The following is a 41,327-nucleotide window of genomic DNA, read 5'->3' on the forward strand; positions in this document are numbered from 1 at the left end:
GCTCGGGGATGTGTATAATAGACAGCCCCGCCGGCGCCCCCCCCGACGTCCTCGACCGGGTGCTCCTGGTCGACGCCCTCTCCCGGCTGCCCCGCGGCCAGCGCGAGGTGCTGTGCATGGCCTTCTACCAGGACCTGACCCAGGCCGGCATCGCCGAACGCACCGGCCTCCCCCTGGGCACCGTCAAGAGCCACACCCGCCGCGGCCTGCACCGCCTGCGCGCGGCGATCGACCAGGGGGTCACCGTCGGCAGGGAGGGGTAGTCGGGCGAATTGAGAAAAATGTCCGCCGTGTGCATCCGTACGGGACGCCGCGCGCGAACAGAGAACGAGACCGCGCGGGACCGCGCGGACCTCCGAGAAGGGATGATTGCCATGACCGCCCGCACCCCCTTCCGCCTCGCCGCCTCCGCCGGCGCCTGCGCTCTCGCCCTCGGCGTCGCCGCCCCCATGGCTGTGGCCGCCGGCGACAGCGACAGGGCGGCCGAGACGGCGAAGGTGTCCGTCTTCCACGGCGTGCCGGGAATGACCGTCGACGTCTACGCCAACGGCGACCGGCTGCTCGGCGACTTCAAGCCCGGCACCGTCACCCAGCCCCAGGACCTGGACGCCGGAACCTACGACATAGAGCTCTTCAAGGCCGGCCAGGGGCCCGACGGCACCCCCGCCCTGGAGAAGACGGTCAAGGTGCCCGAGGGAGCCAACGCCACGATCGCCGCGCACCTGTCCGCCGACGGCAAGCCCATGCTGACCACCTTCACCAACGACACGTCGAAGATCGACGCCGGCAAGGCCCGCCTGACCGTGCGGCACGTGGCCGCGGCACCGGCAGTCGACGTCCGGGCCGGCGGACAGGCCGTGTTCGAGGGACTGACGAACCCGAACCAGGCCTCCACCGTGGTGGACGCCGGAACCGTCTCGGCCGACGTGACGCTCGCCGGCACCGACACCGTGGCGATCGGCCCCGCCGACCTGAACCTCAAGGAGGGCAGCGACAACATCGTCTACGCCTGGGGCAGCGCGAACGACAAGAACCTCGCCCTGGCCACCCAGACGCTCAGCGGCATGGGCAGCACCCCGAAGGCCGTCCCCGCGGGCGGCGCCCAGGCCGCCGGAACCATGCAGAACTCCCCGGACGCCTGGCTGGCATGGGCCGCCGTCACCGGCGCGGTCACTCTGACCGGCGTCCACCTGGTCCGCCGCGCGGCGCAACGCCGTGGGTGAGCGGACGGGCCGCTTCGTCGCCCTGGCCACGACGATCGCCGCCCTGGCGGCGGTCGTCGCGGTCGAGGAGCGGACCGAAGAGGTCCAGGGGGTCCCCGACTTCGGGCCCGCCCTCGCCGACCTCACCGCACCCGGCACGGCCGCCGTACCCGACCCGGCCACCGCCGCGCGGCCGCGCGCCGCGGCCGCGCCTTCGGGGTCGGCGGCCGTGCCGTCCCTCGCTCCCGCGCCCGCGCCGTCCGCCCCGGCCGCTCGGCCCGGCACGCCGGTGCCCGCGGGGGACGAACGACAGCGGAACGCCCCCCTGCGCGTGCTGGTGCGCGCGATAGGGCTGGACGCACCCGTGCTGCCGGTGGGCGTCACCCGGCACGGGGACATGTCCGTCCCGTCCGACCCGGCCGTCGCCGGCTGGTACCGCCACGGCCCCGCCCCGGGCGGCGACCGCGGGTCCGCCGTGCCGGCCGGGCACCTCGACGACGTCACCGGAGCCCTCGGCACCTTCGCGCTGCTGCGCGAGGCGGAGCCGGGCGACCAGGTGGAGGTGTGGCGCGAGGGGGCCGATCCGGTCCGCTACCGCGTCACCGCCCGGACGACGGTGCCCGACGACGCCCTGCCGTCCGCGGTGTTCCGCCGGGACGGCCCTCCCGTCCTCACCCTGATCACCTGTGCCCCGCCCTACGTCGCCGGCGAGGGCGGCTACCGGGCCAACCTGGTCGTCGTCGCCGAACCGGTCCCCGCGTGAGAGCGACGGCGGCGCCGGGCGGCGCGGTACGCGGCACGGCACAGCGACAAGGAAGACAACGGTGGCGCACGTCGACCCGACCCGCCTGATGGACATCGCCCTGGGCCACGAAGCCCCGGCCGACGATCCCGTCCTGTGTCACCTCGCCCGGTGCGCGCGCTGCCGGGAGGAACTGCGCCGCACCGCGCTCGTCGTCGCGGCCGCGCGCGGGGTGCAGGAGCGGGACGTGCCGGCCGCGCCCCCGGAACGGGTCTGGCGGCGCATCGCCGAAGGGCTCGCCGAGCCGGAGGCGACGCCCGCGCCGCGGGCCGGTCCGCCGCACGGGCCCCCGGTCCCGCAACCTCGCACCGGGCGCCCGCCGGAGCCGTCCGGCAGCCGCCGGTCCGGCCACGCCCCGCCGCCCCACGCCGGACCCGCCACCACCCTCCGGCAGCGCCTGCGCGCCGTCCTCCGACGGGTCCGCGAGCTCGGCGGCTAGGGACAGTGGGGCGCGGCACGGCACGGCGGGAGGGGCCTCCGGCGCCCGTCGGGCGGCGACGTCCTCGGGGAAGCTCAGTCCGCGACGCCCTTGGGGACGGTCTTCTTGATCATGGGAGCCAGGTCGACCAGCGGGTAGGAGCCGCTCTCCGCGGCCACCTCCTTGGGGACGGTGACCTCCACGTACGCCCGGCGCAGGGCCGTGGTGAAGCGGTATCCGCCGTCGCCCAGCTCCTCCATGACGTACGCCACCCCGTCGATGTCCACCGGCACCTGCTCGGGATCGCTCATCACGGGGGGTCGCGGAATGCCGCAGCGGAGTATGATCGCCGGGCTTCCCCAGCCCGCCGTGAACTCGGACTGCGGCTCGGGGTCGGAGCGGTCCTCGTCGACCACCGTCCCCGGCAACGCCTCGTCCAGCGCACGGCAGAGTCCGGCCACTTCCTTGCCCGGAGCGGGAACCGCCGCCTCGGCCCGGTCGTCTGCCGAAGAGCAGGCGGGAGCCAGGAGCAGCAGCCCGGCCACGCCCGCCGACGCGAGCGGACGGGTGCGACGGGCACGGGAACGAGGCCGGTGACGGAAGGAACGCACCGGCCCAGGGTAGACGGGGGCTACAGATGCACGACCGGGCAGGTCAGTGTCCGCGTGATGCCGTCCACCCCCTGGATCTTCGCGACCACCATGCGGCCGAGCTCGTCGACCGACTCGGACTGCGCCCGCACGATCACGTCGTACGGCCCGGTCACGTCCTCGGCCTGGATCACACCGGAGAACTTGCTGATCGTGTCGGCGACGGAGGACGCCTTGCCTACCTCCGTCTGGATGAGGATGTACGCCTGTACCACGGAACCTCCAGGGCGGCTTCGAGGATCGTGTGGGGAAAAGGAACGCCACGGTATCGCGTAGCCCCACTCCGGGGGGAGACCTCGCCGATCAAGGGCTCGCGCGCCCGAGTGCACTCCCCGGCGCGGGTTGACGCCCTCCGCGGCCGCCGCACGGCCCGCGACCTGCGGACCGGGCGGCCCGATGCGCGGACGGACCCCGCCGACATGTACACAGGGGGATACGCATGACACTGATACCCGGCACAACGACGGCTGAAGGGAACGGTGAGACGCGGTGAAGGGAACCGTGGGGGAACTGGGGGAGTTCGGGCTCATCAGGGAGCTCACCTCCCGGCTCACCACCACCCCGGCGGTCCGGCTCGGTCCGGGCGACGACGCCGCCGTGGTCTCCGCACCCGACCGGCGCGTGGTGGCGAGCACCGACATCCTGATCGAGGGCCGCCACTTCCGCCGGGACTGGTCGACCGCGTACGACGTCGGCCGCAAGGCCGCCGCGCAGAACCTGGCCGACATCGCCGCGATGGGCGCCGTGCCGACGGCCCTGCTGCTCGGCCTGGTGCTGCCCGCCGACCTCCCGGTGACCTGGCCGACGGAGCTGATGGACGGCCTGCGCGACGAGTGCCAGGTGGCCGGCGCGGCCGTGGTCGGCGGGGACGTCGTCCGCGGCGACACCATCACCGTCTCCATCACCGCCCTCGGCGACCTGCGCAACCACGAGCCGGTGACCCGGGCCGGCGCACAGCCCGGCGACCTGGTCGCGGTCACCGGCTGGCTGGGCTGGTCGGCGGCCGGCTACGCGGTGCTCTCCCGCGGGTTCCGCTCGCCGCGCGCCTTCGTGGAGGCGCACCGCCGCCCCGAGCCGCCGTACCACGCGGGTCCCGCCGCGGCCTCGCTCGGCGCGACCGCCATGTGCGACGTCAGCGACGGCCTGATCGCCGACCTGGGGCACATCGCGGAGGCCAGCAAGGTCCGCATCGACATCCGCTCCGGCGCGCTGGACATCCCGACGCAGATGAACGACATCGGCTCCGCGGTCGGCGTCGACCCGCTGCAGTGGGTGCTCACCGGGGGCGAGGACCACGCCATCGTGGCCACCTTCCCGCCCGACGTGAAGCTGCCCGCGCGGTGGAAGGTGATCGGCGAGGTCCTCAACCCGTCGGCGCTGCCCCAGGTCACCGTGGACGGCGCCCCCTGGACCCGCAAGGGCGGCTGGGACCACTTCGCGGACATGGAGGACTGAGGCGGACGTGGGGGAGGTGGACCTGGAGGGGGCGGACGTGGAGGAGGCGGACGTGGAGAAGCCGGGAACCGCCGGTGCCGGGGCGCCGCCGCTGGTGCTGACCGTCGCCGGGTCCGACTCCGGCGGCGGCGCGGGCATCCAGGCGGACCTGAAGACGATGCTGGCGCTCGGCGTGCACGGCATGAGCGTGCTGACCGCCGTCACCGCGCAGAACTCGCGCGGGGTGCACGGCGTCTGGGACCTTCCGGCCGAGGCGGTGCGCGCCCAGTACCGGGCGGTGGCCGACGACATCGGCGTCGACGCCGTCAAGACCGGGATGCTGTCCTCCGTCGAACTGGTGGAGCTGGTCGCCGAGTTGATCGGCTCGACCGGGGCCCCGGCGGTGGTCGACCCGGTGAGCGTCTCCAAGCACGGCGACCCGCTGCTGGCCGGCTCCGCCCTCGACGCGGTGCGCCACCGGCTGCTGCCCGCGGCCACCGTGGTGACCCCGAACCTGGACGAGGTGACCCAGCTCACCGGCGTGCGGGTGGAGGACGAGCCCGGTATGCGGCGGGCCGCCGAGGCCCTGCTGAAGCTCGGGCCGCGCTGGGTGCTGGTCAAGGGCGGTCACCTCGCGGGCGAGGCGGTGGACCTGCTGACCGACGGAACCGAGGAACACCTGCTGCGGGCGCCGCGGCTGGACAACCGGCACACCCACGGCACCGGGTGCACCCTCGCCTCCGCGATCGCCTCCCACCTGGCGCTCGGACTGCCGGTGCCGGAGGCTGTGGCGAGGGCGAAGGAGTACGTCACCGGCGCGATAGCCGCCGGGTTCCGGCTCGGCTCGGGCATCGGCCCCGTCGACCACGGCTGGCGCACCCGCGGACGGTGACGGGTCGGCCGTCCCGCACCCGCCCCGCTGTCCCGCACCCGCCCCGCCGGGCTCACCCGGGACGGCGTGCTCACCCGGAACGGCGGATCCGGACAGCAGAAAGCCGGTCCACGGAAATCGTGGACCGGCTCAATGCAGCGAACCAGCAGTGGCCGCGCGTGATGTCCCCGCAACCCGGGGAGTCCCGGGAGAGCGGGTGGTGGACGTCAGCGCGAGACCTTGCCGGCCTTGATGCACGAGGTGCAAGCGTTCACGCGCTTCGGCGTCCCGCCCACCACGGTACGAACGCGCTGGATGTTGGGGTTCCAGCGACGGGGCGTACGGCGGTGCGAAAACGAGATGTTGTTGCCGAAGCTCGGGCCCTTGCCGCAGACGTCGCAGTTGGCAGCCACGGGTCACTCCAAAGACTTCAGATGCACTTACGGTGGACCCCGGCATGCCAGGGGTCGGATCGAAGGGATCTGAGTGGCCTTGCCAGGGGAATGGCCCGAACGGATCGGGCAACCGGAGCAGCATACAACGACTGCGTCCGTACAACGAAACTACCACGGAGCGGCCGTCGACCCGCCCGGAGCCCCTCACGGGGAGCCACCGCCGGAGGACCGGGGGGCACCGGGGAGCGCCGGGGGCGCGGGCGGGGACTACGCTGCCTTCCGGTCCAGCAGACCATCACATCAGGGAGGCGCAGGGTGCCGAAGGTGCCGGAGACGTTCTTCGACGCATCCACCGTGCGCGCCTGGTGCGCTCTCGCGCTCGCCGCGCTGGGACGGGCGCGCGAGGAGATCGACGCGATCAACGTCTACCCGGTGCCCGACGGCGACACCGGGACCAATCTCTACCTGACCCTCGAGTCGGCCGCGGCCGGCGTCGAGGACGCCTTCGCCGGCGGGGCCCGTCCCTCCCTCTCCGAGGCCATGCGGGCCATGGCCCACGGCGCGCTGGTCGGCGCCCGGGGCAACTCCGGCACGATCTGCGCGCAGCTGCTGCGCGGCCTGGCCGACGGCCTCGACGACAAGGCCCCCCACGCGGACGCCGACGGGCTGTGCGCGGCGCTGCGGCGGGCCGCCGACTCCGCCTGGGACGCGGTGGCGCGCCCCGTCGAGGGCACCGTCCTGACCGTCGCCTCGGCCGCCGCGGCGGCCGCCACCGCGGCCTCCGCCGCGTCGGCGGCCTCGGCCGGCGCCGACGCGGACTGCGGCGCGGTCGCGCGGGCCGCCTACGGCGGCGCCTGCGAGGCGCTCGCCCGGACGCCGGGACAGCTGGAGACGCTGGGCCGGGCCGGTGTGGTCGACGCGGGCGGACGCGGGCTGGTCGCCGTCCTGGGCGCGCTGGTCGAGGCGCTCACCGGGGAGCGGCCCGGCATCACGCCGGTGACCCGTCCGGACGGCGGACCGGTGGCCGGGGCGGAGGCGAAGGCCCCCGCGGCGGCGGCCGCCGAGGCCGCGGCCGGATGCGGGACACACGGGCACGGCGAGGGCGGTGACGGTCCGGCCTACGAGGTGATCTTCCTCCTGGACGGGTGCGACGACGCGGCCGTCGACCGGCTCCGCGGGCGGCTGGACGCGCTCGGCGACTCCCTGGTGGTGGTCGGCGGCGACGGGCTGTGGAACGTCCACGTCCACGTCGACGACCCGGGGGCCGCGGTGGAGGCCGCGGTCGAGACCGGGCGGCCGCACCGGATCCGGATCACGCACTTCGCCGCCGACGCCGCCGCCTGGCGCACGGGCGGCCGGGACACCCCGCCGGAGCCGAGCCGGCGGGCCGTCGTCGCGGTCCTGCCCGGCGAGGGGCTGGCCGCCCTGTGCGCCGGGACGGGCGCCTCCACGGTGCTCGCGCCGCCCGGGCGGCCGGTCTCCACCGAGGAACTGCTGGACGCCGTCCGCGCCGCGCACGCCCGTGAGGTGGTGCTGCTGCCCAACGACGACGAACTGCGCCGCACGGCCGCCGCCGCCGCGGAACAGGCCCGTGCCGAGGGCATCCGCGTCGCCCTCATCCCCACCCGCGCCGCGGTCCAGGGGATCGCCGCGCTCGCCGTCCACCAGCCGGAGCGCAGCTTCGACGAGGACGTGGTGTCCATGACCTCCGCGGCCGGCGCGACACGGTTCGCCGAGGTGGCCGTCGCCGACCGGCAGGCGTGGACCATGGCCGGCATCTGCCAGCCGGGGGACGTGCTCGGCATGGTCGAGGGCGACGTTGCGCTCATCGGCTCCGACGTCACCGCGGTGGCCCTCGACGTCCTGGACCGCATGCTCTCCGCGGGCGGCGAACTGGTCACCCTGGTCCTCGACGACACCGCCCCCGCCACCCTCGCCGCCACCCTCGAGGCCCACGTCCACGACCGCCACCTCGCCGTCGACACCATCGTCCACCACGGCGGCACCCAGGGAGCCCCCCTGCTCATCGGCGTGGAGTGACCTCACCGGCGGCCGGGTCGGGCTGTGCCAGGCGTGCCTTCGCGCGCTGCATGGTGGTGAGCCGGACGGCGAAGTACGCGGCGGCCCCCGTGGCGGCGACGGCCAGCAGGTCGCTCACGGTGGACAGGGCCACGGCGGCCCGCAACCGAGGGAGCGTCCCGGCCAGGTCGAGGCTCGCGGCGCCGCACCGGCTGAGCAGGGCGGTCCCGAGGAACAGCCCCCACCAGAGGTTGACGGGCCACAGCGGCCTGCGCCCCTTCGACGATGCGGGGGCGCAGGCCCGCCACATGTCGACGGCGACCCGGTGGGGGAGCACGAAGTTCGCCGGCGGGACGAACCACGCGCCGAGCGCCCAGCCGGCGCCCTGGCGGAAACCCTCCGGCGCCAGCGGTCCCGAGGCGCGGCGCATCGCGGTGAACCAGACGAGGAACGCGACCGCGCAGAAGAGGTGTGCCACCAGCTGCGAGCGCCCCGCGGTCGTCCCGTACAGCTCGAGCGCGGAACGCAGCTCGTCCACGGGCACGGCCGTGAAGCCCTGGTCCCCGCCGAGCAGCCCGCGCAGCCGCACGCCGGCGTACACGGCGAACAGGTCGGTGAGCGCCGCCGCGGCCAGCAGGGCGGTCAGAGCGATGAGCGGGCCCCGCGAGGCGGGCCGCACCGTGCGCGGGACGGCGGCGGGCGGACGAAGGGCGCTGGGCGCGGACATGGAGGATCCCGGAGGCTGAGAAAGGGAGGGGAGGGGCCGAGAGGGGACCGGCGACGGGTTCTCCCCGCTCACGCGGGCGGCAGCCCTCGTGCGGCTCCGGACGTCCCGCCCCCCGCGGGCCGCGCACCGCGCGGGGCCCTGGAGGCGGGACGTCCGGACCGGGGTCAGGAGGCCGTTTCCTGGAGGAGGGCCTCGGCGTCGGAGCGGCGGGAGTGCAGCGGACCGGACGGGTCGGGGTCCGCGTCGCAGGCGGCGAGGACCTCGCGGGCGCGGGCGGCCGCGTCGGCGGGCCGGCCGAGGGCGGACTCCAGGCGTCCCAGGGTGAGGAGGGCGTCCGCGTGGGCCGCCCGGGCGACCTCGCCCAGGGCCGCGAACCCCGTCGCCGCCTCCGCGAGGTGTTCGTGCGCCTCCTCCGACGGCCCCTCGTGGTCGGCGAGCAGCCCGCCGAACTGATGGTGCGTGCCCGCGAGTTCCGCCGCCGCGGGCAGCAGCTCGGCGTCCTCCTCGGCGGCGGCGGCCGCCTCCCGGCACGCCCCCAGCGCCTGCTCCATCAGCGCTCGGGCGGCGGGAACGTCGTCCTCGGCCGCCAGCCAGGCCCGTGCCCGCAGCGCCCGGACCTGCCCCGGCAGGTCGCCCAGCTCACGCCAGAGCTCCCCGGCCCGCGCGTACGCGGCGTCCGCCTCGGACGGCAGCTCGGCCCGCGACAGCGACTCCGCCGCGAGGTGCGCCAGCGTCGCGTGGTCCTGCTGCTCCGGCCAGTGCGCCGCCAGCTCGGCCGCCTGAAGCCGGCGCTCGGCGGCGTCCCGGTGGTCGCCGAGGGCGGCCAGGCAGTCGCCCAGCCACCACAGGGTCTGCACCACCACGCCGTCGCCGTGCGTCTCGGGCGACAGGTCGGGCAGCGTGGACTCCATGACCTCCGCCGCCTCCGCCCAGCGCCGCTGCCGGTGCAGCAGGCCGCCGAGACGGTGCCGCGCGTAGGCGCCCAGCGTGGCGCCCTGACCGGACTCGTCGGCCCAGTGCGCGGCCTCCAGCGCGTGGTCGGCGGCCTCGGCCACCGCCGCGCCGCCGTCCGCGCACTCGGTCAGCACCTCGCCCAGCTGCAGGTGGAGATGGGCGTGCCCGGCCGGCGGCAGCGCGTCCCCGCCGTGCTCCAGCGCGGCCCGCAGGTGCAGCGCCGCCGTCTCCGGGTCGTCCAGGTGGTGGGCGATCGCGGCCAGCCGCGACTCGTACTCCACCGTGTACCAGGGCAGCCCGGCGTCCAGGAACTGCCGCACCGCCACCGTCAGTTCGGGCACCGCCTCCTCGGCGGACCCGGCCAGGTCGCCGAGCATCGCGTGCGCCTCGGCGGTCCGGGAGACCAGGTGCGGGTCCTCGGTGCCCGGGGCGTGCTCCGCGACGAAGGCCAGCACCTCGCGGGCCGCCTCCCGGGTTCCCTCCACGGCCTCGGCCTCCGCCGCGGGGTCGGGCTCCTGCCCGTCCGCGCCCTGGGCGAGCCGCAGCAGCACCCGCGCCCTGGCCATCAGCACGGAGGCGGTCTGCCGCACCCCGGTGTCCCCGGCCGCGAACAGCGCCAGGCACTGCCGGTACGGCGCGGTGACGTCCTCCAGCACCCCGTCGAGCTTGCCGGACAGCGTCCGCGCGTACACCCCGCGGGCCCGCGCGGCCAGCGCCTCGCCCAGGTCGCCCGCCTCGGCGTACAGCGTGGCGGCGGTGGCGAACAGGTCCAGACCGTCGGGGCCCAGAGCCATCGCCCGGTGCTCGGCGATCTCCGCGCGGTCCCGCGCGGTGAGCACCACGTCGTCCGCGGAGCCCGCGGCACCGGTCACCCCCGCGGTGGCGCTCACGCCCGCGCCCGCGGCTCCCGCACCGGCGGCGCCGGTCACGCCCGCGCCTGCCACGCCCGCCGTACCGGTCACACCCGTGCCCGCGGCGCCAACCGTGCCCGCGGCGGCCCGTTCCACCGCCTCCCACGCCTCCACCGCGCTCGGCATCAGCGCCTCCGACCGCCGCCGCGCCTCGGCGAGCAGCTCCGCCAGCCCGAGCCGCTCCTGCGGGGACGACCCGGACGCGGCCGCCCCCGCCGGGGCGGCCGGCCGCGGCGCCACCGTGGCGACGGAGACCCGCACACCCAGCGGCAGACGCTCCACCAGCGGCTCGCGCGCCATCCGCTCCCGCACCCGGTCGCTCACGTAGGAGGTGCCGTTGCGCCGGTCGAAGGCCTCCGCCAGCGACAGCGCCTCCTCCCGCGCGTGCGCGGCGAGCTCGGCGGCCGTCCAGTCACGGCCGGCCGGCCCCGGCACCTGCCTCGCGCCCATGCCCAGCGCCACCAGCCGGTCCATGAGCAGCGCGGTCACCGCCAGGTAGTCCTTCTTGCTCGACGGGTGCCCGTCGTCGGTGAAGTACGCCGGCCGCTGCGCCAGCAGCTCCAGCGCCCGCGCCTCGTTGCCGGTCAGCGCGCAGAACTCCACGTGCTCGGCGTAGGAGGACCGCATGCTCTCCGTCGCCCGCACCAGGCGGAAACCGCGCAGGTGGTTCGCCTTCGCCTCGTCGAGCCGGCCCAGCCGCAGCAGCGGCAGCAGCGAGGACGCCAGCACGTTGTGCGGCTCGTGGGCGCAGGTGAAGCGGCCCTCCAGGACCGGACCCCACACCTCCAGCGCCTCCGCGTCGTGGCCGCCCGTCACCTGCCACCAGCCCTGCCCTTGCAGCTCGCAGGCGTAGCAGTCGGCCATCCGGTCCCGGTCCGCTGCCATCCACGCCCGGTAGGCGCGCTCCGCCCGCTCCAGGTCGCCGACGTGACTGGCGACGTGGAACTCGCAGGACCGCACGGCCCGCTCGGAGTGGCCCGCCAGCCGGTAGCGGCGCTCCATCTCCTCCAGCCAGTTCTCCATGGCGTCCAGCGGGATGTGCGGCTGCCCCAGCATCCCCGTCGACATCCACTTGAAGCGCCAGAACAGCGAGTGCGTCTCGTAGGCGTCGAAGTCCTCCGGCCGCTCGTCCCACATCCGCAGCAGCCGGGCGAACGGCACGAACGCCTTGTCCTTCTCCGAGCTGTAGTTGTAGACGGTCAGCTGGTGGCCCAGCGCCTCGATCACGGCCAGTGGTACGCCCAAGGACTCGGCGTCCGCCAGCAGTTGCTCGGCCCGCGCGTTGCGCGCCGGGCCCTCGGGCCGCTCGCCGTTCTCCGCGATCGCACGGCGCAGCTCGTCCAGGCCGGTGACGGAACTCAACGGACGTCCTCCTCGTTGTCGCCGGGCGTGGCGTCGCCGTGCGTGGCCCACTCCAGCAGGCCGAGGAACGCACGGTTGAGCAGCGCGGTGTCCGCGGGCCGCAGCGGCCGCTGCGCCATGAGCAGCGCCTGACCGTACAAGGACTCCGTCGCCGTGCCGACCAGCTCCGGGTCCGTCAGCGAACCCAGGCGCCGGATCAGCGGGTTGAGATGGTTGAGCACCAGGCGGGCGCGCGGCGCGCCGCCCCGCAGAGAGCCGAGGATGCCCGACCACAGGTCGTCGGCCTGCTCCTCGGCCTCCGCCCGCGCCTGCTCGTGGCGGGCGGAGCGGTCGTCCAGGTGCAGCGCGGGCACCGTCATCGGGTGGAAGGCCCGCAGCACCACGTCACAGCCCAGGGCGTCCAGCCGGGTCCGCGCCGCCGCCAGGAACGGCTGCAGCGCCAGCTCCACCGACGGGTCGACCGAGTCCAGGTGGGCCGTCACCACGTCCGCGTCCAGCTCGGCGACCACCGACCCCGGCCGCACCGACGGCAGCGCCTCCACCAGCTCGGTGTCGTAGGTGTAACCGCCGTTGACCACGCCGACGCCCTGCGCCGAGGCGATCGCGGAGACCTGCCGGTACTCCTCCACGGTCCGCGTGTAGTGCACGATCTTGTGCCGCTGGGCGAACTCCTCCAGCGACAGCTGCCCGTCCGTGGTCTCGAACGGCAGCCAGGGCAGCATCACCCGCAGCATCTCGGAGTCGTGCCGGGCCAGCGCCTTCACGCCCAGGTGGTGCACGGCCAGGAACGCCGTCAGCCGGTCCGGGTCGCCCGCCGCCAGCCCCGTCAGCCACGACCGGATCCGCTCGCCCAGCGCCTCCCGCACCGCCGCCAGCGTCTCGTCCTCGTACAGCGACTCCCGCGAGGCCGTGGGCCGCAGGGTGTCCGTGTCCAGCACGCACCGCACGAAGAACGCCCAGTCGGGCAGCAGTTCGTCGGCCCGGTCGGTCAGCAGCATGCCCTTGAGGTGCACGCGGTGACCGGCCCGCTGCGCCGGGCTGACCGCGGCCGGCAGCACGTACGCCACACCGCGCACCCCGGCCACCGGCACGTCCAGGTCGATCGAGTCCAGCGGGGTGAAGCCGAACAGGTCGCGGCAGTGCCGCGCCAGCGCCACCCGCCGGGTCGCCGGGCTCTGGTACGACCGGTCCCAGGGCGCCGGCAGGTCGGTGACCGCTTCGTCGTTCACCCGCACGTCGTACGGCAGCAGCGAGCCGAAGTCGCGGGCCAGTTTCAGCACCCGCTCCTCCTCCAGCCACTGCGCCGCCCCGGCCCGCGCCCGCAGGTGCACCGTGGTGCCGGGCTCGGCGCGGGCGTCGTCGGGCAGCGTGCGCACCGTGTACGAGCCGTCGTCGGTGGCCAGCCACTCCACCGGCGGCGCCCCGGGCGTCCGGGAGCTGCGGCTGACCACCCGGATCTCCTCGGCGACCAGGAAGCAGGCCAGCAGACCGATGCCGAACTGCCCGAGGAACCCCGAGCGCGCCGACTCCAGCGAGGCGGCGTCGCCCCGCTTGGAGCTGCGGCCGATGGTCGCCAGCAGGTTGTGGACGTCCTCCTCGGTGAGGCCGACGCCGGTGTCCTCCACCCGCAGGGTCCCGCCCCGGGCGTGCAGCCGCACGCGGGCCGGGGCGTCCGGATCCTCCGCGCGCCGCGCGGTGACGGCGTCCACCGCGTTCTGCAGCAGCTCGCGCAGATAGACCTTCGGGCTGGAGTACAGGTGGTGGGAGAGCAGGTCCACCAGACCGCGCAGGTCGACCTGGAAGGAGTGCGGGGCGGTGGGTGCGGGCTGGGACGGCTTCGAGGTCTGGGAGTCCATCGTCACGGCGCCGGTGGGGGAGGCAAGGGGTCGGCGCGGGGTCGGGCGGCACCGTATGGGGCGGTGGACCGCGGGTCAGTGGTGGCCGGACGCGCCATCCTAGAAGCTGAAGAACACACCTGACCAGGAGTTTCCACAGCCATTCCGCAGGGCTGTCGCACCCGTGGTGTGGAATGGGGGGCGTGCCCGCACTGGAAGAACCCCTGAAGAAGGTGCTCGGCCCCGCCACCGCGAAGGTGATGGCCGAGAACCTCGGCCTGCACACGGTCGGCGACCTGCTGCACCACTACCCGCGCCGGTACGAGGAGCGCGGCCGCCTCACCAGGCTCGCCGAACTCCCCATGGACGAGCACGTCACCGTGGTCGCCCAGGTCGCCGACGCGCGGCTGCACACCTTCGCCTCCAGCCGGGCCCCCCGCGGCAAGGGGCAGCGCCTGGAGGTCACCATCACCGACGGCAGCGGCCGCCTCCAGCTGGTGTTCTTCGGCAACGGCGTCCACAAGCCGCACAAGGACCTGCTCCCCGGCACCCGCGCGCTGTTCGCCGGCAAGGTCTCCATGTTCAACCGCCGGCTTCAACTGGCGCATCCGGCATACGAATTGCTGCGCGGCGAGGACGCCGCCGAGACGGTCGACAGCTGGGCCGGGGCGCTCATCCCGATCTACCCCGCCACCGCCAAGCTGGAGTCCTGGAAGCTCGCCAAGGCCGTCCAGACGGTGCTGCCCAGCGCCCAGGAGGCCGTCGACCCGCTCCCGGACACCCTCCGCGAGGGCCGCGGCCTGGTCCCCCTGCCCGAGGCCCTGCTCAAGATTCACCGGCCGCAGACCCCGGCCGACGTGGAGGACGCCCGCTCCCGCCTCAAGTGGGACGAGGCCTTCGTCCTCCAGGTCGCCCTCGCCCGCCGCCGCCACGCCGACGCCCAGCTGCCCGCCGTACCCCGCAGGCCCACCCCGGACGGCATCCTCACCGCCTTCGACGACCGCCTCCCCTTCACCCTCACCGAAGGCCAGCGGAAGGTCTCGAAGGAGATCTTCGACGACCTCGCCACCGAACACCCCATGCACCGCCTCCTCCAGGGAGAGGTCGGATCCGGCAAGACACTGGTCGCGCTGCGGGCCATGCTCGCCGTGGTCGACGCCGGAGGACAGGCCGCGATGCTCGCGCCCACCGAGGTGCTCGCCCAGCAGCACCACCGCTCGGTCACCGAGATGATGGGCGACCTCGCCCAGGGCGGCATGCTGGGCGGCGCCGAGCACGCCACCAAGGTCGTGCTGCTCACCGGCTCCATGGGCGCCGCCGCCCGCCGCCAGGCCCTGCTCGACCTGGCCACCGGCGAGGCCGGCCTGGTCATCGGCACCCACGCCCTGATCGAGGACAAGGTCCAGTTCCACGACCTCGGCCTGGTCGTCGTCGACGAGCAGCACCGCTTCGGCGTGGAGCAGCGCGACGCCCTGCGCGGCAAGGGCAAGCAGCCGCCCCACCTGCTGGTCATGACGGCCACCCCGATCCCCCGCACGGTGGCGATGACGGTCTTCGGCGACCTGGAGACCTCCGTCCTGGACCAGCTGCCCGCCGGACGTTCGCCGATCGCCAGCCACGTGGTGCCCGCCGCCGACAAGCCGCACTTCCTGGCCCGCGCCTGGGAGCGGGTCCGCGAGGAGGTGGAGAACGGCCACCAGGCCTACGTGGTCTGCCCGCGCATCGGCGACGAGGAGGACGACCCGAAGAGCCGCAGGAAGAAGGAGGAGGCCGAGACCGCCGACAAGCGGCCGCCGCTGGCCGTCCTGGAGGTCGCCGAACAGCTCGCGAAGGGCCCCCTCGCCGGACTGCGGGTGGAGGTGCTGCACGGCAGGATGCACCCGGACGACAAGGACGCTGTGATGCGCCGCTTCGCCGCGGGCGAGACGCACGTCCTGGTCGCCACCACCGTCATCGAGGTCGGCGTGAACGTCCCCAACGCCACCGCCATGGTGATCATGGACGCCGACCGCTTCGGCGTCTCCCAGCTGCACCAGCTGCGCGGCCGGGTCGGCCGCGGCTCCGCCCCCGGCCTGTGCCTGCTGGTCACCGACGCCCCCGAGGCGAGCCCCGCCCGGCAGCGGCTGGGCGCGGTCGCCTCCACCCTTGACGGCTTCGAGCTCTCCCGGATCGACCTGGAGCAGCGCCGCGAGGGCGACGTGCTCGGCCAGGCCCAGTCCGGAGCCCGCTCCTCGCTGCGGGTCCTCGCCGTCATCGAGGACGAGGAGGTCATCGCCCAGGCCCGTGAGGAGGCCGCCGCCACCGTCGCCGAGGACCCCGGCCTCACGGCCCACCCGGGGCTGCGCGCCGCCCTCGACGCACTCCTCGACGAGGACCGCGAGCAGTACCTGGAGAAGGGCTGAGAGACTGGGGACCGATCGTCATATCCACCGTCGGACCGCGAAGAGGACCTGAGCAGCAGATGAGCCGCGTGATCGCCGGGACCGCGGGAGGGCGCCGGCTGGCCGTCCCCCCGGGCAACGGCACCCGTCCCACGTCCGAGCGGGCGCGTGAGGGCCTGCTGTCCACCTGGGAGGCGCTGCTCGGCGGCCCTCTGGAGGGCGAGCGCGTCCTGGACCTGTACGCCGGTTCCGGTGCGGTCGGCCTGGAGGCGCTCAGCCGCGGCGCCGCGCACGCCCTGCTGGTGGAGGCCGACAACCGGGCCGCCCGCACGGTGCGGGAGAACGTCCGCTCGCTCGGCCTGCCCGGCGCCGAGGTCCGCAACGCCAAGGCCGAGCAGGTGGTCCAGGGACCGCCGCCGGGCGCCCCCTACGACCTCGTCTTCCTCGACCCGCCGTACGCGGTCACCGACGACGATCTCCGGGAGATTCTCCTCACACTCCGCTCCGGAGGCTGGCTCGCCGACGAGGCGCTCGTCACCGTGGAGCGCAGCACCAGAGGCGGCGAATTCCGCTGGCCGCACGGTTTCGAACCGCTGAGGTCCCGCCGTTACGGAGAAGGCACCTTTTGGTACGGTCACGCCGCCTCCACCAGCGAGGACGCGCCATGACCGGACCGGAGAGCGAGGGATTCCACGTGCGCCGCGCCGTTTGTCCCGGGTCGTTCGACCCCATCACCAACGGACACCTCGACATCATCGCCCGGGCCTCCCGTCTGTACGACGAGGTCTACGTGGCCGTGATGATCAACCAGAACAAGTCGGGCCTGTTCACCGTCGACGAGCGGATGGAGCTGATCCGGGAGGTGACCTCGGACTGCCCCAACGTGATCGTCGAGTCCCACCACGGCCTGCTGGTCGACTTCTGCAAGCAGCGCGACATCCCCGCCATCGTCAAGGGACTGCGCGCGGTCAGCGACTTCGACTACGAGCTGCAGATGGCCCAGATGAACAACGGCCTCTCCGGGGTGGAGACGCTCTTCGTCCCCACCAACCCCACATACAGCTTCCTGTCCTCCTCGCTCGTCAAGGAGGTCGCGGCCTGGGGCGGCGACGTCGCCCACCTGGTGCCGCCGACCGTCCTGGCGGCGCTGGCCGGGCGGCTGCGCGGGAACTGATCCGCACGGCGGCGACGCGCCGGGGACGCAGCGACGTCCCGCCCATCGTGCCGGACGGGCGGCGGTCGCCGTACAGTCGTCCCGTCCGTCTCCAACCAGCTGTAGAGAGTGGCGAGTCCAGGTGGACGTGCAGAACAAGCTCGACGAGATCGTCGGCATGGTGTCAGGTGCCAGGTCGATGCCGATGTCGGCCTCGTGCGTGGTCAACCGCGCCGAACTCCTCTCCCTGCTGGAAGAGGTCAGGGACGCCCTGCCCGGCTCGCTGGCCCAGGCCCAGGAGCTGATCGGCGGCCGCGAGACGATGGTCCAGCAGGCCCGCGAGGAGGCCGACCGGATCGTCGAGGGCGCCCACGCCGAGCGCGCCTCCCTCATCTCCGGCACCGAGATCCACCACCAGGCCCAGCAGGAGGCCGACCGCATCCTCACCGAGGCGCGCGCCGAGGCCGAGGAGATCCGTGCCGAGGCCGACGACTACGTCGACTCCAAGCTCGCCAACTTCGAGGTCGTCCTGACCAAGACCCTGGGCTCGGTGGGCCGCGGCCGTGAGAAGCTGCTCGGCACCGGCCCCGGTGTGGACGAGAACGGCTACGAGGACGAGGACGCCCCCGAGCGCAGCCACGACCCCGAGACCCTGCGCCGCGACGCCGACAGCTACGTCGACCTCAAGCTGGGCGCCTTCGAGGCGGTGCTCGCCAAGACGCTGGAGGCGGTCGGCCGCGGCCGGGACAAGCTGCAGGGCCGGATCGCCTCCGACGCGCTGGCCGACCTGCCGCTGGGCGAGGACGGCATGCCGCTCGCCCACGAGAGCGACGAGGACTTCCTGGCGGGCCTCGCGGACGCCGCCCAGGCCCCGGAGCGGCGCGCCGAGCGGCCGCAGCCGCAGCTCCCGCAGCAGGTGCGGCACCAGCCGCAGTACGACCAGCAGTCGCCCTACGAGCAGCAGCAGCCGCAGTACGACCAGCAGGGCTACGAGCAGCAGCCGGCCCAGGACCCGTACGGCTACCAGCAGCCCCAGCCGGCCGCGGCCTCCTACGGCTACGACCAGCAGGGCGGGCACTCGCAGGGCTACGGCTACGACTACCAGCAGGCGGACCCGTACGCCGCCTACGGCCAGCAGCAGCCGCAGCAGGCCCAGCAGCAGCCGCAGCACGGCTACGACCAGGGCTACGGCTACCAGGCGCCCGCCCCGGAGGGCCGCGCGCTGGACGAGACCAGCTTCTTCGACACCGGCATGATCACCCCCGAACAGCTGCGGGCCTACGAGCAGGGCCGCGGACAGTGACTTGCTCCTCGGGTTGAAGCCCGAGGATTCTGGCCTTCCCTACCGGACCCCGTCCCGCTGCGCGGCACGGGGTCCGGTAGGGAATCCGTGGCTTCCTGTTTCACTGCGCTGTGCCGGGACGGGTCCCGGTCTTATCGGCGCTCCGGAGGCTGTCACCGCCAGTCCGGCGGCCGTCTTCACGTTCTTCGCGGCGTTCTCGTCGCGGTCGTGGACCGCTCCGCACGCGCCGCACGTCCACTCCCGGACGTGGAGAGGTTTGGGGCCGTCCTTGACCCCGCACGCCGAGCAGACCTGGCTGCTCGGCTCGAACCGGTCGATCTTCACCAGGGTGCGTCCGTACCTCTTCGCCTTGTACTCGAGCATGGCGACGAACCGTGACCAGCCCGCATCGTGCATGCTCTTCGCCAGCCGGGTACGCGCCAGCCCCGCCACCGACAGGCTCTCCACGGCGATTCCTTGGTTCTCGGAGATCAGCCGGCTGGAGAGCTGGTGATGGAACTCGCGGCGCGCGTCCGTGACCTGGGCGTGAGCGCGGGCGACCTTCAGCCGGGCCTTCTCACGATTCCTCGATCCCTTCTGCTTGCGGGACAGCTCGCGCTGGGCCTTCTTGAGTTTCTTCTCCGCGCGGCGCAGGAAGCGGGGTGAGGTGATCTTCTCCCCTGTGGACAGGACCGCGAAGTGCGTCAGCCCCAGATCGATGCCGACGGTCTGCTCCGTGTCGGGCATGCGTGTGGCGTCGGCGGCCGGATCGGTGTCGATGACGAACGAGGCGAAGTACCGGCCGGCGCTGTCCTTGATCACGGTGACCGAGGACGGGGTGGAGGGCAGGGTGCGGGACCACTTCACCTTCACCGCGCCGATCTTCGGCAGACACAGGCGCCCCGCATTGTCGATGCGCCAGCAGGCGTTGGCGGTGAACCGAATCGACTGCCGGGTGTCTTTGCGGGACTTGAACCGCGGCGGCCCCAGTTTCGGGCCCTTGCGGGCACCGGTCAGGGAGGCGAAGAAGTTCCGGAACGCGGTGTCGGCGTCGCGCAGGGACTGTTGCAGCACCACCGCCGACACCTCCCCCAGCCACCCACGCCCCGGAGTCTTCTTCGCCCGGGTGATCAGACGGACGGACAGCTCACCCGCCGTCGGGAACGGCAGGCCGTCCCTGCGGGCATCCTCACGGGCGCGCACCGCGTCGTTGTAGACGACGCGGGCACACCCGAACGCCTTCGCCAACGCGATCCGCTGACCGGCGTCCGGGTACACACGGAAGGCGTACCGGAGCTGCATGACATCACTCTACGTAGCTGAATGTACGCAAAAGGTCGTTGATCGGAACTGTCCGTCACTGAAGCGAGAGACGCACGTTCGTTTGGTGTTCGTGATCGTGTTCCGGCGCAAGTAGTTCGCTGACACCCGCCTCAAGTGCATGGGCGATGTCGTGTGGGCGGTCTCTGCGGACCTCGCGTGCGAACCGGTGTGTGGGCGACGGCGAGATCGAGGGCGGTCGCTCACGTCCACCTCCTGGTGAGCCCCGCTCGAGGTCGCCGTCACGTGAGGTGGTACACCAAGCAGTCAGAACCGGCCCGGGTGAAGCGTTGCCCGGCTCCACCTGGAAGACACCGCTGCGCTGCACGTCACCACTGGCAGATTCGCTTCACCAGCGACCGAAGCTTGATGTACTGCGAAGGAATTTCAGTAGCCGTCCGCGACGGAGCGTAGGATCGAGGGGGGCCAGTTGGGTGCCGGTCGAAACGTCCAGTATCCTGGCTCTTCGGTCGTGCCCTCTGGGCGCGATTCCCCCCTCTTCACCTCGCAGATCTAAGGCTGGAATGGCTCAGAACGCCCGCCTCGACCACCGTGACCCTCTCGTGTTCGACACGCATGAGCTGGGGCGGCGGCCCGGTGCGCTGCGGCGCCTGACCAGGACGGTCGACGCGCCCCGGGACCTCGGCATCGCCGACGTCATCGGTGTGCCGGAGGGCAGGCCGCTGGAGCTCCAGCTCCGGCTGGAGTCGGTCCTGGAGGGCGTCCTCGTCACGGGGACCGCCCGTGCGAAGGCCGAGGGGGAGTGCGTAAGGTGTCTGGAGCCGCTCGAGCGTCAGCTCGTGGCGGACTTCCAGGAGATGTTCTCGTACCCTGACGCCGACGACCGGGGCCGCCCCAAGGCGGACGCCGGCGACGACGCCGAGGACGACGAGGACACTCTGTATCTCGAGGACGGCATGTTCGACCTCGAGCCCGTGCTGCGTGACGCGGTGGTACTCGCACTGCCGATGCAGCCGGTGTGCCAGGAAGACTGCCCTGGTCTGTGCCCCGAGTGCGGGGTGCGGCTGGCGGACGACCCGGACCACCACCATGACGCCGTCGACATCCGTTGGGCGGCACTGCAGGGACTCGCAGGTTCACTCGAACCCGGCGAGAAGGACGAGATGAGCGGCGGCGCGCCTCAGTCAGCACGCGCCGACGAGAAGCAGGAGAAGTAGCCGTGGCTGTTCCGAAGCGGAAGATGTCGCGCAGCAACACGCGTCACCGCCGGTCGCAGTGGAAGGCTGCGGTCCCCACCCTGGTGTCGTGCGAGCGCTGCCACGAGCCCAAGCAGCAGCACATCGCGTGCCCGTCTTGCGGCACGTACAACAAGCGCCAGGTCCTCGAGGTCTGAGCGGCTGGTGAGAGGCTCCATGTCCAACGCCAAGAAGGCGGACACGGCCTCGTCCCACACGCTTCTGGAAGGGCGGCTCGGGTACAAGCTCGAGTCCGCCCTTCTGGTGCGTGCACTGACCCACCGTTCCTACGCGTACGAGAACGGCGGTCTGCCCACCAACGAGCGGCTGGAGTTCCTCGGGGACTCCGTGCTCGGTCTGGTGGTCACGGACACGCTGTACCGGGTCCACCCCGACCTCCCGGAGGGCCAGCTGGCCAAGCTCCGGGCCGCGGTGGTCAACTCGCGTGCGCTGGCCGAGGTGAGCCGTGGGCTCGACCTCGGTTCCTTCATCCGGCTGGGCCGCGGTGAAGAGGGCACGGGCGGCCGGGACAAGGCATCCATCCTGGCCGACACCCTTGAAGCGGTGATCGGCGCGGTCTATCTCGACCAGGGCCTGGACGCGGCGGCGGAGCTGGTGCACCGCCTCTTCGACCCACTGATCGAGAAGTCCTCGAACCTGGGCGCCGGCCTGGACTGGAAGACCAGTCTCCAGGAGCTCACCGCGACCGAGGGGCTCGGCGTTCCCGAGTACCTGGTCACGGAGACCGGGCCCGACCACGAGAAGACCTTCACCGCTGCCGCCCGCGTCGGAGGCGTCTCGTACGGCACCGGCACCGGCCGCAGCAAGAAGGAAGCGGAGCAGCAGGCCGCGGAGTCCGCCTGGCGGGCCATCCGGGCCGCCGCGGACGAGCGCGCCAAGGCGGAGGCCACCGAGGCCGCCGCCGCGACCGCCTCCTCCGTCGACGCCTCGGACGGAGCCTCCCAGGAGGCCCCCGAAGAGGCCGCCGCACCGCGCGACGGCGGGACGACGGACGCCGAGCAGGCGTCCGCCTGATCCGCGTCCGGTCCGGCCGTGCCCCTGGGCGCGGGCCGGTCCGGTCCGGTCCGTCGCCGTACGTTCGTGAGCGCCCGTCCCCGACCGACCGGGGGCGGGCGCTCGCCCACTCCCACCTCGCCCACTCCCACGGGGAAGACGGAGAGCCGCCATGCCCGAACTGCCCGAGGTCGAGGTCGTCCGGCGCGGCCTGGAACGCTGGGTCGCCCACCGCACCGTCGACGCCGTCGAGGTGCTGCACCCGCGTGCCGTGCGCCGGCACCTGGCGGGCGGGGAGGACTTCGCCCGCAGGCTGACCGGTCACCGGATCGGCGTGCCGAGCCGCCGCGGCAAGTACATGTGGCTCCCGCTGGAGGACGCCGGCCAGGCCGTCCTCGCCCACCTCGGCATGAGCGGGCAGCTCCTGGTCCAGCCGCACACCGCCCCGGACGAGAAGCACCTGCGCGTCCGCGTCCGCTTCGACGACGCCCTCGGCACCGAGCTGCGCTTCGTCGACCAGCGCACCTTCGGCGGGCTCTCGCTGCACCCCACCGACGCCGAGGGACTGCCCGACGTGATCGCGCACATCGCGCGCGACCCGCTGGACCCGCTCTTCGACGACGAGGCGTTCCACCAGGCTCTGCGGCGGCGCCGCACCACCGTCAAGCGGGCGCTGCTGGACCAGTCGCTGATCAGCGGCGTCGGCAACATCTACGCCGACGAGGCGCTGTGGCGCGCCCGCGTGCACTACGAACGCCCCACGGCCGGTTTCACCCGCCCCCGCACGGCCGACCTGCTCGGGCACGTGCGTGACGTGATGACCGAGGCCCTCGACGTGGGCGGAACCAGCTTCGACAGCCTCTACGTCAACGTGAACGGCGAGTCCGGGTACTTCGACCGCTCGCTCGACGCGTACGGGCGCGAGGGCCTGCCGTGCCGCCGGTGCGGCACCCCGATGCGGCGCCACCCGTGGATGAACAGGTCCAGCTACTTCTGCCCCCGCTGCCAGAGGCCGCCCCGCGCCGCGTGACACCCCGCGCCTTCCGCGAGGCGGGCGGGCCGGGAACCATTGTCGTGGCCCTGACGTGAATGCCCTCGCCCGGCTCACCGCCCAGATGACAGGATGACAGGCATGCCCCTGCCACCACCGGACGACCTCGCCTCGACGGTCCTGCGCACCGACTTCGCCGACGACACCGCCTGGGCGGCGGTGCGCGAGGCGCTCGACACCGCTGACGGCCACGGGCACGCCACCTGTGTCAGCGATCCCCGCTTCACCGACGTGCCGCTCCAGGCACTGATCGAGGAGGAGGCCGCTGCCGAAGAGGAGGACCGGCTGACCTACGTCTTCCTCGCGGACGCGACCACCCTGGCCGACCCGGAGTTCCCACTGCTGGCCGTCGACCTCCACGACGAACCCGGCCGCACGTTCCGGGTCCCGGCCCGGTGGTATCCCGAGGTGTCCGCCAACCTCAGCATCGCCAACGCCGACTTCGCCGACTTCGCCGACGCGGCGGACGCGGAGGGCTGGTTCCGCGGTTGGGGGGACGCCGGTTGATCACGCAAGGAGTGCTGGTCACCGGCCGGTGCGGGGAGTGCGGAGGCGTGACGGACATCGACGTGGGCCAGTTCTTCCATGGTGGCAGGATGCGCTGGGGCACCGAGGGGCGATGCGCGGACTGCCCGAACGGGTGGTGCGACGAGGACAGCGGTCCCGTCGCGCCCGAGCACATCCGACAAGCCCTGCTGCTGGCCCACGGACCCGCGCTGCTCCGCCTCTCCGGAGACGCGCCGAGCCTGGTCCCGGTGCTCCAGGCCCTCCGGGACGCGCGGGACCTGTCCCTCGCCGAAGCACGCGCGGAGGCCGCGCGTCTCGCCGACGACGGGCTCCTCGGCACGCTCGTCGAGATGGAGGTGCTGGCGCTGTTCCTCCGCGGACGCGGCGTCGAGGTGACCGTCGCACCGGCCTCTACCGCGTGACGGTCATGACGACGTAGACCATCCCGCCGAAGAACGCGACCAGGACGACACCGAGGACGACGACCACCGCGGCCGTGACGGCGCCGACCAGTCCGGAGACCCCCGCGATCGCGGCCCAGCCCGCCCGCGTCACCCGCTCCGACCGCTCCACCACGCCTTCGGGGTCGCTGTCGCCATACCAGTCCTGATCGTTCACGGCACCCCCTGGGCCAAAGGATAGATTCTCTGGCCATGAGCATGATCGGTGAGTACCTGCGCGTCACGGCTGCGGAGCTCGACCGGGCGATACAGGACCCCGACTGGGCGTTCGACCTCACGGAGGAGGTCCAGGACGCCGAGGAGGAGTCGGAACCCGCGCCGGGCGAAGCACGTCACTTCAGTACCTACAAGACCTGGAACCTGCTGGGCTTCCTCCTGGAGCGTGCCGACTTCCCGGTGGACGCCGTCCACGGCGAGGAGCCGTTCGCCGAGGACGAGGACTGGGGTTACGGACCGCCGAGGTACCTGCCCGCGAAGCGCGTGCGGTACGCGGCGGCGGAACTGCGGGCCACCACGTACGACCAACTCGTCAGTGGCGTGGATCCAGCCGACCTGGCCGAGGCCGAGGTCTATCCGCTGACCGGCGTGTACCCCCTCGGGTGGCACGAGCCCGGAGCGCTCGAGTGGGGACGTCACTGGTACGACGGCCTGACCCGGTTCTTCGAGGCTGCCGCGGCGGCGGACCACGCCATGCTCGTGTGGCTCGACTGACGCCTTCACCCGGCGGCAGATCCCGCCTCCGGCCGGAGTCCGGGGGAAGCGAAACGGCGCCGGGCGTCGAGCTCGTAAGCCCGACGCCCGGCGTCGTCACCGTTCAGCGCGCCGGTGCCGCAGCCCCGGCGGTCGGCTCAGTAGCCGAAGTCCTGGGTCCACCAAGGGCCGCCGGAGGCGAAGTGGACGCCGACCCCGAGGGTCTTGAAGTCGCAGTTCAGTATGTTCGCCCGGTGGCCCTCGCTGTTCATCCAGGCGTCCATCACCGCCGCCGCGTCCGCCTGGCCGCGGGCTATGTTCTCGCCGCCCAGGTTGTCGACGCCGGCCGCCGCCGCGCGGTCCCACGGCGTGGCGCCGCTGGGGTCGGTGTGGTCGAAGAAGTCCTGCTCGGCCATGGCCCGGCTGAAGTCGTCGGCCAGGTCGGTGAGCCCGCTGTCGGCCTTGACCGGGCTGCAGCCGGCGGAGGCCCGCTCCTGGTTGACCAGTTGCAGGACCCGCGCCCGGGCGGCGTCCTCCTGCGAGAGGTCCGCGCTGCCGCCGGACGCCGGCTTGCGGGGCTCGGCCGTCTTGGTGGTGGGCGCCGGCTTCTCGGGTTCGGTGGTCTTCTCGGCGGTGGGCTCAGGAGAGGGCTCGGCCTTCTCCTTCTTCTCCTTCGAGGCGGAGGGGGACGCGGTCGGCGTGGGCTTCGCCGAACCGGTGCCGGCCCCGCCGGAGGAGGCGCCCGGGTCGACCCGGCCGCCCGCACCGCCCTGCTGGGTCTCGGTGTTGTCCGGGCCGTCGAACGCACGGATCGCGCCGTCGCCGCCCAGCCGGTAGGTGTCCAGGCCCGGCACCATGCCCGTGGCGGCCGCGACCACACCGATCGCCAGCGCCGCGGAGACGCCCAGCAGCCCGGTGCGCACGGGGTGACGGGTCCGCCGCCCCTTCGACCGGTGGCCCGAGGGGCCTGCGGGGCCTGCGGGACCCGAGGGGGCGGGGCGCTGCGCGGGCAGCGCGGTCGTCGGGGCGTCCTGGGCGCCGGCCGGGACCGCGGACTCCTCCGTGCCGAACAGGTAGGCGTGGCTGCGCGCGTAGGGGTCCCCGCCCGCCGAGCCGACGCGCCCACGGTGCTGGTCGTAGCCGTCGTAGCCGTCGTGGCCGCCGTCGTACCCCTGGGGCCCGCCGTAGCCGTAGGGGCTGTTGGAACCCTGGGGGTAGGAGCCGTAGGAGTCGTGCGTCGTCCGGTACTGCTGCTCGTGGCCCTGCTGGGGCCCGGCGGCGTCCGGGGCGGCGCCGGTGGCGCGAGGGGTGCCGCCGCTGCCCTTGCGGCCGGCGGCGGAGCGTCGGTGGCGTCCCATTCCTCTGCTGGCCTTTCTCGGGCTGCGGTCCACGCGCCTCACTCGCATCACTCGTACGGGTGAGTTTCGCTGCGGTCGAGGGGGGACGCTACCGCATCGCTCCTGGGGGTGTGGGCGTCCGGTGAGACTTTTGCTCGGTTAGCGTGCACATATGAACGACGATGCACGTCTGGTCGCCTGGGTCCGCGGCAAGGTACAGCGGGTGGGTTTCCGCTGGTTCACACGCGCGAAGGCGCTGGAGCTCGGCGGACTGAGTGGTTTTGCTCTCAATCTCCAGGACGGACGGGTGCAGGTCGTCGCCGAAGGCCCCCGCACGGAATGCGAGCGGTTGCTGGAGTGGCTCATGGGGGAGGACACGCCGGGCCGCGTGGACGGCGTGACCGAGATCTGGGACACACCCCGCGGCGGCTACACCGGCTTCGCGATCCGCTGAACGAGGCCCCCGGCGGCGCCGCGGCCGCCGTCCGGGAGGCCCGCGGACGCGGCGCGGAAGCGGAAAAGTCCAGGTGACCGCCGCGAAAGGGTTGTCACGGCAGCCCGCGCACGCCAGGATGATCCGCACGCCCCCCGGGCCCCGAAGGAGACGCCGCGCGAAGTCGTCAGCGCAGAGCGCCCCGGGGACACCGTCGATACGGGGCGTGATCGTGTTGACCGTCAAACTTTTTGGTGAGACTCTGAAAGCCCCGCGCACCCTAGCTGTTTGGCATGAGGAAACAGCGGCATGAAGTCACCGGTCTGATACCGCAGTGTCGGGCATCAGGGTGCGATTCCCTCACGACCCACCACCGCTTCGGTCGGTCACTCAGTGTGGAGGACCATCCATCATGGCAAAGGCGCTTCTCGGTTACGTCGGCGGCTCCGACCCGCGACTCCTCGCCGAGATGCGACGGCTGCAGCAGCGCGTCCAGGACCTGGAATCCGAGCTGGTACGGATCCAGGCGGAGAAGGACGCTCTCGCGGCTGCCGCTTCTCGCGACCGGATGTTGGAAAGCATGGAGAGCATCGACGCACACCAGGCGGAGCCCGCGCTCACCTGATCCGGCTCGTCGGCGGGCAGCCGCAGCGCCCGCACCTCGCCGGTGCCTCAAGGGACGCCCTCGGCGTCCCTTTCGCCTTCACCGCTTCCCGCGGCCCTCCCCGCCGCTGCCGCCGTGTGTCCGGGGCCTGCCCCGGACCGTGCCGGCCCCACCCCGCCGCGATCCTGTAGCTCTGATCTGCCCGCCGCCCCACCGCGCGAAACCGGGCGGCGTAAAACCGGATCGCGCCGCCGGCTCGTGGAGTGCGGGAGGACCGGCCGGTAAAGTCCCCCGGCGTGCACCTCAAGGCCCTGACCCTCCGCGGCTTCAAGTCGTTCGCATCCGCGACCACGCTCCGGTTCGAGCCGGGCATCACCTGTGTCGTCGGCCCGAACGGCTCCGGCAAGTCCAACGTCGTGGACGCGCTGACCTGGGTCATGGGCGAGCACAGCGCCAAGTCGCTGCGCGGCGGCAAGATGGAGGACGTCATCTTCGCCGGGACCACCGGCCGCCCTCCCCTCGGGCGCGCCGAGGTCTCGTTGACCATCGACAACTCCGACGGCGCCCTGCCCATCGAGTACGCCGAGGTCACCATCACGCGGATCATGTTCCGCAACGGCGGCAGCGAGTACCAGATCAACGGCGACACCTGCCGTCTCCTGGACATCCAGGAACTCCTCTCCGACTCCGGCATCGGCCGCGAGATGCACGTCATCGTCGGCCAGGGCCAGCTCGACTCCGTCCTGCACGCGGACCCGATGGGACGCCGCGCCTTCATCGAGGAGGCGGCCGGCGTCCTCAAGCACCGCAAGCGCAAGGAGAAGGCGCTGCGCAAACTGGACGCCATGCAGGCCAACCTGGCCCGCGTCCAGGACCTCACCGACGAACTGCGCCGCCAGCTCAAACCACTGGGTCGGCAGGCGGCGGTGGCGCGCAGGGCCGCCGTCATCCAGGCCGACCTGCGCGACGCCCGGCTGCGCCTGCTCGCTGACGACCTGATGAAGCTGCGTGAGGCCCTGAGCGCCGAGGTCGCCGACGAGGCCGCGCTCAAGGAGCGCAAGGAGGCCACCGAGGAGGAGCTGCGCAGGGCGCTGCGCCGTGAGGCGCTCCTGGAGGACGAGGTCCGCCGCCTCACACCGCGCCTGCAGCGCGCCCAGCAGACCTGGTACGAGCTCTCCCAGCTCGCCGAACGCGTCCGCGGCACCGTCTCGCTGGCCGACGCCCGGGTGAAGAGCGCCACCGTCGCCCCCGTCGAGGAGCGCCGCGGCCGCGACCCCGAGGACATGGAGCGCGAGGCCGCCCGCATCCGCGAGCAGGAGGCCGAACTCGAAGCGGCCCTGGAGGCAGCCGAGCGGGCCCTGGAGGACACCGTCGCCCACCGCGAGGAACTGGAACGCTCCCTCGCCGCCGAGGAACGCCGCCTCAAGGACGTGGCCCGCGCCATCGCCGACCGCCGCGAGGGCCTGGCCCGGCTCAGCGGCCAGGTGGCCGCCGCCCGCTCCCGGGCCGCCGCCGCCCAGGCCGAGATCGACCGCCTCACCTCCTCACGCGACGAGGCCCGGGCCCGCGCCGTCGCCGCCCAGGAGGAGTACGAGGAGCTGAAGGCCGAGGTCGACGGCCTCGACGCCGAGGACACCGAACTCGCCGCACGGCACGACGAGGCGAAGGGCGCGCTCGCCGAGGCCGACGCCGCGCTGACCGCCGCCCGCGAGACCCTCACCCGCGCCGAACGCGAGAGCGCCGCCACCCGCGCCCGGCACGACGCCCTCGCCCTCGGCCTGCGCCGCAAGGACGGCACCGGCGCCCTCCTCGACGCCCGGGACACCCTCACCGGAGTCCTCGGCCCCGCCGCCGGCCTCCTCACCGTCGCCCCCGGACACGAGGCAGCCCTCGCCGCGGCCTTCGGCGCCGCCGCCGACGCCGTGGCGGCCGACTCGCCCGCCGCGGCCGCCGAGGCCCTGCGGCTGCTGCGCAAGCAGGACGCCGGCCGCGCCGCCCTGCTGCTCACCGGAGCCGCCGAGGAACCGGACCCGGCCCCGCGCCACGAGCGGTGGCCGCACGCCGCCGACCTGGTGAGCGGCCCCGACCAGCTGATGCCCGCCGTCCGCCGGCTGCTGCGCGGCGTCGTGGTGGTGGACACCCTGGACGACGCCGAGGACCTCGTCCGCGCCCGCCCCGGACTCACCGCCGTCACCGCCGAGGGCGACCTGCTCGGCGCCCACTACGCGCACGGCGGCTCGGCCGCCGCGCCCAGCCTGCTGGAGGTCCAGGCCTCCGTCGACGAGGCCGCCGCCCTGCTCGAGGAACTGGAGGCGCGCTGCCGGGAGCTCGCCGGGACCCAGCGGCTGGCCGCCGAAGCCCGGACCGGGTGCGCCGCCCTGGTGGAGGAACTGGGCGAACGCCGCCGGGCCGCCGACCGCGAGAAGTCCGGCGTCTCCCAGCAGCTCGGCCGTCTGGCCGGCCAGGCCCGGGGCGCCGCCGGGGAGGCCGAGCGTGCCGCCGCCGCCACCGCCCGCGCCCAGGAGGCCCTGGAGAAGGCGCTCACCGACGTCGAGGAACTGGCCGAGCGGCTGGCCGTCGCCGAGGAGATGCCGGTCGACGAGGACCCCGACACCTCCGCCCGCGACCGGCTCGCCGCCGACGGCGCCAACGCCCGGCAGACCGAGATGGAGGCCCGGCTCCAGCTGCGCACCCACGAGGAGCGCGTCAAGGCCCTGGCCGGCCGCGCCGACTCGCTGGACCGAGCCGCCCGCGCCGAACGCGAGGCCCGGGTCCGCGCCGAACGCCGCAAGGCCCGGCTGCGCCACGAGGCCGCCGTCGCCTCGGCGGTCGCCTCCGGCGCACGGCAGCTGCTCGCCCACGTCGAGGTGTCGCTGGAACGCGCCGACCGGGAACGCACCGCCGCCGACGCCGCCCGCACGCGTCAGGAACGGGAGCTCGCCGCCGCCCGCACGGCGGGACGCGACCTCAAGGGGGAGCTGGACAAGCTCACCGACTCCGTCCACCGCGGCGAGGTGCTCGGCGCCGAGAAGCGGCTGCGGATCGAGCAGCTGGAGACCAAGGCGCTGGAGGAGCTGGGCGTCGAGCCCGAGGCGCTGGTCGCCGAGTACGGTCCCGCCCAGCCCGTCCCGCCGTCCCCGCCCGCCGAGGGCGAGGAGCTGCCCGAGGACCCCGAGCACCCCCGCAACCGGCCCCGGCCGTTCGTCCGCGCCGAGCAGGAGAAGCGGCTGCGGGCCGCCGAGCGGGCCTACCAGCAGCTCGGCAAGGTCAACCCGCTCGCCCTGGAGGAGTTCGCCGCGCTGGAGGAGCGCCACCAGTTCCTCAGCGAGCAGCTGGAGGACCTGAAGAAGACCCGCGCCGACCTGCTCCAGGTGATCAAGGAGGTCGACGAGCGGGTCGAACAGGTCTTCACCGAGGCCTACCGGGACACCGCCCGCGAGTTCGAGGGCGTCTTCGGCCGGCTCTTCCCCGGCGGCGAGGGCCGGCTGATCCTCACCGACCCGGACAACATGCTGACCACCGGCGTGGAGGTCGAGGCCCGGCCGCCGGGCAAGAAGGTCAAGCGGCTCAGCCTGCTCTCCGGCGGCGAGCGCTCGCTGACCGCCGTGGCGCTGCTGGTCTCCATCTTCAAGGCGAGGCCGAGCCCGTTCTACGTGATGGACGAGGTCGAGGCCGCGCTCGACGACACCAACCTGCAGCGGCTGATCCGGATCATGCAGGAGCTCCAGGAGTCCTCCCAGCTGATCGTGATCACCCACCAGAAGCGCACCATGGAGGTCGCCGACGCGCTGTACGGCGTGTCCATGCAGGGCGACGGCGTCTCCAAGGTGATCAGCCAGCGACTGCGCTGACGGCGCCTTCGGGGCCGGTGAGGACGACGACGGCGGCGGCAAAGGCCGCGGCGACGGCCGGGCGGTTCGCCCGATCCGGGCGGTTCCGTCCCCCGTGGGCCGGGGCGCGTGAGGCCCCGGGCCCGCCTCATCGGGAAGAAGCCCGGCGCGCGCCCCGGGCGGCGTGCGCCCCATGGCCGATACTGGGACCGTTATGGACACCGTCATCCTTGCCGTAGTCATCGCGGTGGTGGCCCTCGTCGCCCTCGCCGGCCTCGTCGTCGGCACCCGGCGCAAGAAGCCGCCGCCCCCGCCCCCGTCCGCTCCCGACATCACCGCCCCGCCGGCCGAGCCCACGGTCGGGGAGGAGGCGGAGACCCCACGGGACGAAGGGCGCCGCACGATCGAGGAGGTCGACCTCCCCGGATCGCCCAGCGGCGCCACCCTGGTCGAAGAGGTCCCCCTGGAGCCCGCGGCCCCGGCGGTCGAGGTTCCCGAGCCCACCGCCGGCCGTCTGGTCCGGCTGCGCGCCCGCCTGTCGCGCTCGCAGAACGCGCTGGGCAAGGGCCTGCTGACCCTGCTCTCGCGCGAGCACCTCGACGAGGACACCTGGGAGGAGATCGAGGACACCCTCCTCACCGCCGACGTCGGCGTGCAGCCGACCCAGGAGCTCGTGGAGCGCCTGCGCGAGCGGGTGCGGGTGCTGGGCACACGCACGCCGCAGGAGCTGCGCACCCTGCTCCGCGAGGAGCTGCTCCAGCTGCTGAACCCCGAGTTCGACCGTTCCGTGAAGACGGACGCGAAGGAGGGCACCCCGGGCGTGGTCATGGTCGTCGGCGTCAACGGCACCGGCAAGACCACCACCACCGGCAAGCTGGCCCGCGTGCTGATCGCCGACGGCAGGAGCGTGGTGCTGGGCGCCGCGGACACCTTCCGCGCGGCGGCCGCCGACCAGCTGCAGACCTGGGGCGAGCGGGTCGGCGCCCACACGGTGCGCGGCCCCGAGGGCGGCGACCCGGCCTCGGTCGCCTTCGACTCCGTCAAGGAGGGCATCGTCACCGGCGCCGACGTGGTGCTGATCGACACCGCCGGCCGGCTGCACACCAAGACCGGCCTGATGGACGAGCTGGGCAAGGTCAAGCGGGTCGTCGAGAAGCAGGCCCCGCTGGACGAGGTGCTGCTGGTGCTGGACGCCACCACCGGGCAGAACGGCCTGGTCCAGGCCCGGGTGTTCGCGGAGGTCGTGAACATCACCGGCATCGTGCTGACCAAGCTGGACGGCACGGCCAAGGGCGGCATCGTGGTCGCCGTCCAGCGGCAGCTGGGCGTGCCGGTCAAGCTGATCGGCCTCGGTGAGGGGGCCGACGACCTCGCGCCCTTCGAGCCGGGCGCCTTCGTCGACGCCCTGATCGGCGACTGACCCGACCCCGCGCAGCGCGGATCGCCAGACGCCCGCCCCGGCCACCGGCCCGGCGGGCGTCTGCCGTTTCCGCCTCGGGAGGCATTGGCGCCGCCGCGGGGAAGGGCTCAGGGGCAGGGGGAGCGGTGGGCGGCGTAGGCGAGGGTGCCGAGGAGGAGGCGCGCCGCGGGCAGCCCGGCGGGGGAGTCGAGCCCCGGCTCGCGCAGCCACCGCACCGGGCCCCGGCCGCCGCGGTCCGAGGGCGGGGCCGTCACGTGGGCGCCGGCTCCGAGGGCCCGCACCACGGCCGGCCCGACGTCGTCCAGGCCCATCCGGTACAGCAGCGAGGGCAGCTCCTCGGCCGCGCCGACGGCGACGAAGAACTGGGCCCGCCCCTCGGGGGTGACCGTCACCGGCCCCACCGGCAGGCCCATCCGCTCCAGCCGCACCACGGCCGGCCGCCCGGCGGCCTCCGGCACCTCGAGCACGTCGAAGGTCCGCCCCACCGGCAGCATCACCGCGGCGCCGGGATGCTCGGACCAGGCCTCGGCCACGTCGTCCAGGGTGGAACCGGCGGGAATCTCCGGAGCGAACCCCAGCGGGTGCGCCCCCGGCGCGGGACAGCCCGCGCGCCCGCACGAACAGTCGCCACCGGGCGCTGCCGCGCGCGCCCCGGGCGCCACGTCCCAGCCCCACAGTCCGGTGAACTCGGCGACCGCGGTGCACTCGGAGGCCCGGCCCCGCCGGCGCACGCCGACGCGCGCTCCGGACCGCGTGCCGGAACGCAGATCCCGCATACCGCCGATCGTGAAGCCCATGCCCCCTCCAACGGGTCCGCCGCGTGGCTGGTTACGTGCCGGAGGTCTGTCGTGACGCTGCGTTGCGACTACCCGCCGTATCGTCCCGGCTCGCCCGGTTCGCACCGCGCGTGGAAGTGCGCAGGGTGGCGAGACCGGCTTTTCGCGCCCCCTCCGCGCATCGGGCTCCGATCCGGTTTCCCGGACAGGTTTCCGACGGCGCGGGTCAAGTGAATCGCGGGTCGCGGCCTTGAGGTTCACCCGTAGGGGTGGCGAAAGGTGGCGTTTCCCGAACCAGCGTGGTTGAAGCGGTGACGGTGAGGCTACGTTGAGTGTGCAAGGCTTGTGGCACATGCCCGATCGAACTTGCCAGAAGCACCTTTCCGACGGCTCGCCGGACCTCCTGTGACCGCGCTACGGTGACGGAGAGTGACGGCGGATCCTCCCCCGTGGACGGTGCGGCGGCGGAGGCCCCCGCGACTCGGGGAATCCGCCGAATCGAAGGACGGTCCGGCGGCATTCTGATAGGGCTGTTGGCAGGCACGACCGGGCCCGGGCAGGGTCCGACAGGTCTCAGGGATGGATGGGGGCGTTCCAGTGAGCGGCAACGACGAAGGCGGGACGAACGCTGAGAAGCGCCCCAACGAGCTGCTCAACTCGTGGTTCGTGCGCAGCGGCTGGTCCAAGGGCGAGCTCGCCCGCCAGGTGAACCGCAGGGCCCGCCAGCTCGGAGCCAACCACGTGTCCACCGACACCTCCCGGGTCCGCCGCTGGCTGGACGGCGAGAACCCGCGCGAGCCCATTCCGAGGATCCTCTCCGAGCTGTTCTCCGAGCGGTTCGGCTGCGTCGTCGCCGTCGAGGACCTCGGCCTGCGCGCCGCGCACCAGGCGCCCTCGGTGGCCGGTGTCGACCTTCCCTGGACGGGTCCGCAGACGGTCGCGCTGCTCGGCGAGTTCTCCCGCAGCGACCTGATGCTGGCCCGCCGGGGCTTCCTCGGCACCTCCCTGGGGCTGGCCGCGGGGCCGTCCCTGATCGAGCCGATGCAGCGCTGGCTGGTGCCCTCGCCCGCCTCGCCCGTGGAGCCGGCCGCCCACTCCTCGCACCGGCGCGGCGGCCTGTCCGGGCCGGAGCTCGACCAGCTGGCGAGCACCGTCGAGATGTTCCGTCAGTGGGACGCCCAGTGCGGTGGGGGACTGCGCCGCAAGGCGGTCGTCGGCCAGCTCCACGAGGTCACCGACCTGCTCCAGGAGAGCCACCCCGAGGCGACCTCGCGCCGGCTCTTCGGCTTCGCGGCCGAGCTCGCCGAGCTGGCCGGCTGGATGAGCTACGACGTGGGCCTGCAGCCGACCGCGCAGAAGTACTTCGTGCTGGCCCTGCACGCGGCCAAGGAGGCCGGGGACAAGCCGCTCGGCTCGTACATCCTGTCCTCGATGAGCCGCCAGATGATCCACCTCGGCCGGCCGGACGACGCGCTGGAACTCATCCACCTCGCCCAGTACGGCAGCCGCGACTGCGCCGGCCCCCGCACCCAGGCGATGCTGTATGCGATGGAGGGCCGCGCCTACGCGAACATGGGCCAGCCCGGCAAGTGCAAGCGGGCGGTCCGGATGGCGGAGGACACCTACGCCGACGTGAAGGAGTGGGGCGAGCCGGAGCCCGACTGGATCGGCTTCTTCACCGAGGCCGAACTGAACGGCGAGAACTCGCACTCCTTCCGCGACCTCGCCTACGTGGCGGGCCGCAGCCCGATCTACGCCTCGATGGCGGAACCCCTGATGAAGAAGGCCGTCGAACTCTTCGCCCAGGACCCCGACCACCAGCGTTCCTACGCGCTGAACCTGGTCGGCATGGCCAGCGTGCACCTCCTGCAGAGCGAGCCGGAGCAGAGCACGGTGATGCTCGGCCAGGCCATGAGGGTGGCCAAGAAGGTCCGCTCCGAGCGGGTCAACACCCGCATCCGCAAGACCGCCGACACGGCCGCCCGCGACTACAAGGAACTCCCCGCCGTCCGGGACATCACCCGCCAGCTCTCCGAGGAGCTTCCCGAGGCCGCCGCAGCGGTCTGACCTGCTCCTGGAGCAGCCTCCCCCTACCCCGGCCGCGGCCGGCCTTCCCGAACCGCCCGACTCGGCTCCCCCCGCCAGGTCGTCGGAAGGCCGCCGCGGCCGGCTTCTGCGCGCCGTCCCCCAGTTCATGGACGCGTAACACGCACGGCGTCTTCGTCACCGGTGCGAAACAACGAGGGGTCATGGCCGAAACGGCACTGCGTCAATCTCGTGGCCAACGGCAGGGCGAACGTCAGGCCCACCACCTCCCCATCCGCCCAGGTAGCCCGCACGGGCCGCGACCCACGACGAGGAGACGCCGATGGCACAAGCCATCACCTTTGCGGCTGACAAGATTTCGTCAGCCGACACAGGCTTCATGCTCATCTGTTCCGCCCTGGTGATGCTCATGACCCCGGGTCTGGCCTTCTTCTACGGAGGCATGGTCCGGGTCAAGAGCGCCCTCAACATGCTGATGATGTCCTTCATCAGCCTCGGGATCGTCACCGTCCTGTGGGTGCTGTACGGCTTCTCCCTCGCCTTCGGCACCGACAGCGGCGGCCTCATCGGCTGGGACTCCGGCTACCTCGGGTTCAGCGGCATCGACAAGGGCGAGGTGTGGAGCGGCTACACCATCCCCACCCTGGTCTTCGCGGTCTTCCAGCTCATGTTCGCCGTCATCACCCCCGCCCTGATCAGCGGCGCCCTCGCGGACCGGGTCAAGTTCGCCGCGTGGTCCCTGTTCGTGGTGCTCTGGGTCAGCGTCGTCTACTTCCCGGTCGCGCACTGGGTCTGGGGCACCGGCGGCTGGGCGTTCGAACTCGGAGTGATCGACTTCGCGGGCGGTACCGCCGTCCACATCAACGCGGGCGCCGCGGCGCTCGGCGTCATCCTGGTCATCGGCAAGCGGGTCGGCTTCAAGAAGGACCCGATGCGGCCGCACAGCATGCCGCTGGTCATGCTCGGCGCGGGCCTCCTGTGGTTCGGCTGGTTCGGCTTCAACGCCGGCTCCTGGCTCGGCAACAGCGACGGCGTCGGCGCGCTGATGTTCGTCAACACCCAGGTGGCCACCGGTGCGGCGGTCCTGGCCTGGCTGGTCTACGAGAAGATCCGGCACGGCGCGTTCACCACCCTGGGCGCCGCCTCCGGCGCCGTGGCCGGTCTGGTCGCCATCACCCCGGCGGGCGGCGCCGTCTCGCCGCTCGGCGCCATGGCGGTCGGCGTGATCGCCGGTCTGCTCTGCGCCATGGCCGTGGGCCTGAAGTACCGGTTCAACTACGACGACTCGCTCGACGTGGTCGGCGTCCACCTGGTCGGCGGTATCGTCGGCTCGCTGCTGATCGGCTTCTTCGCCACCGGCAAGGGCCAGTCCGACGTCGCGGGCCTCCTCTACGGCGGCGGCCTCGACCAGCTGTGGAAGCAGGCGGCCGGCGTCTTCGGCGTCCTCGCCTACTCACTGGTGGCCTCCGCGGTCCTCGCCCTGCTGATCCACAAGACCGTCGGGATGCGGGTCGAGGAGGACCAGGAGATCTCCGGCATCGACCAGGCCGAGCACGCCGAGACCGCCTACGACTTCAGCGGAGTCGGCGGCGGCTCCGCCAAGAACCCCGCCCCTGCCCGCGCCGAGAGCAACAAGGTTGACGCATGAAGCTGATCACCGCGGTCGTCAAGCCGCACAAGCTCGACGAGATCAAGGAAGCCCTCCATGCCTTCGGAGTGCACGGCCTGACCGTCACCGAGGCCAGCGGCTACGGCCGGCAGCGCGGCCACACCGAGGTCTACCGGGGCGCCGAGTACACCGTCGACCTGGTCCCCAAGATCCGCATAGAGGTCCTGGTGGACGACGCGGACGCCGATCAGCTCATCGAGGTCGTGGTCAGCGCCGCCCGCACCGGCAAGATCGGTGACGGCAAGGTCTGGGCGGTCCCCGTCGAGACCGCCGTCCGCGTCCGCACCGGTGAACGCGGGCCGGACGCCCTGTAAGCCAGCCAGAGGAACAGGAGTCGCCGGGTGACGAGCACGGACACACGTGAAGAGACCGATAACTCGGGACCCGGCGGCTACGCGGCGGCCCGGCTGGGCCTCCTCCAGGAGGAGGCCCGGTCCGGGCCGTCGCGCCGTAAGGCCCTGGCCGAACTCACCGACCGCTGGCTGGCCGGACTGTTCGCCGCTGCCGCGCCCGGCGCCCGGGGGCCCGCCCTGGTCGCCGTCGGCGGCTACGGCCGCGGGGAGCTCTCCCCGCGCAGCGACCTCGACCTGCTGCTCCTGCACGACGGCTCCGACCCCGCCGCGGTCGCCGCCGTCGCCGACCGGCTCTGGTACCCCGTCTGGGACCTGGGCCTCGCCCTGGACCACTCGGTCCGCACCACCGCCGAGGCGCGGAAGACCGCCGCCGACGACCTCAAGGTCCAGCTCGGCCTGCTCGACGCCCGCCACCTGGCCGGCGACCTGACCCTCACCACCGGCCTGCGCACCGCCGTCCTCGCCGACTGGCGCAACCAGGCCGCCCGGCGCCTGCCCGAACTGCGCGACCTGTGCGCCGAGCGCGCCGACCGCGCCGGCGAACTCCGCTTCCTCCTCGAACCCGACCTCAAGGAGGCCCACGGCGGCCTCCGCGACGCCACCGCGCTGCGCGCCGTCGCCGCTTCCTGGCTGGCCGACGCCCCGCGCGAAGGCCTCGACGCCGCCCGCCGCACCCTCCTCGACGTCCGCGACGCCCTCCACCTCACCACCGGGCGGGCCACCGACCGTCTCTCCCTCCAGGAGCAGGACCAGGTCGCCGAACGTCTCGGCCTGCTCGACGCCGACGTCCTGCTGCGCCAGGTGTACGAGGCCGCCCGCGTCATCTCCTACGCCGGCGACGTCACCTGGCGCGAGGTCGGCCGGGTGCTGCGGGCCCGTTCGTCCAGGCCCCGGCTGCGCACGCTGCTCGGCGGCGGCCGCCCGGCCCCGGAGCGCACCCCGCTCGCCGAGGGCGTGGTGGAACAGGACGGCGAGGTCGTGCTGGCCCGCGCCGCACGGCCCGACCGCGACCCCGTCCTGCCGTTGCGCGCCGCCGCCGCGGCCGCCGAGGCGGGGCTGCCGCTCTCGCTGCACGCCGTGCGGCGGCTGGCCGCCGATACCGCGTCGATGCCGGTGCCCTGGCCCGCCGAGGCCCGGGAACAGCTGGTCACCCTGCTCGGCTCCGGCCGTCCCGCCGTGGACGTCTGGGACGCCCTGGACGCCGAGGGGCTGATCACCCGGCTGCTGCCCGACTGGGAGAGGGTCCGCTGCCGCCCCCAGCGCAACGCCGTCCACGTCTGGACGGTCGACCGTCACCTGATCGAGACCGCCGTCCGCGCCTCCCGGACCATCCGGCGGGTCGGCCGCCCCGATCTGCTGCTGGTCGCCGCGCTGCTCCACGACATCGGCAAGGGATGGCCGGGCGACCACTCGGTGGCCGGCGAGACCATCGTCAAGGACGTCGCCACGCGCATCGGCTTCGACCGGCAGGACGTCGCCGTGCTGGGCGCGCTGGTCCGCCACCACCTGCTGCTCGTCGAGACCGCCACCCGCCGCGACCTCGACGACCCGGCCACCATCCAGCTGGTCGCCGACGCCGTCGGGTCGCAGAGCACGCTCGAGCTGCTGCACGCGCTCACCGAGGCGGACGCGCTGGCCACCGGACCCGCCGCCTGGTCGTCCTGGCGGGCCTCGCTGGTCGCCGACCTGGCGGGCCGCGTCTCGGCGGTCCTGTCAGGGGAGACGCCCGTGGGCCTCCAGCACGCGGCGCCCACCGCCGAACAGGAACGGCTCGCCCTGGAGGCGGTCGTCACCCAGGGCCCCGTGCTGTCGCTGCGCGCCCAGACCGGGGCGGGCGGGCACGAGGAGGAGGCAGGACCGCCGGACCGGCCAGGCCAGGGGGACCAGGCGGCGGACCAGCCGGAGCCGCTCGGGGCGGAACTGCGGATCGCGGTGCCCGAGCGCGGCGGCGTGCTGCCCGCCGTCGCCGGGGTGCTGGCCCTGCACCGGCTGACCGTGCGCACCGCCGAGCTGCGGCCGCTGGACCTGCCGGACGGCGTCGACGGGACGGTGCTGCTGCTCGACTGGCGGGTCGCCGCCGAGTACGGCTCCCTCCCGCAGGCCGCCAGGCTCCGCGCCGACCTGGTCCGCGCGCTGGACGGCTCCCTCGACATCGCGGCCCGCCTCGCCGAGCGCGACGCCGCCTACCCGCGCCGCCGCGGAGGGCCGGCGGCGCCTCCGCAGGTCACCGTCGCCCCGGCGGCGTCCCGGCACGCCACGGTCATCGAGGTCCGGGCGCACGACGCGCCGGGGCTGCTGCACCGGATCGGCCGGGCCCTGGAGACGGCGGGGGTCAGGGTCCGCAGCGCGCACGTCAGCACGCTGGGGGCCAACGTGGTCGACAGCTTCTACGTCACCGACGTCAAGGGCGAACCCCTTCCCGACGGCGAGGCCGCCAAGGTCGCCCGCGACCTCGAACACACCCTCCGCACCACCTGACGCCCATGCCCCCGCGCGGTCGGCCCGACCGCCCGCGCGGTGCACGCGCGGGCGGGAAGCCACCGGCAGGGACCGGGAGGGGCCCGGGGCGGATACCCTGGACACCACATTCATCCGCCCCCGACACCGAGGACCGACGAGCGCCGTGTTCGATACCCTCTCCGACCGCCTCAGCGCGACTTTCAAAAACCTCCGCGGGAAAGGCCGGCTCTCCGAGGCTGACATCGACGCCACGGCGCGCGAGATCCGTATCGCGCTCCTCGAGGCGGACGTCGCCCTGCCGGTCGTGCGCTCCTTCATCAAGAGCGTCAAGGAGCGTGCCCTCGGCTCCGAGGTCTCGAAGGCGCTGAACCCGGCCCAGCAGGTCATCAAGATCGTCAACGACGAGCTGGTCACCATCCTCGGCGGCGAGACCCGCCGGCTGCGCTTCGCCAAGACCGCGCCGACGGTGATCATGCTGGCCGGTCTGCAGGGTGCCGGTAAGACCACCCTGGCGGGCAAGCTCGGTAAGTGGCTCAAGGACCAGGGCCACTCCCCGCTGCTCGTCGCGGCCGACCTCCAGCGCCCCAACGCCGTCAACCAGCTGAGCGTCGTCGCCGAGCGCGCCGGTGTCGCGGTGTACGCGCCGGAGCCGGGCAACGGCGTCGGCGACCCGGTGAAGGTCGCCAAGGACTCCATCGACTTCGCGCGGACCAGGGTCCACGACATCGTGATCGTGGACACCGCCGGCCGCCTCGGCATCGACGCCGAGATGATGCAGCAGGCCGCCGACATCCGGGACGCGGTGAGCCCGGACGAGATCCTGTTCGTCGTCGACGCGATGATCGGTCAGGACGCGGTCAACACCGCCGAGGCCTTCCGCGACGGCGTCGGCTTCGACGGCGTGGTCCTCTCCAAGCTCGACGGCGACGCCCGCGGTGGTGCGGCCCTGTCGATCGCGTCGATCACCGGCAAGCCGATCATGTTCGCCTCGAACGGCGAGAAGCTCGACGACTTCGACGCCTTCCACCCGGACCGGATGGCCTCCCGCATCCTCGACATGGGTGACCTGCTCACCCTGATCGAGCAGGCGGAGAAGACCTTCGACCAGGCCGAGGCCGAGAAGATGGCCTCCAAGCTGGCCTCCAAGAAGGGGCAGGAGTTCACCCTCGACGACTTCCTGTCCCAGATGGAGCAGGTCCGGAAGATGGGGTCGATCTCCAAGCTGCTCGGCATGCTCCCCGGCATGGGCCAGATCAAGGACCAGATCAACAACCTGGACGAGCGCGAGGTCGACCGCACCGCGGCGATCATCAAGTCGATGACCCCCGGCGAGCGCAACGACCCGCTGATCATCAACGGTTCCCGCCGCGCCCGTATCGCCAAGGGCTCGGGCGTCGAGGTCAGCGCGGTGAAGAACCTGATCGAGCGGTTCCTCGAGGCCCGCAAGATGATGTCCCGGATGGCCCAGGGCGGCGGGATGCCCGGCATGCCGGGGATGCCGGGCATGGGCGGCGGCCCGAACCGCCAGAAGAAGCAGCAGAAGAAGGCCAAGGGCAAGCAGCGCTCCGGCAACCCGATGAAGCGCAAGCAGCAGGAGCTGGAGGAGGCGCAGCGCCGCGAGGCCGCCGCCGCGCAGGGCGGCAACGCCTTCGGCCTGCCCCAGCAGGACGCCCAGAACTTCGAACTCCCCGACGAGTTCAAGAAGTTCATGGGCTGATCAGCGGCCCTGTCCGACGCCGAGCCGGGCCCGCCCCCGTGAGGGGG

Annotated in this window: 37 protein-coding genes; 27 read left to right on the forward strand and 10 right to left on the reverse strand. The window is 73.4% G+C overall.

Going from position 1 to position 41,327, the window contains the following annotated elements; translation table 11 throughout:
- From ACFRAV_RS25240 to ACFRAV_RS25255, 4 genes are all read left to right on the forward strand, one after another.
- On the forward strand, positions 1-263 hold a 263-nt coding region (locus ACFRAV_RS25240; protein ID WP_382558536.1), incomplete at its 5' end, for a sigma factor-like helix-turn-helix DNA-binding protein.
- Between the two features lie 111 nt (positions 264-374).
- Complete coding sequence (locus ACFRAV_RS25245; RefSeq protein WP_382558537.1) at positions 375-1,223, forward strand: DUF4397 domain-containing protein; 849 nt, start codon at positions 375-377, stop codon at positions 1,221-1,223.
- The gene (locus ACFRAV_RS25250; protein WP_382558538.1) at positions 1,216-1,965 is read left to right on the forward strand and encodes a class F sortase; all 750 of its coding nucleotides are present in this window, start codon (positions 1,216-1,218) and stop codon (positions 1,963-1,965) included. Before ACFRAV_RS25245 ends, ACFRAV_RS25250 begins: the two co-directional genes overlap by 8 nt.
- A gap of 61 nt (positions 1,966-2,026) precedes the next feature.
- Entirely contained in the window at positions 2,027-2,443 is a 417-nt protein-coding gene (locus ACFRAV_RS25255; RefSeq protein WP_382558539.1) for a hypothetical protein, read from the forward strand.
- 74 nt (positions 2,444-2,517) lie between these two features.
- On the opposite strand, the gene ACFRAV_RS25260 is transcribed toward ACFRAV_RS25255, so the two are convergent.
- Both ACFRAV_RS25260 and ACFRAV_RS25265 read right to left on the reverse strand, forming a co-directional pair.
- Positions 2,518-3,033, reverse strand: a complete 516-nt coding sequence (locus tag ACFRAV_RS25260) for a DUF3515 domain-containing protein (RefSeq protein WP_382558540.1) — start codon at positions 3,031-3,033, stop codon at positions 2,518-2,520.
- A 20-nt stretch (positions 3,034-3,053) separates the two neighbouring features.
- Positions 3,054-3,287, reverse strand: coding sequence for an Lrp/AsnC family transcriptional regulator (locus tag ACFRAV_RS25265; protein ID WP_108954215.1), 234 nt, complete (start codon positions 3,285-3,287; stop codon positions 3,054-3,056).
- Positions 3,288-3,561: 274 nt separating this feature from the next.
- Between ACFRAV_RS25265 and ACFRAV_RS25270 the strand changes: the two genes are divergently transcribed.
- Positions 3,562-4,527, forward strand: coding sequence for a thiamine-phosphate kinase (locus tag ACFRAV_RS25270; RefSeq protein ID WP_382558541.1), 966 nt, complete (start codon positions 3,562-3,564; stop codon positions 4,525-4,527).
- A 52-nt stretch (positions 4,528-4,579) separates the two neighbouring features.
- On the forward strand, positions 4,580-5,398 hold the full coding sequence (gene thiD, locus ACFRAV_RS25275) for a bifunctional hydroxymethylpyrimidine kinase/phosphomethylpyrimidine kinase (protein ID WP_382558567.1): 819 nt from the start codon (positions 4,580-4,582) through the stop codon (positions 5,396-5,398).
- 206 nt (positions 5,399-5,604) lie between these two features.
- Here thiD and rpmB read toward each other — a convergent pair whose 3' ends face one another.
- On the reverse strand, positions 5,605-5,790 hold the full coding sequence (gene rpmB, locus ACFRAV_RS25280; protein WP_108954212.1) for a 50S ribosomal protein L28: 186 nt from the start codon (positions 5,788-5,790) through the stop codon (positions 5,605-5,607).
- 297 nt (positions 5,791-6,087) lie between these two features.
- Between rpmB and ACFRAV_RS25285 the strand changes: the two genes are divergently transcribed.
- The gene (locus tag ACFRAV_RS25285; protein ID WP_382558542.1) at positions 6,088-7,812 is read left to right on the forward strand and encodes a DAK2 domain-containing protein; all 1,725 of its coding nucleotides are present in this window, start codon (positions 6,088-6,090) and stop codon (positions 7,810-7,812) included.
- Here the strand turns inward: ACFRAV_RS25285 and ACFRAV_RS25290 are convergent.
- The 3 genes from ACFRAV_RS25290 to ACFRAV_RS25300 form a co-directional block, all read right to left on the reverse strand.
- A complete protein-coding gene (locus tag ACFRAV_RS25290) occupies positions 7,796-8,518 on the reverse strand; it encodes a DUF4328 domain-containing protein (RefSeq protein WP_382558543.1) in 723 nt (240 codons plus the stop codon). The two genes, ACFRAV_RS25285 and ACFRAV_RS25290, sit on opposite strands and share 17 nt — an antisense overlap.
- A gap of 164 nt (positions 8,519-8,682) precedes the next feature.
- Positions 8,683-11,745, reverse strand: coding sequence for a tetratricopeptide repeat protein (locus ACFRAV_RS25295; RefSeq protein ID WP_382558544.1), 3,063 nt, complete (start codon positions 11,743-11,745; stop codon positions 8,683-8,685).
- Positions 11,742-13,601 carry an HSP90 family protein gene (locus tag ACFRAV_RS25300; protein WP_382558545.1) on the reverse strand — a complete coding sequence of 620 codons (1,860 nt, stop codon included), beginning with the start codon at positions 13,599-13,601 and terminating at the stop codon, positions 11,742-11,744. Before ACFRAV_RS25300 ends, ACFRAV_RS25295 begins: the two co-directional genes overlap by 4 nt.
- Positions 13,602-13,774: 173 nt before the next feature.
- Here ACFRAV_RS25300 and recG point away from each other — a divergent pair, with 173 nt between their 5' ends.
- From recG to ACFRAV_RS25320, 4 genes are all read left to right on the forward strand, one after another.
- On the forward strand, positions 13,775-15,982 hold the full coding sequence (recG, locus tag ACFRAV_RS25305; protein WP_382558546.1) for an ATP-dependent DNA helicase RecG: 2,208 nt from the start codon (positions 13,775-13,777) through the stop codon (positions 15,980-15,982).
- A gap of 59 nt (positions 15,983-16,041) precedes the next feature.
- Entirely contained in the window at positions 16,042-16,629 is a 588-nt protein-coding gene (gene rsmD, locus ACFRAV_RS25310) for a 16S rRNA (guanine(966)-N(2))-methyltransferase RsmD (RefSeq protein WP_382558547.1), read from the forward strand.
- Positions 16,626-17,135, forward strand: coding sequence for a pantetheine-phosphate adenylyltransferase (coaD, locus tag ACFRAV_RS25315; RefSeq protein ID WP_382558548.1), 510 nt, complete (start codon positions 16,626-16,628; stop codon positions 17,133-17,135). Before rsmD ends, coaD begins: the two co-directional genes overlap by 4 nt.
- Before the next feature lie 121 nt (positions 17,136-17,256).
- The gene (locus tag ACFRAV_RS25320; protein WP_382558549.1) at positions 17,257-18,417 is read left to right on the forward strand and encodes a cell division initiation protein; all 1,161 of its coding nucleotides are present in this window, start codon (positions 17,257-17,259) and stop codon (positions 18,415-18,417) included.
- A 39-nt stretch (positions 18,418-18,456) separates the two neighbouring features.
- Here ACFRAV_RS25320 and ACFRAV_RS25325 read toward each other — a convergent pair whose 3' ends face one another.
- A complete protein-coding gene (locus tag ACFRAV_RS25325) occupies positions 18,457-19,698 on the reverse strand; it encodes an RNA-guided endonuclease InsQ/TnpB family protein (protein WP_382558550.1) in 1,242 nt (413 codons plus the stop codon).
- Between the two features lie 542 nt (positions 19,699-20,240).
- Here ACFRAV_RS25325 and ACFRAV_RS25330 point away from each other — a divergent pair.
- The 6 genes from ACFRAV_RS25330 (at position 20,241) to ACFRAV_RS25355 (ending at position 23,906) form a co-directional block, all read left to right on the forward strand.
- Positions 20,241-20,894, forward strand: a complete 654-nt coding sequence (locus ACFRAV_RS25330; protein ID WP_351112073.1) for a DUF177 domain-containing protein — start codon at positions 20,241-20,243, stop codon at positions 20,892-20,894.
- Between the two features lie 2 nt (positions 20,895-20,896).
- Positions 20,897-21,070 (forward strand): 50S ribosomal protein L32, encoded by a 174-nt coding sequence (gene rpmF / locus ACFRAV_RS25335; RefSeq protein WP_052859918.1) that lies wholly within the window; start codon positions 20,897-20,899, stop codon positions 21,068-21,070.
- A 19-nt stretch (positions 21,071-21,089) separates the two neighbouring features.
- Positions 21,090-21,947: a ribonuclease III gene (gene rnc, locus ACFRAV_RS25340; protein WP_382558551.1), complete on the forward strand. Its 858-nt coding sequence runs from the start codon at positions 21,090-21,092 to the stop codon at positions 21,945-21,947.
- A gap of 151 nt (positions 21,948-22,098) precedes the next feature.
- Positions 22,099-22,956, forward strand: a complete 858-nt coding sequence (mutM, locus tag ACFRAV_RS25345; protein ID WP_382558552.1) for a bifunctional DNA-formamidopyrimidine glycosylase/DNA-(apurinic or apyrimidinic site) lyase — start codon at positions 22,099-22,101, stop codon at positions 22,954-22,956.
- A 102-nt stretch (positions 22,957-23,058) separates the two neighbouring features.
- On the forward strand, positions 23,059-23,484 hold the full coding sequence (locus ACFRAV_RS25350; protein ID WP_382558553.1) for a DUF6924 domain-containing protein: 426 nt from the start codon (positions 23,059-23,061) through the stop codon (positions 23,482-23,484).
- A gap of 47 nt (positions 23,485-23,531) precedes the next feature.
- Positions 23,532-23,906, forward strand: a complete 375-nt coding sequence (locus ACFRAV_RS25355) for a hypothetical protein (RefSeq protein WP_382558554.1) — start codon at positions 23,532-23,534, stop codon at positions 23,904-23,906.
- On the opposite strand, the gene ACFRAV_RS25360 is transcribed toward ACFRAV_RS25355, so the two are convergent.
- Positions 23,896-24,102, reverse strand: a complete 207-nt coding sequence (locus tag ACFRAV_RS25360) for a hypothetical protein (protein ID WP_382558555.1) — start codon at positions 24,100-24,102, stop codon at positions 23,896-23,898. The genes ACFRAV_RS25355 and ACFRAV_RS25360 overlap by 11 nt on opposite strands.
- A 35-nt stretch (positions 24,103-24,137) precedes the next feature.
- Between ACFRAV_RS25360 and ACFRAV_RS25365 the strand changes: the two genes are divergently transcribed.
- Positions 24,138-24,656, forward strand: coding sequence for a YfbM family protein (locus ACFRAV_RS25365; protein WP_382558556.1), 519 nt, complete (start codon positions 24,138-24,140; stop codon positions 24,654-24,656).
- A 137-nt stretch (positions 24,657-24,793) separates the two neighbouring features.
- On the opposite strand, the gene ACFRAV_RS25370 is transcribed toward ACFRAV_RS25365, so the two are convergent.
- Complete coding sequence (locus ACFRAV_RS25370; RefSeq protein WP_382558557.1) at positions 24,794-25,993, reverse strand: CAP domain-containing protein; 1,200 nt, start codon at positions 25,991-25,993, stop codon at positions 24,794-24,796.
- A 151-nt stretch (positions 25,994-26,144) separates the two neighbouring features.
- On the opposite strand from ACFRAV_RS25370, the gene ACFRAV_RS25375 reads away from it, so the two are divergent.
- From ACFRAV_RS25375 to ftsY, 4 genes are all read left to right on the forward strand, one after another.
- Positions 26,145-26,426 carry an acylphosphatase gene (locus tag ACFRAV_RS25375; RefSeq protein WP_382558558.1) on the forward strand — a complete coding sequence of 94 codons (282 nt, stop codon included), beginning with the start codon at positions 26,145-26,147 and terminating at the stop codon, positions 26,424-26,426.
- A 391-nt stretch (positions 26,427-26,817) separates the two neighbouring features.
- Complete coding sequence (locus ACFRAV_RS25380) at positions 26,818-27,030, forward strand: hypothetical protein (protein ID WP_108954195.1); 213 nt, start codon at positions 26,818-26,820, stop codon at positions 27,028-27,030.
- A 275-nt stretch (positions 27,031-27,305) separates the two neighbouring features.
- Complete coding sequence (smc, locus tag ACFRAV_RS25385; protein WP_382558559.1) at positions 27,306-30,860, forward strand: chromosome segregation protein SMC; 3,555 nt, start codon at positions 27,306-27,308, stop codon at positions 30,858-30,860.
- 193 nt (positions 30,861-31,053) lie between these two features.
- Positions 31,054-32,259 carry a signal recognition particle-docking protein FtsY gene (ftsY, locus tag ACFRAV_RS25390; protein ID WP_382558560.1) on the forward strand — a complete coding sequence of 402 codons (1,206 nt, stop codon included), beginning with the start codon at positions 31,054-31,056 and terminating at the stop codon, positions 32,257-32,259.
- 107 nt (positions 32,260-32,366) lie between these two features.
- Here ftsY and ACFRAV_RS25395 read toward each other — a convergent pair whose 3' ends face one another.
- Positions 32,367-33,056, reverse strand: a complete 690-nt coding sequence (locus ACFRAV_RS25395; RefSeq protein WP_382558561.1) for a bifunctional DNA primase/polymerase — start codon at positions 33,054-33,056, stop codon at positions 32,367-32,369.
- Between the two features lie 558 nt (positions 33,057-33,614).
- Between ACFRAV_RS25395 and ACFRAV_RS25400 the strand changes: the two genes are divergently transcribed.
- The 5 genes from ACFRAV_RS25400 (at position 33,615) to ffh (ending at position 41,280) form a co-directional block, all read left to right on the forward strand.
- Positions 33,615-35,102, forward strand: a complete 1,488-nt coding sequence (locus ACFRAV_RS25400) for a hypothetical protein (protein WP_382558562.1) — start codon at positions 33,615-33,617, stop codon at positions 35,100-35,102.
- 301 nt (positions 35,103-35,403) lie between these two features.
- Positions 35,404-36,729 carry an ammonium transporter gene (locus ACFRAV_RS25405; protein WP_382558563.1) on the forward strand — a complete coding sequence of 442 codons (1,326 nt, stop codon included), beginning with the start codon at positions 35,404-35,406 and terminating at the stop codon, positions 36,727-36,729.
- Positions 36,726-37,064 (forward strand): P-II family nitrogen regulator, encoded by a 339-nt coding sequence (locus tag ACFRAV_RS25410; RefSeq protein WP_382558564.1) that lies wholly within the window; start codon positions 36,726-36,728, stop codon positions 37,062-37,064. Before ACFRAV_RS25405 ends, ACFRAV_RS25410 begins: the two co-directional genes overlap by 4 nt.
- A gap of 27 nt (positions 37,065-37,091) precedes the next feature.
- Positions 37,092-39,581 carry a [protein-PII] uridylyltransferase gene (locus tag ACFRAV_RS25415; protein ID WP_382558565.1) on the forward strand — a complete coding sequence of 830 codons (2,490 nt, stop codon included), beginning with the start codon at positions 37,092-37,094 and terminating at the stop codon, positions 39,579-39,581.
- Positions 39,582-39,726: 145 nt separating this feature from the next.
- Positions 39,727-41,280 (forward strand): signal recognition particle protein, encoded by a 1,554-nt coding sequence (gene ffh / locus ACFRAV_RS25420; RefSeq protein WP_382558566.1) that lies wholly within the window; start codon positions 39,727-39,729, stop codon positions 41,278-41,280.
- Positions 41,281-41,327 lie beyond the last annotated feature (47 nt).

Source organism: Streptomyces sp. NPDC056600, from assembly GCF_042792855.1.
Classification (GTDB): domain Bacteria; phylum Actinomycetota; class Actinomycetes; order Streptomycetales; family Streptomycetaceae; genus Streptomyces.

What these genes read in the sequence shown, in the direction of transcription:
- ACFRAV_RS25410 (WP_382558564.1), top strand. Translation starts at nt 36,726, where the DNA reads ATGAAGCTGATCACCGCGGTCGTCAAGCCGCACAAGCTCGACGAGATC.
- ACFRAV_RS25370 (WP_382558557.1), bottom strand. Translation starts at nt 25,993, where the DNA reads ATGGGACGCCACCGACGCTCCGCCGCCGGCCGCAAGGGCAGCGGCGGC.
- ACFRAV_RS25400 (WP_382558562.1), top strand. Translation starts at nt 33,615, where the DNA reads ATGGATGGGGGCGTTCCAGTGAGCGGCAACGACGAAGGCGGGACGAAC.
- rsmD (WP_382558547.1), top strand. Translation starts at nt 16,042, where the DNA reads ATGAGCCGCGTGATCGCCGGGACCGCGGGAGGGCGCCGGCTGGCCGTC.
- ACFRAV_RS25330 (WP_351112073.1), top strand. Translation starts at nt 20,241, where the DNA reads ATGGCTCAGAACGCCCGCCTCGACCACCGTGACCCTCTCGTGTTCGAC.
- ACFRAV_RS25395 (WP_382558561.1), bottom strand. Translation starts at nt 33,056, where the DNA reads ATGGGCTTCACGATCGGCGGTATGCGGGATCTGCGTTCCGGCACGCGG.
- ACFRAV_RS25300 (WP_382558545.1), bottom strand. Translation starts at nt 13,601, where the DNA reads ATGGACTCCCAGACCTCGAAGCCGTCCCAGCCCGCACCCACCGCCCCG.
- ACFRAV_RS25325 (WP_382558550.1), bottom strand. Translation starts at nt 19,698, where the DNA reads ATGCAGCTCCGGTACGCCTTCCGTGTGTACCCGGACGCCGGTCAGCGG.
- coaD (WP_382558548.1), top strand. Translation starts at nt 16,626, where the DNA reads ATGACCGGACCGGAGAGCGAGGGATTCCACGTGCGCCGCGCCGTTTGT.
- ACFRAV_RS25365 (WP_382558556.1), top strand. Translation starts at nt 24,138, where the DNA reads ATGAGCATGATCGGTGAGTACCTGCGCGTCACGGCTGCGGAGCTCGAC.
- recG (WP_382558546.1), top strand. Translation starts at nt 13,775, where the DNA reads ATGGGGGGCGTGCCCGCACTGGAAGAACCCCTGAAGAAGGTGCTCGGC.
- ACFRAV_RS25290 (WP_382558543.1), bottom strand. Translation starts at nt 8,518, where the DNA reads ATGTCCGCGCCCAGCGCCCTTCGTCCGCCCGCCGCCGTCCCGCGCACG.
- ACFRAV_RS25245 (WP_382558537.1), top strand. Translation starts at nt 375, where the DNA reads ATGACCGCCCGCACCCCCTTCCGCCTCGCCGCCTCCGCCGGCGCCTGC.
- ACFRAV_RS25375 (WP_382558558.1), top strand. Translation starts at nt 26,145, where the DNA reads ATGAACGACGATGCACGTCTGGTCGCCTGGGTCCGCGGCAAGGTACAG.
- ACFRAV_RS25380 (WP_108954195.1), top strand. Translation starts at nt 26,818, where the DNA reads ATGGCAAAGGCGCTTCTCGGTTACGTCGGCGGCTCCGACCCGCGACTC.
- ACFRAV_RS25405 (WP_382558563.1), top strand. Translation starts at nt 35,404, where the DNA reads ATGGCACAAGCCATCACCTTTGCGGCTGACAAGATTTCGTCAGCCGAC.
- rnc (WP_382558551.1), top strand. Translation starts at nt 21,090, where the DNA reads ATGTCCAACGCCAAGAAGGCGGACACGGCCTCGTCCCACACGCTTCTG.
- mutM (WP_382558552.1), top strand. Translation starts at nt 22,099, where the DNA reads ATGCCCGAACTGCCCGAGGTCGAGGTCGTCCGGCGCGGCCTGGAACGC.
- ftsY (WP_382558560.1), top strand. Translation starts at nt 31,054, where the DNA reads ATGGACACCGTCATCCTTGCCGTAGTCATCGCGGTGGTGGCCCTCGTC.
- ACFRAV_RS25350 (WP_382558553.1), top strand. Translation starts at nt 23,059, where the DNA reads ATGCCCCTGCCACCACCGGACGACCTCGCCTCGACGGTCCTGCGCACC.